The following is a 41849-nucleotide window of genomic DNA, read 5'->3' as shown; positions in this document are numbered from 1 at the left end:
CAAAGGATGCAGAGACCAAAGTTACCGTTAACGATCAAACGATCACCTATGGTGATAAGACGCCAACGTTCACCGTTGCTTACGGTGATAAAGTGGTCAACCACGTTGATCTAACGAATACGGACTTTACATTTGACGGCAGTGCTACGATTCCAACGAATGTGGGCACTTACCAAGTTGCATTGAATGATGCTGCTATTCAGAAGATCGAAGGAGCTAACCCGAACTACACGTTCAGTGCCAGTGACTTCATTGGTGGGACTTATACCATTAATCCATTAGCCACTGATCCGAAGGATGCAGAGACCAAAGTTACTGTTAACAATCAAGCGATCACTTATGGTGATGCAACACCAACGTTCACCGTTACTTACGGTGACAAAGTGGTCAACCACGTTGATCTAACGAATGCGGACTTTACATTCGATGGTAGTGCCACCATTCCAACGAATGTAGGTACTTACCAAGTTGCATTGAATGCGGCAGTTATTCAGCGGATTGAAACGGCTAACCCGAACTACACGTTCAGTGCTAGTGACTTCATAGCTGGAGCCTACACAATTACACAACAGGCGCTAGACCCATCTGTTAGCGATAATGAAGTTGCGGTTAATGATGCTGAAACTACATTTGGTGAATCAGCTCCTGACTTTACAGTCACCTATGGCAAGACAATTACTAATCATGTTGCATTGAATAATAGTGACTTTGAATTTCAAGATGCTACTGGTCACTGGACCAACGTTATTCCTGTTGACGCCGGCACCTACAATGTTCGCCTCAGCCCAGCAGCGCAACAATTGATTAAGCAAGCCAACCCTGACTATGTCCTTTATGCGTACAACTTCTTACCAGCAACGTACACGGTCAAGCCTCAATCAACTGACCCAAGTCAAGCGACTGACGATGTCACTGTAAATGATGTGACGATTACTTCTGGTGACAAGACACCTGACTTCACTGTCACTTACGGCAGCAAGCTCACTCACCATGTCACATTGACTAATGATGATTTCGTATTTACCGACGCGAATGGTCGAATTGTTGATGGTGTACCAACAGCGCCTGGCGTTTACACCGTTGCTTTAAAGCCAGAAGCACAGCAACGCATCATGGAAGCCAACCCTGACTATGCCTTAACAAGTGATAATTTCAAGAGTGGAACATTTATGATTACCTACGTGGATGACGGTGGCACTACTACAGATTCTGGTGGTGATACTAGCGTCGTTGTACCATCAAATCCTAATGGCGGTTCAGGTCAAGCACAAGGACCTACCACCACCCAGGTCGTTGATAAAGGTCAAGGCATCAACAACGGAAACGGGGGTAAAGATAGTGGTCACAAAGGCGGTACTAACGCTGGTGTAACAACTGGAGCAGCAGCTAAAACGACAGTTACTGAATCAGCAAACCACGTTGCCAATGTTCAAGGCAGTCACAAGAATACCAACCGGTTACCACAGACTAATGAAAAGAATAGCTCAGATGCTCTGATTGGTTTATCATTGCTGACCTCACTGTTAGCATTGTTTGGTATCAAACGTCGAAAGCATGAAGATGAGTAATTTTGGTTCAAATGCAGGCGAGCTGCCAGTAACAGTTCACGACAGGCAATAATCAAAATCACGGTTACAAAAAAGGTCAACCAGCGTGATCTCCTTATAGGGGACCATAATGGTTGACCTTTTTAGTATCCAGAATGAAAAGCACTCGCCGATAGAGCATTGAGCTACCAACTAGCTAATAAAACTCATTTCACTAAATAGGCGCTCTTATAGTCTGCAAGCACACCACTGATGTTATGAACAACACCGTTCAATTTTGGATTGGTTAAGTAACTGTCTGCTTGCTGATAAAGCGGGGTAACTCCCTGTTGTTCAGTCAGAATTTTTTCCGCTGCTAACATCTCGTTCCATCGCTGTTGGGTATTCGTACTTTGATTATTACTGATGGTGTCTACCAATCGGTTATATTTAGCGTTGTACCAATGACCATAGTTATGCCGACTATTATTTGTCATCAGTTGAAGGAACGATAAGGGATCTGGGTAGTCCGCTCCCCAACCTGTCAGCAGGAGCTGGTAGTTGCCACTGATAACCCGTTTACCAATATTACTTTGTGAAAATGCATGGATGTTGACCCTTAATCCATGTAAATGACTTTCCAACTGCATTTTGACATTCTGGGCGACCCTTTGACTGATTGGGTCATCGGCCGTGGATAGCGTGAGGGTGCTGGTCTTGATATCTAACTGATGTTGGGCTTTGTGCCATTCTGTGACTGCTAGGTGGTTATTGCCACGAACATAAGAGGAAGCTTCCTGCTGATCAGCAAAGTCTGAGTGATTTAGACTATTCTTGCTTAAACCAGCGGTAACAAAGCCTTTTGGCGGTAACGAAGCGTTTTGAAGTGCTTGATTGATCAATTTGCGGCGATTAATTGCGTGCGAAATTGCCAATCTAGCGTTACGATTATTAATGAGCTTTTTATTGGCGCGGTTTGTTGTGTTAAAATTATAAGAGATTACGCGCATCATGGAAAACGGCCGGACAACGTATGAAGGGTCGTTTTTATTGGCTGGAATCTGGCTACCAACGAGCTGAATCTCAGCGACTTTGCCGGCTTTAAAATCTTTGAGGTTTTGAGCCGGTGATTTGGTTGTAGTGATGGTGAGCCGGTTGAGATACACGTGAGCTTTATCCCAGTAATAGGGGTTCGGTACCAACGTTCGAGACTGGCTGTCAGCATGCCACTTGATTAGCTTAAATGGACCACTGTAGATCTGCTTATCTGCACTAGTGCCGTACTTTGCCCCGTACCGGTGAACGGCAACTGGGCTTTGAGGTGCGAACAACGGGTAAGCTAATAGGGTTTCAAAATACACGATTGGGTGGTCCAATTTGACTTGTAATTCTCGTTTTGAGAGGGCTTTGACGCCGAGATCCTTGGGTGGGAGTTCACTGTGCCGAATCCGGTTGGCGTTTTTAATGCCGGAAAATAAATTGGCATTCACCGACTGGGTGGCGGGTTTCACACTACGCCGCCAAGAGTAGACGAAGTCCGAAGCGGTTATGGGCTGACCGTTGCTCCAACGGGCATCTTTTCGTAACTTAAACGTATAAGTTTTGGCGTCCTTACTCATGTGATAACTTTTTGCGAGGCCGGCGTTGATTCGCCCGTTTTTACCCATACGAAAGAGACCCTCCGTCGAGCTTCTCAGCTTATTGAAACTAGAAACTTTGGAAATATCAACGGTATTTAACGGCGTCTGTTCGACAATTGTGACCGTTTGATTTTGCGACATGACGCCTTGATTGTCAGACTGGTGCTTCGAATTTGATAAATTCTTTGAGCAGCCCGCCAGTAGCAAAATTGCCGCGATCCCGATCACTGCCATTCTAGTTCTCATAGTTCCTCCCTCTCAATTCCAAAATCTATCCAGTTTGATAATATCGAAGCAAATTATTGTCGTCAAGTCGTTGTAGTTCTTATGAGGTGATTAAATTGATACAACGTCCGCAACTGTCAGCAGGCCAGTTCGCCCAACTTTTAAATATTGATCGCCATTTGCTTGATTGTTACGACGAATTAGGGTTATTCGAGCCCGTAAATCGTGATAAGAATGGTCGTCGTTCGTATGATTTAGCTCAGGTTAACCAGTGGTTGTCATTGCAGGCGATGGTGGGATTAGAGCCTGATCTTAACACGACCAAGGCGGCCGTGCAGAATTATGGCGAAGACCACATTAAAATGTTGAAGTACCAGCAAAAATTAATTGAAGAACAGCTCACTCAACTTAGTACTGCTTCCCAGCAGTTGGCAAAGGAAATCACTAGTCAAGAAACGGCCCGTCAAGCCATGCCGGATGTGGCCACGGTCGTCAACCGGCCACCAGTTAACATACTAACGACTCAAATTCCCGATAATGTGGAGTCCCTCACGCCGTTTCTTGAAAAGCACGTCAGCCACGTGATGGATGCTAACGCCACCTCACCCGTCCACATCACTGTTGGCCGAGTTCATCCTAAACACGCTATTGAGACTGGGAATCCCGATCAGGTATCACAACTCTACACGACCCTAATGACGGGCAGTGAGGTGACACCGGATGCAACCCAAGCTGGCGGCCGATATGTGATTGCCTATCACCATGGTGATAAACCGTTGTTAGAAGGGTTTCAACAGATTCAAAATTACGCTCAGAATCACCAACTAAGCCTCGAAACGGACTTTTATGAAGAACCGGTGGTTGCCAGTTGGCAAGTGGACGATGCCAGCCAACAGGTCGTGCGGTTACTTGCCGCGGTGAAGGAGTAGTTATGGTGGAATGGTCAGACGAACAAATACAGGCTTTCCGGCAAACATTACTTAACTGGTATGATGCGCACGGACGTCATTTACCCTGGCGAGAAGATCATGATCCTTACCACGTGTGGGTCTCCGAAATCATGTTGCAGCAAACCCAAGTTAATACCGTGATTCCTTATTACGAGCGGTTTATGACTCGTTTTCCAACGGTCGGCGATCTGGCTAAAGCGTCTGAAGCCGATCTAATGAAGGCCTGGGAGGGTCTTGGGTACTATTCTAGGGCGCGTAACCTGCAAAAGGCGGCCGGACAGATTGTTAACGATCATGGTGGCAAGTGGCCGCGTACGGTTGAAGGGCTGCGTGAATTAGCCGGCATTGGTCCTTATACAGCTGGGGCAATTGCTAGTATTGCTTTCAATCTGCCTGTACCAGCGGTGGACGGAAATGCATTTCGCGTTTTTTCCCGTTTGCTCGAAATTGACCTCGACATTGCAAAACCGCAGACTCGCCAGGTGTTTGAAAAGGTGATCAGCCGTATCATTTCACCTGACCGACCTGGAGATTTTAATCAAGCAATTATGGACCTTGGTGCCAGCTACATGAGTGCCAAGCATCCAGATTCTGCCCATTCCCCAGTGAAAGCCTTTAATCAAGCCTATTTAGATGGGGTGGAAATGCAGTTTCCGGTTAAATCAAAGAAGCCTAGGCCCGTTAAAGTGGCCTATTACGGTCTGGTGATCCAGCACGCAGACAGTTTCTTGATGGTCAAACGTCCAGGAAACGGTTTGTTAGCTAACTTTTGGACGTTTCCATTAATTGCTGAAGATGATGTGCTGGCTCGAAGTGACACCCCTGACATGGTCACCGATGAGGAACGGTTAACACTGTTGGAACAATTATTTCAAGACGAGTTTGGCCTCCAGCTGCACGTCGTCCCAATCGGTGGCAAACCAGTTAAGCATACGTTTACGCACCGGCAGTGGTTGATCTCGTTGCTGAGCGCACAACTAGATTCAAATGTAGATTTAAGCTTTTTCCCGGGTAAATGGCTGACAACCAACGACCTGGCAAAAATTGCGCTACCTAAAGTTCAAGTAAAATTGTTTAAAAGACTAAGTAAAGGATGATTAAAATTGGCCGATAATGTAAGTACGGTGGATCACCCCGTCGACCAGCAGGGGCGTCTCTATAATAGAATTGCGCTGGTTTTGACGTTGCTGATTGGTACGTTTAGTACTTTTCTAACTTCGACGATGCTCACAACGGCATTTCCAACCCTGATGAAATCGTTTAGTATTTCTGCCAACACGGTTCAGTGGCTGACCACTGGATTCATGCTGGTCATGGGGATCGTTATGCCGATTACTGGCTTTTTTCTCCAGCGTTTTGATTCGCGTAAATTGTATCTTTCTGCCATTCTAATATTTTTGGCTGGCACCATTGCGTGTTATTTTGCGACTGATTTCTGGGAAATTTTACTGGGACGTCTAATTCAGGCGTCTGGGGTCGGCATCACCGCGCCCGTTTACCAAACCATTATGACGTCCATTTTTCCACCGTCGAAACGTGGTGCAGCCATGGGAACTGCTGGACTGGTTGTTGGCCTGGCACCCGCAATTGGGCCGACATTTTCTGGCTGGTTGCTGATCCACTATTCATGGCGGATGTTGTTTCTTTCCATCATGCCCATTTCACTAGTCGTTTTGGTTCTAGGCTGGTTTACTCTGCGAAAGGTATTGCCAACTCGGAAAGCTCCAATCGATTGGTTGTCGGTTTTAATGTCCATGATCGGTTTTGGTTCCATGCTGTTCGCCTTTTCTTCGGTTGGTGATTATCAGTGGACTGACCCGATCGTTTACGTTACGCTGACGGTCGGTGTGATCGTAGTTGCGCTGTTTGTTTGGCGTTCGACTCGGATCAAGAATCCATTGCTGCAGTTCAAAGTGTTCGAACACAAGGAATTTACTCTTTCAGCCATTCTGGTTTCGGTTTCTTTTATGTCCATGAACGGTTTTACTCTGGTATTGCCACTGTATCTGCAAACGGTGCGCGGCGAGTCACCACTGGCTTCTGGGCTGACGCTGTTACCAGGGGCAATCGTGATTGGTGTCATGAACCCGATCACCGGTCGAATTTTTGATCGCTTAGGTGTTCGAAATATGGCCATTGCAGGGATGTTTTTACTGACGGTCACGACGGCCTCATTCATTACCATTACTGCCACGACGCCTGTTATTGACATTGTCAGTCTCTACACGGTCCGGATGCTTGGTATCTCTATGGTCATGATGCCCGTGACCACGACTGGGATGAATGCTTTACCGCTGCGCTTGATTGGTGATGGCACGGTGGTCAATAACACTGCGCGTCAAGTCTTTGCGTCAATGGGGACTGCCATTTTGGTTTCTGTGATGTCAAACGTGACAACGGCGCGGACGCCAGGGCATGCCGTTGCTCAAGCTACGCCGATCTTATTCAAAAAATTAGCGTTGCAGGCAAACGTCGTCGGCTTCCGCTATGCATTTGCCATTGCTGCTTCCTTTGCCGTACTCGGACTGATTTTGACGTTCTTCTTGAAAGATACGAAGGGGGCGCAATAGCATGGTTGCAATTATTTTATTTATTGGCGCTCTGCTTTTCTCGTTCGCAATGATCTTTATGAAGCCAGGGCTGAAAAAAGCGGTCTGGGTCTTGATTGGCCTAGTTTTCACGGTGGGTAGCATTGTTTTAATGATTCTCAATTTTGATCAATACTTTGGCATGAAGACGGTGGTCAAGCAAAATTCCTATCCGCTCACGTCGAGTTTAAATACACAACAGCGGGTGCTGATGTATAAACAAATCGGCACCCAGAACGAACGGGTCTACCTCTACAAAACTAACCCGTTGGATAAGGGTCTGACAAAAACGGATCCAGCTAAGGGCGAGGCCATCGTTTTGCGCAACGCACCACACAATAAAGTGACGATCAGCCGATCGTATCGGGTTTACCGGAACGAAGAATTTCGTTTGCTTTTTAGTGCTGGCGTTAAAAATCATACGTACGTCGGCACCCAGTGGGTCTTTCATTTACGACCGGGTTGGCGAGTTATTGGCGCAAAGTAGACAATGTTTCGAAGTTGGCTTTCAGACTTGTCTCACATCGTGTATAATAAGCACAAATTGAATTTGAAAGTGGAGGAGCGGAACATGGATAGCGTATTTGACATTCTTAAAATGATCACGGTTAACCACCATACTGTCGATGGCGGCCAGCTTGTCGTGACAGACTTGGAGGGCAAGCCCAATAGTTTATTGACTGATCTGCTACGTGATACGGTGGGTAACATGCGTTTATTCATTGATTTGGCATCAGTTGACAGCGCAGACGACGTTCTTGCCAAATTAGGAGAGACAACACCGCTTCCAGATGATGTATTGGATGAGTACTCGAAGATCTTAAAAGAACGTGTTGCAGGCTTAAATTTTGCGCCTCAGAAGAGTACGATTGAACTACTGATTCGTTAGATTTCTGTGGGTAGGTCAAGTAATCTTTGAGTGATTGGCTGTTATTCAAAAATGGCTGGACCTTGAAAGGGTCTAATTTCAAACTAATGAGTAATCAACATTATATCTGCTGTAGCATAAGACGGTTCTAAATGAAAAATAGAAAAGTTTAAATCTTTTTGAGCACATATTGTTGCACTTTTTCAAAGAACCTGTTATTCTATTGTTAATGTATTTAGGCTTCGGGAAAAGGTACAACGTTCTTTTTAGAATGGCTCCTTATTCACAAGTTTCAAATGCAAAATATATTTGCGCAAGGCGCATGGAGGTTTCATTCTAATGGAACAAGGTACTGTTAAATGGTTCAATGCTGACAAAGGTTACGGTTTTATCACTCTTGAAAACGGCTCAGATGTATTCGTACATTTCTCAGCTATCAATGCTGACGGCTTCAAGACTCTTGAAGAAGGCCAACACGTAACTTTGGACGTTGAAGACGGCGACCGCGGCCCACAAGCTGCTAACGTTACTGTTGCTTAATTCTTAATTAAGCCCGAAAGACCCACTGATCGTTTGGTCAGTGGGTCTTTTTTTACTGTCTTTTAAAAATGAAGTTAATCGTTTCAGTCGGATACAGGAGCTAGCGTCTGAGCGCTGTTTTTGATAATGATTTGGATAACTTTTACTAAACCGATACGAAAACCACAAAGATTCATTACATTGAAAGATTACAGTATCTATGGATAGCAAAAGCAGAGCTATCAACTGGCTCTTGCCTTGACTATTCACGGTAGTCACGGTCGCTACCGTACTCTCCCTATAAACACACTGCAAAAACGGCTTTGAGAAGGACTTTCTCAAAACCGTTTTGTGAGTCTAATTAATTTTCAGGAATTGCGAGGTGATGTTCCAGACTGGTTTGTCCAATGGTTAATAACCAGCAGAAGAACCAGTAAATAATTGCAATCATAATGTAGATCGTCATGTAATCTTGATTAGCACCGGCCACGATTTGGGCCTGCATGAACATTTCACTCACTGTAATCATCGCAGCTAACGACGTTCCCTTGAAGAGGTCCAGTAAAATGTTGCCTAAAGCAGGAATCGAGATTCGAAAAGCTTGCGGGAAAACAATTTTACGAACGACTTTTGAATAGGGCAGACCTAATGAGTAAGCCGCTTCCCACTGACCTTTATCAACTGCTAAAAATGATGACCGAAAGACTTCTGAGACGAACGCACTGCAGTTAAGTGTAAATGAGATCACGGCGGCTGGCAGCGCACTGGCACTAAAGCCAAAGTAAACCACGAACAAAATCACCAGCATTGGCACGCCACGCATAAATGAAATAAATGCTCTGGCTGCCCAATGCAGTAACCGAAAATGACTCATCTGAGCCAGTGTTAGAAACAGTCCTAAAATCAAGGCGAGAATGAAGCTAATAATTGTTAGCCCAATTGAAACTGGGAACCCAGTCATAATCTTAGGAATAGATGAGAAGGCCAACGGTGCGTTGAAAAAGTTGGGGATGGATAAATGACTTAAAAACGACGACATTTAAACAGCACCTACTTTTTAATGACGAAGTTTCTGGAGATCTTGACGTTTGGTTTCTTGGTGACATTAGCACCGTAGTACTTTTCAGAGATCTTCTTTAAAGTGCCATCCTTTTTCAATGCGGCCAAGGCATTATCGACTTGTTTAACGAGCTTAGTGTTCCCGTGCTTCATCAGGATACCGACTCCAGAGCCGTCATCGCTAGTTGTGAAGTACATGTTTGGCAAAATCTTCAAACCGCTATTTGGAGTCGCTTTTAAAGCTAGTTTTTGCAAATAGTAGTCATTCATGATCAAATCAGTCTTACCATTTTTAACATCACGGAAGTAAACATCGTTAGAAACGTTGTTGTAGTTGACGGTCTTCGCGCCTAACTGTTTCGCCAACCGTTGATAGCTAGTTCCCGCTTCACCAGCGGCCTTTTTACCCTTTATATCAGCCCAGGAATGGATACCTGAATCATCTTTCTTGCGGACGACAATGCTATTAAATGAGTGCTTGTAAGGTGTCGACAAAGTAAATTCTTTCTTCCGTTGAGGTGAGATACCAAAGTCGTTTGCCGCCATATCAGCTTTGCCAGTTTTGACTGCAGTTAATTGGCCGTCCACGTTCATCTCCTGGAATTTAACGGGGCGACCAAGTTTTTTGGCCACTGCTCTGACAATTTGCACATCAAAACCAGTTAACTTATTCGTTTTCTGATCGTGATATGACGTTGGGTAAAGTGTCCCAGACGTTGCTACAACGATTGGGGTTTTGTCCTTAGAAGCTGATGATGTCGACTTCTTTTGACTGCACCCCGTTAAAATTAAACCAAATACCAAAACTAAACCAAATAGCTTGAACCAACCAAAGTTCCGCTTATTCATACCAAATAAACATCCTTTCCAAATAGAATAGTTTAAGTATAAGTTTGTGAAAACGCTTAAGCAAGCAAAGTTGACCAATAAACATTAATTAAATTGTGAGCAATCAACTTTTGGACAATTAGGCCTAAGCATTTGGGCATCCATCGTCATTTGTCTGTGCTAAGATGAAATTGCCGTAAATTTAAGTTAATTCTATTTGGGGGCGATCCTATCAAAACACTCGTTATTATTGGCCATCCAGAACTACCAGATTCAAGCACGCAGCAGTTCTTAAAACGGGCCGCCGAATTGCCCAGTGTGACGTGGCATCCAGTCACTGCGGAACCGTTAAACATCACGGCTGAGCAGCGGTTATTACGCCAAGCAGACCGAATCATCTTACAATTCCCGCTTTACTGGTACAGTGCGCCGGCAGTTTTAAAGAATTGGCTCGATCAGGTACTGACACGTCAATTTGCATATCCGGAGGCGGCAGGGGCCCTCGTAGGAAAAGAATTAGGGATTGCAGTTAGCCTTGGCTCGCCAGCCAGGAATTTCAAAGCTGGTGCCCCTGAACATTTTAGTGTTTCACAAATAATGACGCCGTTTCAAGCACTGGCACATAAGCTTAAAATGGTTTTTTTACCGACTTTTGTGATCGATCAATTCGGATATCAGACAGATGCGGAGAAAGCTAAGTTATTGATCAATTATCAGCGGTATTTGACTCAAGGAGACTTAGATCATTTTGAAGCTCAAGCTGATTGGTTAACGACCCAGTTCCAGTCGCTGATTGCACAAAAGCCTTCAGAACAAAAACAGCAATTAACGTTGATCTTAGAACAGCTAAAAAATAATCAAGCCGATTTGAACGATTTAAAAACTAATTTGAAAATGATTCAGAATATGGAGGACAGCTGATGGCTGAACAAACATGGGCGACACAACAATTGCTAGCGTTGGCGGCACAGACACCGCAGTTTAAAGAAAGGGCGTTGTACCTAGCTTTAGCCGAGTTAAGTGAGGAGCAGCAACGACGTTTAAAACAAGCTCAAGGAGAATTAGATGGGCGGATGTGGAATCCATCAAAATGGTGAGCAAAAGTTTATTCTAAGCATTAAAATTAGGTGTAAACTGTAACTAAACGCTAATAGAAATGGGATGATCGGATGCTTTTAGGATACGGATTTTTGTTTGCCGCAATCGTATTTGAAATTCTCAGCAGTTCCATGCTGAAGGAAGCGGATGGCTTCCACCGGTTATTACCAACGATACTTCTTGTCATTGGCTATACCATTACGTTATTTTTATTTTCCAAGTCCTTAAAGTGGCTGGACCTAGGCGTTGCGTACGCCTTATGGGGCGCTATCGGCACGTTGTTCACGGTCTTTTTAGGCGTTGTTATATTTCGAGAACGGCTTAACCGAGCCAAGATCATGGGTGTTGCGTGTATTATTTTAGGGACGGTCATGCTAAATATTATGTAATGCGAGGTGTGAGCTGATGATCAAATATTATTTTGCACTGGGCGTCGCAATCGTTACTGAGATTGGCGGCACGATGGCACTCAAGTTATCGGATGGGTTTACGCAACTTTTCTGGACGTTGCTTAGTATAGCGGTATTCCTCCTAATGCTGTATAGTTTATCGTTTGCAATGCGAGTCGTACCGCTGAGCGTCGCATATGGCCTTTGGTCAGGTGCGGGGACGATTTTGACCGCCGCAATGGGTGCGGTGTTATTTCACGAAACTTTCTCAGTGGGACAAGTGATTGGACTTCTCCTGATTGTTGTCGGTGTTGTGGCGCTGAACGGATCTGGGGCAGTCGATGAAGAGATCGATTATGAAGGGTTACAAGTTGAAGACAAATTTAAATGATAAAAACTTATTCTAGTTTAATGGCTATTAGAATCAGTCAGCATCCTTCTGAGGTCAACGGATGAAAAGTTGTCATATCCGTTAATTTAAGGGGGATTTTTCTTGGTTTAGGGCAAGTGGAGCGCGATTAGAGAGTAGAAAGACAGTAGCCTCGAGTAATTAATAGTACATAAAAACGGCTAAACTACTGAATCAATCAGAAAGTTAGCCGTTCAATAAAAGTAACCGAATATTTTGTTTATCAGAGGTTAAGGTGTTAGTTAGTGCCAGGCTAGATTTGTTGCTATCAGACCTAAATTTAAATTATTCTGCAGACTTAGTCGCTGACTTGTGATTCCGAGTTGGGCGTGTAATCGTCCAAATAGCAATCATTTCGCCAATTAGAAATAGTAACAGAACAAAAAACGCGTGTGTTGAACCAACGGCAGTCGCTGTAGATTGATTGCTGATCTTAGTCTGAGACGCTGCCACAATGGCAGCCGACATACTTGTCCCGAGGGCGGCCATAAATTGCTGAGTGGTGTTGAAGATCGCGTTACCATCACTATTTGCCACCGGATCAATAGTTTTCAGACCGTTTGTCATGAGATTACCAAAGTGCAAGCCGATGCCTAACATAAAGAAGGTGTACCAGCCTAAAATGACAACGTTGCTTAGGTGGGTGCCCATGAGTGCCAGACCAAGGACACCGATCAGTGCTAGAAAATTACCTAGACGCAATGGGAACTTAGCACCGATCCCGTCATAAATGCGACCACTGAAGGGGCCAATAATCGCACCTAAGGCTGCACCAGGTAAGACAATTAATCCGGCCGTTAGCGCGGTATTGCCATTTACTAGTTGAATGTAGTTTGGCAGTAAAAAGGAAAGTCCCAAGGCAACCGTTTGAACCAAGGCAAATGCTAACAAGTTCAGGTTAAAGCGACGATTTTTAAATAGTTTAATGTCTAGAATTGGTTCGTCCAGGTGTTGGCTGCGAATAATAAAGGCGATGAACGCGATGATGCCCAGTACGAGTGCTCCAATCACTTGCCAACTCAGAAACGGCAAACTGCCGAAGTTACTAATACCAAAGATCAAACCGCAAAAGGTCAGGATAATGAGAATGACACTGAGCTGATCGATTGAGGCCGACCGAGTGGGCACTTTTTGTTGGATACATAGCAGGCCCAAAATAAGGGAAATAAGCAATAGCGGCATGAGAAAGACGAAGATGTCACGCCAGCCTAACGTTGACACCACCAGGCCACCAAACGTCGGACCAATCGCGGGTGCCACACCGGTAATCATGGTGCCAATGCCCATCATTGTGCCCCTTTTTGACATTGGCACTTGTTCCAAGATAATGTTAAACATTAAGGGGAGCGCAATACCAGTTCCGAACCCTTGAATGGCTCGGCCCAGGAGCAACATCCAAAACTGGGTGGCTACAAAATCAATCACAACCCCAGCTATAAAGAAAATAATGGCACATAAAAACAAGCTGCGCATTTTAAAGCGTTTTTTTAAGGTCGCCGATAACGGCACCATTGAGGCCACCACTAATAAGTAGATCGTGGTCATCCACTGAACTAAGTTAGTGGTGACATTAAATTCTTTCATTAGGGTTGGAAAGGTAATGTTCATTGCTGTTTCGATGATCACACCGCAAAACGACATCAGTCCGGCGGCAATGATGGCACCGATGACCTTAGGGGATACTTTTTCTGACATCTTTTGTGTCATGCTTAGTTCTCACTCCCATTCAATTTAATAAAATACTCTAAAACCTGTTCGAATTGACGTAATTCTGCTGACGAGAATTTCTGTTGCATCGCCTGCTGCTGGCCTTGAATGTACGCTGATGCCCGGTTTTGAATTGGCTGAGCTTTAGCACTCATATTAACCGTTTTTTGCCGCGCATCCTTCGCCGATTCGGTTCGGTAAATCAGTCCGGCCTTCTCCATACGCTGCAGTGTCACCGTCATGGTCGAGCGTTGAATGGCGAATTCAACTTCAATATCGTGCTGCAGGACGTTTCCATGCGAGCCCAAGTAGTCTAAAATAGACATTTGCACGCCGGTCACGCCAAATTGGCGGGCATACTGATCCATTGCACGGTTCATTTGATTAGTAGCGTGTTTTAACATCTTGCCATAGTCTGTCATTTTAAGAATCCTTTCTAATCAGAATGCTAGCAAACTAACAATTAAATTATGCTAGATGGCTAACAATTAATTAGTGTAACACGTCTATTCTGAAATGCAAGAGAAATCAAATCATGGCAAGATTCCCCCAAAGCGGCGTGACAAAATAAAATGAATGTTTGGATAAATAAATGAGGTGGTCAACTTCAAACGCTAAAATCGACCACCTCATAGTTTAGTTTTTAATGATGTTGATCCTCTACAGCCTTATACTTCTCGTTGAGCTGCCCAGTGGTTGATTGGGCCAAATTTATGACCAACGTCAATGGGATTGCCAATGGCAACGTTCACGAAGCGCTTGGCTGTTCGAATGGCATTTTCAACCGTTTCACCCTTAGCCAGTTCTGCTGCGATGCAGGCTGACAGTGAGTCGCCGGTGCCATTGACGTGATCAGTGTGGTGATAAGGTTCTGTTAACCAAAAGCCATCACCACTTTCGAGGAGCACATAATCACGGACCTCAGTTTGCGAGGCGTCTTGATGATAGCCCTTGGCGATAATGTTTTTAGCCCCCAAGTCCTGTAATTTGTGGGCTGCTTTAACTAAATCATCATCGGACTTCAGCGTCATTTCAGCCATCTTTTGAGTCTCATAGAAGTTGGGTGTGACCACGGTTGCTAACGGAATCAGTTCGTTGCGCATAGTTTCGTAAGCTTCTTCTTCAAGCAGCATGTTACCGTGCTTAGTCATGATGACTGGATCAACTACCATGGGACCAAAATCGTATTGCTGGTAGTTCTTGACCACGTCTCGAATCAGTGTCGTATCCGCGAGCATACCCGTCTTGCAAGCGCCAACTTTAAAATCATCTGCAACGTCTTTAAACTCCTGATCGATAAAATCAGTTGGCAGCATGTGAGAAGCATGAATGCCATACGAATTACCAGCCACTAGAGTGGTCATGACTGAGATACCATAGACTTCCCGGGTAAAAAAGGTATGCATATCTGCTTGCATCCCAGCGCTACCATCACAGTCAGAACCGGCAATCGTCATTGCTTGTGGAAATGTATTAACCATATCAATAACCTCCTTGAAAACTTTCCATTAGTTTTCAGGATACCATGAATTAAGCATCAGGTGTGGAAGATTGTGCATCTTCATTAAATTGATTCACATCTTCAGTTGCACCGATTACAGATACTAGATCATTAAGTTTTAACTTATCGTCAGCAGCGGGGGATAAGTTAACTTTTCCCTCGGTTTTAATGGCAACCACGTTAATGTGGTACTTATTGCGCACTTCCAGTTCATCAAGAGTTCTACCAATAAAGGCCGGACTATCGACCTTGATCTCGGCCATTGTGACTTGATCGTTAAGCATCAAATAGTTAACAATGTTGGGCTGGAGTTGATGAAAGACAATTCGACGGGCCATATCGCGTTCAGGGCGCACAATTTGATCTGCGCCAATTTTCTCTAAAACCCGCGCATGGCTTTCATTTTCAGCTTTACAAATAACGTCTTTTGCCCCTAATTCTTTAGAAAGAAGGGTTGCCAAGATACTGGCTTGAATATTTTGACCGATAGAAATAAAAACGTGGTCAAAACTGCCAATTTCTAGCTCTTTTAAGGTATCTTCATCCTGGGCATCAGCAATGACCGCCTGGGTAACGATGTTAGTGAATTCATTGACCCGTTCCTCGTCACTATCAATGGCCAGGACCTCTTGGCCGGATTCCACCAGTGATTGACAGATCGCACTGCCGAACTGTCCCAGGCCAATAACCGCATAGTTCTCGCGTTTTACTGGTTTAACCAATTAGCACACTCTCCTCTGGGTAGCGATAGTTCTGTTGCTTTCGATTGGCATTGAGGATTGAAAACATGACCGTATACAGACCCACACGACCGATAAACATGAGAAACATTATAATAAGCTTGCCTAATACGTTGAGGTGTGGCGTTAGGCCCAGCGAGATGCCGGTTGTGCCAAAGGCGGCTAGAACTTCAAAGCCGACCTTCTCTAAACCGCCATTTTTAGGTAACGGCTGCGTCGCACACAGAATCAGAACTGCCACTGCTAAAATCGTAAACGCGACAAAAATCAGCGTTAGCGCCCGAAAGATGTTATCCTGCGTGAACCGACGATGACCAAAGGTTGCATCGCGTTTGCCACGTAGGGTCGCTAGGCTTTGGATAGTTAGCAAGCCAATGGTGGTAGTCTTGACTCCACCCGCAGTTGAGCCGGGCGTTCCGCCAATAAACATCAGCAGCATGGTAAAGGTAATCCCAGCAATTGAAAGGTGCTGATAGGGGAGTGTGATTAGACCGGCCGTCCGCGGTGTAATTGCCATAAAGACCGTATTTACTAATCGATGAAAATAAGATAGCTGACCGTCTAATTGAGCTAGGTTATCTTCACTTAGAAAGTAAACCAATACGGACAGCCAGCCAATGACGGTGCCGCTTCCCAAAGCTAGCTTGGTGTGCAACGATAAGCGATGCCGTCTGGGATAAAGCAGCAGATCCTGCCAAACTAAAAAGCCAAACGAGCCGGCAATGATCAAAATTGACATAATGCAAAGAAGGTACGTGTCACTGGCAAAGCCTTCTAAACTATTGCCAAATAGATCAAAACCACCGTTACAAAAGGCAGACACCGCGTGGAAGATGCTAAACCAAGCGCCCTTGACTAAACCGAATCGGGGATAAAAATCAATTAATAACAAGCCCGCTCCGACAACTTGAATAATCAGCGACAATAATAGAATTAGTTTAATGACGCTAATTTGCGATAGATTATCTAGGTTCAGTGATTCCTGAGCTAGCAATCGAGTGGAAAGCCGCATGCGGCGGCGCATAAATAAAAATAGCATCACAGCAAAAGTCATAAAACCTAAACCGCCAATTTCCATGAGTAGCATAATCACGATCTGACCGAATAAAGTCCAGTGCAGCGCGGTATTGACCAGAGTTAAGCCGGTGACGCAGGTGGCGCTCGTAGCTGTAAATAAGGCGTCGAGAATAGAGGTGGCATGGCTCCCCTTTGTTGCAAGCGGCAGGCTCAGTAAAATGGTGCCGATCAAAATAATGACAATAAAGCCCAACGTCAATGTTTTGGGTAGTGATAGTGATTTACGCTTAAAGTTCGTCATGGCACCGCGCCTCCGGATGTCGTCTATTCACATTGATCTTCTAAGCACACTATAGAGGAGAACGGTTGCTGTGACAAGTGTTTTGGCTCGTTGATGGACACCCATTTTAGTTTGATCAGCTTTAGGTTTTGACCGATTGACTAAAATACAAACTGAATTTTCAAAAAAATCAGCGCACCCGCTAAAAGTGGGTACGCTGATATGAAATCAAACTATTTTATTACCAATTTGAATGGATTAGCTGTGTTGTGGTTCAGGCGCAGGGTCCGTTGCGACCAGTCCACCAGCCAAATTGTCCATGTTCGGTTTGTCAGCCTTAACGATCAGTTGATCATTAGTGAAGGCCATTTCACCGATGTGGCTCATTTCACGGCCGTAACCGGAAAGCTTTACACCGCCGAATGGTAATTCTGGCAGCGTTGACATGAAGTTATTAACAAAGACCATGCCAGTTTCGATCTGGGCCGCGACTTCAGCGCCGTGATCAGCATTGCCGGAGAAGACGATCCCACCCAAGCCGTATGGGTTGTCATTGGCTAAATCAATCGCTTCTTCTTCAGAATGAACTTTGTAGACGCAGGCAACCGGGCCAAATAATTCTTGACTGTAAGCCGGATTATTCTTATCAATATCCGTTAAGATCGTTGGCATGAAGAATTGACCTGGCAAGTCGATGGGTTTGTTTCCATAGGCCACAGTGGCCCCGGCTTCAACCGCAGCATCAACTTGCTTTTGTAACTTCGCCTTGGCGGATGCTTTATTCATTGGTGCAAGTGAGGTGCCTGGGTCTAGCGGATCTCCTGGAACCACCTTACTGAATTTATCCTTCAAAGCATCGACAAATTGGTCGTAGACGTTATCCATCACGATAAAACGCTTTGAAGACGTGCAGACCTGACCCGTATTGTAGAGCCGTGCCCGCCATGCAATATTGTTAACGTCATCCATGTTTGCATCACCTAGAACGATAAATGGATCCATGCCGCCCAGTTCCATGGTGTTCTTTTTCAGGTTCTTGCCAGCAGCCCCGGCAACGGCAGTTCCGCCACGCTCTGATCCGGTTAATGCAACACCTTGAACACGAGGATCCTCGATGGCTTCGGTAACTTGATCGTAGGATAAGAATAAGTTAGTCAATGCGCCGTCTGGAGCACCGGCTTCCTTGACAACGTCAGCAAACATTTGAGCGCTGGCTGGAGTGTTAGCAGCGTGCTTTAAAATCATTGGGTTACCAACGATAAAGTTTGGCGCGAAGACCCGCATGATTTGGTAGTACGGGAAGTTCCACGGTTCAACCATCATGACGATACCGGTTGCAGAGTGCCGAATTTCAGCTTGGCCAGTGGCAATCGTGTCAACCTTTTCGGGTGCGATGATCTCTTCACCATGGTCAGCGAACCAATCGGCAATGATGGCGACAAGCTCTACTTCACCCTCCGATTCACGAAGTAATTTGCCCATGTCAATGGTACAAGCACGAGCTAATTCATCTGAGTGTTCACGTAATTTAGCTGCTACGTTGTGCAAAATCTTTGCTCGTTCAGCAATCGGCTGTTTACGGTTCTTCTTGTAGAGCGCGTGACCAGTTGCTAAAGCAGCTTGCAATTCTTCTTCAGTTGCATATGGGTATTCTTTAACGACTTCATTGTTATAAGGATTAATTGTTGCATAAGCCATATTAGCTATACCTCCTAAGTAAAATGCAAATTGGTTCACGACTAATTGTCTTCCTGATACGGTTCAAGGATAACTTGTTTTGAATCCGCTTTCAATTATTTGATTTGTGAATTTTTTGTCAAAAGTCCTAAAAATTGGCTTTTAAATGCTTTTTCTAATTCACAATATTAGGAGTGTGCTGGTTCAAAATATAGCGAGTGACTTGTAAATGGTGAACTGAATGGGAAGTGGTATGCCTGCGTACCTAATACATTAAATGGACCAGTATTGCAGCCACTTTTAAGCATATGTATTTGTACAAAACTTTTTCTGTGTCCTAAGTTGGGTAGTCATCGTGTTATAATTAACGTAACTAATAAGTTCGCTGGGGGTATGATGATGCTGATACAGCAGGTATCGATTGAAAACGATGACACGTTGAAAGACGTCCGGATCGAGGACGGGAAGTTTACTAAGATTGCGAATCACATTGAGCCTGGGGAAAGTGAAGGGCTGATCGATGGTCGTGGTAAATTGCTGCTGCCACCATTCGTTGACCCGCATGTGCACTTGGATTCGACGTTAACTGCCGGCGACCCGGAGTGGAATCAATCAGGCACGTTATTTGACGGGATTCGAATCTGGTCGGCAAGAAAGCAAAGCCTGACGATTGAAGACGTTAAAAAACGTGCCACGGCGACGCTGAAAAAACAAGCCAGTCATGGGACCCAGTTTGTTCGGTCACACGTTGACGTTACAGACCCCAATTTGACAGCACTGAAAGCCTTACTAGAAGTTCGTGATGAGGTGAAGGACTTCATGGAGCTCCAACTAGTTGCATTTCCACAGGAGGGGATCCTGTCCTTCCCACATGGCAAGGAACTGATGACTCAGGCAGCTGAAATGGGTGTTGATGCGATTGGTGGAATTCCACACTACGAATTCAACCGGGAGTACGGTGTGGAATCATTGCATTTTGTTAGCGATTTGGCTGAAAAATACAATAAGCTGATCGACGTTCACTGCGATGAGATCGATGATCCAGCCGCCCGCGGACTGGAAACTTTGGCAACCTTAGCATACGAGACTGGGATGCATGACAAGGTTACAGCTAGTCATACTACTGCGCTGGGATCGTATAACGATGCGTATGCTTATAAGCTGTTTCGGTTACTGAAGATGTCTGGAATCAACATGATTGCGAACCCGTTGGTCAACACCTTCTTAGGTGGTCGGTTTGATAGCTATCCGAAGCGTCGAGGGATGACTCGAGTGAAGGAATTGACTGCGGATGGCATCAACGTGGCTTTCGGGGAAGACGATATCAAGGATCCTTGGTATCCAATGGGCGACGGCAACATGCTGGACCCACTGCACCTTGGTTTACACGTTGCGCAGACCATGGGCTATGACCAGATCATGAACTCGTATAAATACGTGACGGTAAATGGCGCCCGTGCCATGCACATCATGGATCACTATGGTATTGAAGAGGGCAAGGAAGCTAACTGCATGATTTTAAACCGTGATAACTTCTATGACGCCCTAAACGAACGTGCCGAGGTTCTCTATGCGATTCATCATGGTCGCGTGACCGTCAAGACGCAACCGCAAGAAGTTGAGACCTTCTTCAGTGATAATCGGTTTACGAAGTGAGCATAAGTACACGTTACTTTTGAGCAAAAGGCAAGGTGTTCACGGAACATCCCTCGTTAATCAGCACTAATTTCTAAACTACTAGCATGACTAAATCGGTGTCAAAACTCCGATTACGGCTGTATAGCAACACTAAAAATGAGCTCCCTAAAGTTCCGGGAACCCACTTTTAGTATTGCTATATTCGTGTTCTAAACGAGTTTTGGCATACGCTTTATTTTCCGCAGTCAATAAAAAAGTTCTGAAAAATTTCAGAACTGAGACTGGCTATGCGCGTTTTTTAGCCTTGGCTTTGGCCTTCGGATGATGAGCTTCCATCGCTTTCTTTTTAGCAATGGCTTCCTTATGGAGCTGACGAAGCTGATCTTTATAACCGTTAATTTCATCTTCATGAGCCTCTCGCCAATCCTTTAATGAAAATTGACTGTCCGTGTCCCCAGGTTTTAAACCAGTCTGTAACCAGAACAATGCCTGAGTTAGGCTTGAAAAATTGCGCATCCACAAGGTTTGACCATTTTCGGAGTCAAACGCAACGTAGGATTTGTAATGGCGTTTCAAGAAAGTATGTTTACGAATTTTAAACGCTTCCCGTTTACGAGTCAGGCGATAATCTGGTAGGATATATTGACCGGTTAAAGTTAGTTCAGGAAAAAATTCATTAGCTTGACTGCGCTGTTCTTTTAACAGTGCATGGGCCTGGTCAATGTTGATAAGCGTGGCGTGGATTGCTGACATCAGAGTTCCTCCTCTATGGAATACTGTGCGTTGGATACTACGATAAGTATTTTGAATCGCTTTTGAAAAAGCTTACACTATTAACTTTAGCATAATATCGGTAAAATTAATATTATTGCGAACCGAATTATTGGGATTGTAATAAGAAATTACTAAACTTTAATAACATTTAAAATAATAAAGAGGGTGACACTTTGGCAAAATACTACGCGGTAAAGAAGGGTCAGCATCCTGGTATCTATACTAACTGGCCGGACGCCCAAAAAGAAGTCTCTGGTTTTTCAGGGGCGGTGTACAAGAGTTTTAAGACGCAGGCTGAAGCTCAGGCGTTTATTGACGGTTCGACAGGCGAACTAGCTGACCATGCACCAGCTGGAATGGTGATTGGCTACACGGATGGTGGGACGCGTAATACGGGCAACGTTAAGGGTGGCCACGTGCAGGCCACGGATGCAGCCGCTTGGGCGTACCGCCTGGAACTTCCAGACGGCGTTTTAAGCGGTTCCGATGGCGAATGGGGCGCCACCAATAACCGCATGGAAATCCTGGCACTGATCAAAGCCCTGGAAACGCTGCTGGATCATCATCAACAACGAGCCGATATTACCTTAGTGCTGGATTCCAAGTACGTGTTAGACGCCATCAATAAAGGATGGCTGAAAGGCTGGCAGCGGCGAGGCTGGCAACGTTCCAGTGGTCCGTTAATAAACGCCGAATTATGGCGCCAAGTTTATCAATTATTGCCACATTTTCCAAAATTATCCCTAGTTTGGACGAAGGGTCACGCTGAAAATCAGGGTAACATCTTTGTTGACTCACTTTTAAATAAAACGATGGATGATATGGAAAAGGCTGGCCGTCCTGCTGGTAAAGCAGTCCCAAAGACTTCGCTACCTTCAAAACGGCGAACTTCTAATACCAGTGGGGCTGAGCCAAAGAAAAACTATCCTAAGCAGGTACCAGAAATCAAAGAATATCATGGTAAAGTTCAATCTAAAGAAGTGGCCAAATCGGTTGATGACATACAAAAAGCACTTGAACAACTGGACTTGTTTAAAGACCAGTAATTAAGTGCTAAGTTTTGAAATAACTGATTTAGATTTAAAATGAAGCCTTAGTCGTTAGAAAGTGTTAGCGAATGGCTAGCAGGTTAACGGTTTACTTTTCTTTATGAGCGACCTTACGGAAGCGACGCTCAACTTCTTTACTCCAGAAACCGCCGGACATTTGAGTCGGTTCGTTGACCATCACGAACGCATCAGGCGCTAGTTTATTGATTAGATTCATTAAACGCCGGTCAGCTTTCCGGGGTGCCAAGATATTTAAAATCAAACGTGAGCCATCGCGACCGTAGCCCCATGTTTCCGTGACTCCGTAACCGTTATTCCGGAGGTCTTCTGGTAACTTTTTATTGCGTTGATAGTCGGGGTCGTCGTTATCGATTTTAACGGTAACTTGGAAGTTCACATAGCCCAGTGCCACGTGATCTTCGATTAAAATGCCAAGGTAAATACCAATTCCAAAACCAACGGTATATGCAATCACGTTGATGGGTGAATTAATATTTTTCAAAGCAATCGCCAATGCAATAACGTAGACGAATTCCTCAAAGACCGCCAGAAGCGGTGCCCAGAGACGTTGACGACGAACGACCAGCATCGTTCGGAAGGTGTTTAAAGTGATATAACATGCATTGAGTACAAAAATAGTGAGTGCAAGTTTCAAATAGATCGCCTCTCTTTTCTAATTAGTAGATTGTGTTTATTTTAGTTCTTTTTTGGCAGCATGAAAGGTATTTTACTCAAGAACTGGTAATTTGCAATGATTTTAGCTTTATTTTTTCTAAATCATCAAAATTTTCTGAAAATAACCTCTACGACATAAATTATGTGCTATTCTTTTGGGAGTAAGGGAGCGTGAATAATGGCAACAGAACGAGAGAAAATGACAGCTGGTGGGCCGTATAATCAATTCGACGAAGAACTGATCGCACGACGAGTCTACATTCGTCAGCAGCTGGAAGAAATTAATCACATTACCGATAACGATGATCGAAATAGTCGTTTTAAGGCTTTAATTGCCGATACTGGTGACGATTTTTTTGTGGAAACTGATTTTAAGTTTGATTACGGCTTTAATCTGCATTTAGGTGATCATTTCTACGCCAATTATGATGTTAAAATGCTGGATTCTGCACCAATCACAATTGGTGACCACGCCTATATTGGGCCGAATGTCGGTTTCTACACGCCAATTCATCCAATCGATCCAAAGCAGCGGGATGCCGATGTGGAGTTGTGTGCGCCAATTACGATTGGCCATAGTTTATGGGTCGGCGGCGGTGCTGTGATTTTACCTGGGGTTACGCTGGGAAATAACGTGGTCGTTGGCGCTGGTGCAGTCGTGACAAAATCGTTTGGCGATAACGTAGTGATTGCTGGTAATCCAGCGCGCGTGATAAAGACGGTTGATTAGTGTGACCACTTATATCAATTAACAAGTTTGATCAATAACTCTACAGACGCTTGAGTGACTTATCTGGTGGAAGATAAGTCACTTTTTATTTATCTTATAATTGCAGTAGTAGAATTTATTAAAAAATAATGCATTTTAATTGCATAAAATCAAAATGTAAGCGCTGTATAACCTTCTATAGATACCGGTACGGCGGTTTTAAGCTGCAATTTTACATCTCATTTCAAACGTGTATAATAATCACTGTAAATTCAATCGGGTTACATTGGAATTGGCAATTTGTTGCAGACGGAGCTGTTGCAGGTGGTCGTTGACGATCTCAGCAGCTTTTTTGCGTTTTACTTTGTCGACCTGAGTGAAAATACGTTGGGTGTTTTCAGAGTTGAAAGTTAATAACTTCAATTGTGGTTTCAGTGCATTGACAACTACGTTTGTGGGACCGATGCACTTAACAAGGCGTTGAACTCAATCGAGTAGCAGACGGAACGAGCTTTTTACGGGCTTTTCTGAAAGTGAATGATTGAGGTTAACGATTTTTCCAAGCTTTTGTGGAAGTTGCAATGCTAACCTGTTAGATTGAGCTCTAAAGAAATTTTCTTTATTGATTGTTTTCTGAAAGTCGATTTCTAGCATGCCGGTGAAATGGGTTCCGCGGGCAAGAACAAGTTGATAGGTGTCAGGCTATCTTTAGTTCTTAAACGCCTTGCTCCACACTCTTCATCCAATATGTACAACCATTAGAGGAGGAATATTATTTTAAGAAGCAAGTTAATCAACAAGTGGGTCTTTGTACCAACTGTGGGATTATTCTTACTGGCAACTTTAGTGTTAATGATAGGTGGAAAGGGTCTTCAAGCACCCTTAACGAGCATCTTAGGCTGGATGAACCTTAAGTTAGGTTGGTTATATTTAGGCATTTATATTATCAACTTCGTCTTCCTAATCGGATTGGCATTCAGTAAATACGGTAAAATTAAAATTGGAAAACCTGATGACAAGCCGGTTTACAGTGGCTTTAAATGGGGCGCAATGGTGTTTGCAACGGCAATTGATGCCAGCATCATGATGCTTTCCATCACTGATCCACTGACGGTGATTCAAAACCCGCCGTTTCATCTTAAGGCTTATTCCAACGGCGCATACACTGCCGCAACCATGTTGGGTCAATTTAACTGGGGTCCAATGGCGTGGATGATGTTTGCACCAGCAGCTGTTTTGATTGGTTACCTGATGTATCGGAAGGGGCAACCGGTTCAAAAGCTGAGCGATGGTATTAGCCTGTTAGACGGCGACAAACACCAATCAACTAAGAAGTTCTTTGCTGGCTTGATCAACGTTTTGGTTGTTATCGGAATTATCGGTGGTGTTGGTTCATCAATCGGGATGGAAGTCCCAATCACTGCCAAGGCATTTTCAAGTGCTACGGGAATCAAATACGGTTTGCCACTTGAAATGGGATTGTTCGTTATCTTATTTTGCCTCTTCGCCGTTACAGTCTTCAAGGGCTTGAACGGTGGGATTGACCGCTTAAGTATGGCGCACATCTGGTTAGCCATCGGTTTTCTGGTCTTAATTTTATTCTTTGGTCCAACGCGTTACATTATTACGCACGAAGCACATAGTTTAGGCATGTTAGTTCAAAAATTCGTCCCGATTGCGACGAACACTCATCCAAGTGCCACTCAGCAAGATACAATCTTTTACTGGGGCTGGTGGTTGTCGTACATGCCTGTGATGGGTCTGTTTATTGCTAAGATCTCCCGTGGTAAAACGATTCGTCAGATGTTGATGGGCATGTTGATGTACGGCTTTACTGGTTGTGCCTTGTTCTACGCAGTAATGGGCGGTTACGCTTTGTGGCTGCAACAAAACGGCGTCATTAACTTGGTCCACATTTTGAACACTCAGGGTCAAGCCGCGGTTATCGCTACGGTGATTGGCACTTTACCAATGAAGTCAATCATGACTTTGCTCTATTGTGTGTCATGCTTTATCTTCTTAGCCACAACGATTTCAGGCTCAGCCTACATTTTGTCGTCATTTACCAGCACCCCGTTGAAGCATCGTGAACCAACCCGTTTCAACCGGATGTCATGGGTCATCGTCTTTATGATCTTTGCTTTCTCACTGGTCTTAGTGGGCGGTTTCAAGGTCATTCAAACGATTTCTGTGATGGCTGGTTTCCCACTGATCTTTGTCTGCGCGGCGATCTTGTTCTCAATTCGGAAACTTGTTGTGCATGATCACGAACTGGCCTTTACATCATCTCCAGCAGTTACGGATATGGCTGAACGTCCAGCAACGGTGGAACGGAAATCTGCTATTCGTGGTAAACTGATTCTTTCCCCAACTAATTTAGCATAATTATAAAACTGGTCGAACCAGTTTGGCGGTTGCCCATCTTGGGGAGCCGTTTTTTAGTTTCGTCAAATTATTCTAATTGAGTTCTCGGGTGTTAATTTAACTGCTGAAAACGTTGAAATGACCGACTTGAAGTTAATAATTACCACCCGCTTTTTAGCAATCAGAGGGACTATGTGAGTTTTATAATTAACTTCTGTCTAAGTAAAAATTTTGTGTTATGCTGAAAATGAAAATAGATACCATGAAATGTTTCAAGGACTGTTGACCTGTATTTAACCCGTATTTTAGCGACTGAAAGTGAGGAATCAGAATGGTAACCTGGGCAAATCGCGTTGTCGTTTTTATTATGAATACCCTATTACTGACCGGTTTTGCTCTAATGTACTGGTGGTTACAGCACGCCCGTTTCCAGCGAAAGGCACTCGCGCACTTCCGAGAGCTATTTCAAATTTTGCTGACGATTGGTTTTTTGGCCCTATTTCATTTTGCGTCGGTTCTCATGATCATAAATAATGTTTACCGACCGGGTTACGGGTGGAATTACCTCACTTTTCAAATTGGAATCCTATTGTTTGGACTATTTTTCAGCCACAATCACTGGCTATTCATTAGCTTAGTGTTCACTTTATTGGTTTGGTACTGGTGGTTGCCAAACTTGCCATATTGGGGCCTATTCTTTCTGGCGAGCGTTGCACTGATGTGGGTTGCTGACAACTATGGGCGCCGTTTGCTGAGGCACCCACTATATTTTTACCCCTTTGCGTTACTTTTTGGTCTACCGTTTGTCTGGGCAAACTTCTTATCTTTACGAGGCATTGACGTTGGGTGGCTGTGGCAAATTGGTTCAATGCTGATTATTGACTGGTTAGTCTGGTTTATTCATAATCAGTTGATGAATCGGAGTTTGCGAGAGGCACGCTTATTGCGCGAAGCCAAAACCGATACCCTGACGCAACTGAATAACTTTCGGGTTTTTAATGAAGATTTGGAAACTGCTTTCAAGACCTTCAAAAAAGAGGGTGCTCAATACTTGGTATACACGTTTGACATTGACCATTTTAAGCGTGTTAATGACCGTTATGGGCATTTGGAAGGCAATGAAGTTCTTCGGCAAGTAGCGTCAAAGTTACAGCAGATAGTTCACGGCATTAGCTATCGGGCGAAAGCTTACCGGGTCGGCGGCGAAGAGTTCTCGTTCATCATTTTCGACCGTGAGCGTCAGCAGGAGTCAACAAGTGTCGTTGCCAATCGGGTGCGCCAAACACTAGGGGCACTTACGTTCAAAACTAAAAAAGGCGCTAGTTTTAAAATTACCATTTCGCTTGGACAAGATCAGGTGAGAGCTGAGGATCAGAACTATCTGGAAGCTTATAAACGAGCTGACCAAAAGCTATACCATTCAAAGCAAAATGGGCGAAATACAGTAACGGTTTCGAAAATATGTCAATACTGACTACTGATTGGTAATTCATGATAGAATATTTACTATAGCAAACCAATTTGAAAGGACGGCTGATCATGCAAAAAGTAATCATTCCAGAACTTGCAGATAAGCAAACTGACCATTATTTAACCAAAAAGGGTTATGAGGTGCTCACCGTGCCAGATCCCGACGAGGCAGCGATCCTAGCCACAGCTCCTGATGTTGCTGGTATCATGATGTTTGTTGCGCCGTTTCCAAATGATCTATACGATAAATTACCAAATTTAAAGATTTTGGCCCGTTATGGCGTTGGCTATGATAGCATCGACGCTGACTTCGCAGCGACTAAGGGTGTTTGGGTGACCAATACCCCTGGCGCGAATGCAGTGAGTGTTGCTGAAAGTACGGTCACTGATATTTTGATACTGGCAAAGCATTCATTTACGGTTTCAACTTTGATGCGCGCTGGTAAGCAGGCAGAGGGTAAGCAGATCCAAGGCTCTGAGCTAGCTGGCAAGACGGTAGGCATCGTTGGCTATGGCCATATTGGCCAAGCCGTGGCAAAAATGCTTAGTGGTTTCGGCGTCCGTACGCTAATCTATAACCGAACTAAACGCGACACACAGTACGGACAATTCGTTGACCTGGAAACACTGTTAAAGCAATCCGATTATGTGACGCTCCACGTTGCCGCTGTTCCAGCTACTATTGGAATGATTGGTGAAAAAGAGTTAGCGATGATGAAACCAACCGCGTCACTGATTAATTTAGCTCGCGGCACTGTAGTGGACGAAAATGCTTTGATTAAGGCGTTAAAGAATCATCAAATTGCCAGTGCTGCCCTTGACGTCTTTCAACAAGAGCCACTACCATCAAACAGTCCGTTATTCGACCTTGATAACGTCTTTTTGACGCCACATAACGGTTCTGTGACCAATGAGGCCGGTCGTAACATGGCAATGACAGCTGCCAAAATGATTGACGAAGTGTTGTCTGGGCAAAAGCCAGAATTTGCTGTTAACTCACCAAAACTTTAATTTAAAGTGAGCCTTTAACGGCGCTCAGAAAATAAGAAAATGGCACTGAATGAATTCCGAATGGGAACCGATTGAGTGTCTTTTTTTGCACCCAAAATTGGGGATTACCCTACGCTTGTTCAACGACTTCCTTTAGCATGATTTCAAATCGCTTGTTGTTCTTCTTGCCATATTTTCCAAATAAGGTGAATTAAAAACAGCTAATTTGGCGCTGCAAAATCTTTATAAAGCATACCCTATCACCTATTCAGGCACCACTTTTTAATTTTAGATTGAATCAGTTGGGGAATGCTAGTAAGATTTTGTCAAAAGGTTTGAAACCCGAGAAGTGTGTGAGAAACGGTCAGCTTAAACGGAAGAAGTGAACTATGTTGGCAAGGACGATTTTAGTCGTTGAAGATGAAGTGGCGATCCAGACGCTGTTGAAACGAGAATTGGAGTTTGAAAATTACCAAGTTGAATTAGCTAGCACGGGCCCGGAGGCTTTAGAGATTTTTAGGCAAATGCATCAGCAACTTGATTTGATTTTGCTGGACTGGATGATTCCAGAGATTGATGGGTTAGGTGTTCTACGGCGAATTCGTAAAGTTGACGCACGGTTACCAATTATTTTTTTAACTGCTAGGGATTTTTCAGGCGATAAAGTGGCTGGTTTGAATAGCGGAGCTGATGACTACATTACCAAACCTTTCGATATCGAGGAGTTACTAGCTAGGATTCGAGTCATCTTTCGGCATCAAGATCAGCTCAATGAGGCGCCCACTAACTACCAACTAGGTAATTTAACGCTCGATACTAAGGCTCACCAAGTTGCTTATAATGGCGATGTGATGCAGTTAACGCAGCGCGAATATAGTTTGTTGCTGGCCTTTATGCAACATGCCAATCAGACCATGACTCGTGATGAGATACTGGACGATGTTTGGGGTACCGACTTTGTTGGTCAAACGAATATCGTGGATGTCTACGTCCGACAACTGCGTCAGAAGCTGCATGCGTTAAGCGCGTCTAACGTGCAGATCCAGTCGGTAAGAGGTATCGGCTACGTGCTTAAAGAGGAGTTGCAAGATGACAAATAAAACGATGTCTAATCGGCACCTGATCATTCGTACTTATCTTCAGACCATCTTAATGACGACCCTTCTTAGTTTACTGATCACGATTGGGGTCCTGTTCGTCTTACTGTTTAATAACAGTACAACATCGGCCAATAAAATGCTTGATTCGCTGCAGGACACATTCGTGCATGTGACGCCAAATACTGATGCTTGGCAGGCATCCAGTCAGCAGGGAGCTTCCACCACCTACGTCAGAATTCAAGTTTTCCCGAATGCCAGCACGTCAGCAAGTCAATTTTACTCAACGGGCACCAAGTCGTTTATGCGCCGACATCAAGACAATCTGAATGACCGTTTTCTGTGGGTTAAGGGCAAGGGATTGTTCGTGTATCGCCAACGTCATACTCAAAAGGCTGTCTATCAGGTATGGCTAAGTTTAAATGAAATACTCAGTGAATTGATCACCGTTTTAGTGGCGATCCTCGTTGTTTCAGTGTTGAGTTCCCTATTTGGGATTGCCCTGATCAATGTTTTAAGCCGAAAAATTACCCAGCCGTTAACTGATCTAACGGCTGCTGTGACGGATGAAAAGCAAAAAGATCAGCTTGATCAAACCCCGTTACCGGTTCCAAATTCTCCCACGGAGGTTAAGCAGTTAGGTGATGAGTTCAATCAGTTGCTGTTAAAGTTAAACCGGCAAATGCAGCGGGAACAGCAATTTGTGTCCGATGCATCCCATGAGTTACGGACGCCGCTAACTGCTATTCGAGGTTATGTTAGTCTATTGAAAAATCACGGACAGGATCATCCTGAGGTCATTGCCGAATCACTGAATTTTCTCGATGACGAGTCACTTCGATTACAGAAACTAGTAGAAGCGTTACTCACGATCACCCGAAACGAAAAATTAGAGGTGAATTTGGTACCTGTTGATGTATCGTCGGTCATTCAAGAGATCATTGATGGTTACCATGTTGACAAACGAACGATAGCATTCCGTGGTGACCCAAAAGTGACTGCCGTTGCAGATGCCAACAGTGTGAAGCAAATAGTGTTAGCGCTGTTGGATAATGCCCAAAAGTATTCTCCTGCTGACTCACCAATCACGGTTGAAGTTAAGCGTTCAAATGATCAGGTCTTTATTCGGGTGACGGATGAGGGGATTGGCATTCCAGATGCTCAAAAGAAACGAGTCTTTGATCGTTTCTACAGAGTAGACGCTGCCCGTTCCAGTAAAATTCCAGGCACTGGACTGGGGCTGGCAATTGTGTCTCAGTTAGTTGCCTTGAACAAGGGCAAAATCGCAATTACCGACAACGTTCCCCATGGTAGTATCTTTACAATTGCCTTAAAGGCTGCTTTCTAAAGAATCTTCATTTTTCCTTCAGCGAAATTAGATAGTTTCATATTTCTCACGGGGTTATTCTGATACCAATCAATGACAACAACAGTCAGAATGGAGGAATCAGAATGCCAAAAGGTAAGGAACTATTGAATAAAGTGCCCGCAATTACGTTGTTATTTTGGCTTGCAAAGTTGATTAGCACTGGCCTTGGAGAATCAGTTTCCGATTATTCCAGCCAAATTTTTGGTCAACAGAATCAAGGTTTAGGAGAATTATTTACAGTCGGGTGGTCACTGAGCTTATTTGCTATATTTTTGACGTTGCAATTTAGATCTAATCGTTATCGGCCGGTTTATTATTGGCTATCAGTCGCACTACTAGCTGTTTTTGGAACGTTCTCGGCTGACACCTTTAAGAGCCTGACGGGATTGCACTATATGGAAACGACCGCCATTTTTGGCGCCCTAATGCTAGTTAGTTTTGCTGCTTGGTATCTATCGACTAAAGATCTATCGATTCATCACATTACCAGTCACAAAAAAGAAGCTTTTTATTGGTTAACGGTCGCTTTTTCGTTCATGTTAGGGACGGCCGCTGGTGATTGGCTGGCCACAGCACGAACAGGTGGTTATAATGTTGACCCAACTGGGCTGAACTTAGGCTTTCTGAACACTGGACTAATTCTAGGGGCCGTCTTTATTGCCATCCTAGCATACCGGGCGATTCGGCGTCCGGCTCAGAACAGTGTCAGTGAAATCGCCACTTTCTGGTTAGCTTATATTCTGACTCGTCCAGTAGGTGCCAGCTTTGCTGACTACTTCGGTTACGATTTTCATAACGGTTTTCTAGGCAATCAAGGCATGTCAGTGATTTGGTTAGCGTTGTTTGCGGTCAGTTTAGGTGTGATTGTATGGCAGCACGCTAAACAACAAAGTCCAGTGAGTGATGAGGTCGTTGACACTGAATCAGTTAAAAAAGTCGCAACCAAGTAATCAACGATTAATAAGGTAAAACTTTGGACAAAGATAGCGGTTTTGTAAATTCAAAGCCGTTTTTTAATCCCCCTTATTAGCCTGCATCTGAGCAAGCAAAACGTTTTGGAATCGTTTTCAAACATGCTAAACTACAGACACAAAAATAAAAGGGGGATCCTCAAAATGGCTATTGACGGATCGTTATATCATACAGAGGCGGTAAATGAAAAGGGCTTAAGCGGCGTTAGTTTTATTCGTGGTAACGAAGGATTAGCCCTAGGTGTTAGCAGCTCGCTGGTTCAAGGTTCGGGAACCAATCCAGAACAGTTAGTCGGTCTAGCAGTCAGTACTTGTTTTAACGCGACGATTGAAATCATCGAACGACTGCACAGCCTGCCGCATACTGCAGTAGTGCACACCGGTGTCGATCAACTCAAGGATGACACGGGATACAAGTTTGTAGTCCGTGTGCAGATCCTAATGCCAGGCGTTGATCACGCACAGGCAGAGTCGCTGGTTGAAGAAGCCAAGAACTATTGCCCAGTCGCTAAAATGATTAAGCAAAATGCTAACGTTTCGTTTGAAGTGGTTGATGAATTTGCATTCTAACTTCTGAAAAGAAGGATAGCAGTCACAAAAATAAAGCAGTGATCAGTTTCGAATTAACGAAACCATCACTGCTTTATTTTTCCTCGTTTATGACAAACGTTGATGTTTTAATTTTCGAAAAATATACTTATCACTGACCGCAATAAACGTTCCTTGGAATAGCAGGGCGACGATCGTGCCAATATTGACCGCCCAAAGTTGATGTTGAATGGCAAAAGTAATGATCATAATGACAATTGGGATGGAAAAGGCCGCTAGTGAGGCGGTCACCGCATTACCATGCAAATACCTAAAGCGGATGATCTGCATCAAGTCATCATTGGGGTGCAGTAACAGGTTAAGCCGTTGATAGATCGAGATGCCGCACCCGATGAACATGACGCCGATAATATCAATGATCACTGATGGAATCAGTGGCAGACGCTGAATGTCAAGCGTGGATAACAGTGACGACAGACCACTGACTAAGTAACTGAAAGGGACCATAAAAATCACGTTTCCAAGCATGCGGTGCCAGTCGAATTCTCGTAGCATTAACGCATTGGCCAGAATCACGGCCACGCCTTCAAGTAACAAGATGTTACCTAAGTTCATATTGAAGAGGTGTGACATATTGACAGCTGATGCAGTCCACAATGCACTACCAAGGTTGAGAGACACTGTGAGTGCGTTTCCAAATGAATTGATTATAATAGAGATAACTAAAAGAATGCAGTCACCTAAAATTGTTGGTTTTCCGTTGTTTTGATACACGCTCCGATCCCTCCGTACCTTTCAATTATACGGGAATGACGACAAATTAAAAGGGGCTTTTTATTCTAAAATTAGGGGTGAGGCAGATGGTGAGATTTGAGCAGTATTCAGGTGTGCTATTTGATCTGCACGGAGTGATTGCTGATTCATCACAGTATCACTTGCAGGCGTGGCACCAGTTGGCGGATGAATTAGAGATTACTTGGACGCCTAAACTGGCGGCAACGTTGCTGGGAATGAACCGGCAGGAATCAGTCGCTACCATTTTAACTGCAGGACGCAAGCTTGACCAATATTCTGATGCTCAGCAAGCAGAGCTGGGCGAACGTAAAAATAAAATGTACCTGGACATTATTTCTCACATGTCTCCGGCGGATGTATTGCCAGGCATTATCAGGTTTCTGGATGAGCTGCAAGCCAACCATTACGGTATTGTATTAGCATCGGCATCCGTAAATGCGCCGTTAGAAATTCATAAAATGCAGTTGGAGAAATATTTTCCGTTGATTGTGGATCCGAGTACGTTAACACGCAATAAGCCGGACCCGGAGATTTACGTTCGCGCAGCCAGCATGCTGAATTTACCCCCAAAAGCCTGCTTTGGCATCGAGGATTCGAAACCTGGTTTAGCTGCCGTTAATGGTTCTGGTGCTTTATCTGTTGGGGTGGGCTCACGAGCTGAAATTGCCACGGCTCAGGTTCGTTTCAGTAGTACTGCTAGCTTAACTTTGGCCGGTATTCAGCAGCAGTTAGTGGCTAAGCAGGAACAGGCAGATTAGCTCAGAAGGATAAAGACAAAAAAAGCAGGCTGTTCCAAAGCAACTTCCTAAATTTGGAAGTTGCTTTGGAACAGCCTGCTTTTGATAAAGGAGTAATTTTGAGTGCTAAGATGACGCACGTTTAGTTGTTCAAAACGTTTTTTTCTAGGTATTCTTTCAATACAACTGCCTGGTTATGCTCTTCATCTTTAGCGCCGTAAAGTAGAATGACATTTCCCTGTGCCAAATGATCTTGAATTAACTCGACGAACTTTTCACAGTCGGGATTATTGCTTAATTCATCTTCATAACGGGACTTGAATTCGGGGTACTTTTCCGGATCATGCCCGAACCATTGACGCAGTTCCTTAGTTGGTGCAATCGACTTGAACCATTCATCTAACGCCGCTTTTTCCTTTGAGATTCCCCGCGGCCAGATTCGGTCTACCAGAATCCGATAACCATCCATATCGGCTGGCTTGGTATAAATTCGTTCAATTTTGAGTGCCATTTTCTGATCACCTCTCTATAATATAACTATAGCATATTGTATAATATAACTACAGTATATGGATTGTGGGGAGATTTAGATGAAAGCTTTAGAGCAATTTTTCAGTGGCCGGCCGACGCAAGACATTACTAAGGACCTGCTTGGTAAACTGTTAAGCTATCAGTCCCCACAGGGTTTAGTCAGCGGTTACATTGTCGAGGCAGAAGCCTATTTGGGCGTCGCTGATTCCGCCGCGCACGCCTATGAAGGGCGGCGGACAAAGGCCAATGGGGCGCTGTATGGGGCGCCGGGCAATATTTACATTTATACCTCACGTGGATATTACGCGTTCGATGTTGCCGTTCAGCCAGCAGGCGAGCCACAAGGAATCCTAGTTCGGGGGATCGAGCCCAAAGATGGTCTCAACATTATGCAGGCAAACCGGCCAAAAAAGGGCTCAGAGTTGACGAACGGTCCCGGTAAACTTATGCGGGCACTTGGTATCAACGACCTCAAGTGGAATGACACAATGATCAACGAAGGCCCAATCAAGATTAGCTTTGAAGACGTGCGCATGCCACGAAAAATTAGCTCATCGGCACGAATTGGTGTCAGCAAGCGCGGCGGTCAAACGAATGCCCCATACCGCTATTTTGTTGCGGGGAACCCGTACGTTTCGGGCATGCGTAAGCGAGATATGGACTGGGAGACCCGTGGCTGGCTATAAGCTTACAGAACGGAGGTCCGGTAGGGTTTCCAACCTAAATGCAGGGCGGCGGCTCCTAAATCAAAGGTACGGTAATTAACGTGTGTAAGACCGGCATCCTTGAACATCTGAGCCAGCTTTTTAGCACTGACAAATTCAGCCGTGGTTTTCTGCAGGTAGTCGTAGTCCCTTTTATTGTGGACAGCCAGCTTAGTCATGACTGGGACGAAGTTAAAATAGGCTTTCCAGCCCATTTTAATCACCGGCTGCGTTGGCTTAGACGTTTCCAGGCAGGCTAGTTGGCCGCCGGGTCGCAGTACCCGTTGCATTTCACGTAAAACTTGGTTAGCATCGGGCACATTTCGCAAGCCAAAACCAATGGTTGCCACATCAAATTTATTGTCCTGATAGGGTAGTGACATGGCATCCCCGTGCACGAGTGTGACCCGGTCTTGAAGACCAGCTTCAGAGATTTTCTGGCGGGCAATTGATAACATATTTTCACTGAAGTCTAACCCGGTGACATGGCCAGATGGTCCCACAGCTTTAGCCAGTGAAATCGTCCAGTCACCGGTACCGCAACAGACATCCAGTACAAAACTGCCTGGTTTGATTGCCATGATTTCCATCGTGGCGTTGCGCCAATGCTTGTGCGTGCCTAAACTGATTAGGTTGTTCATGGAATCGTAATTATTAGCAATTCGGTTAAAGAGTGACTGAACTTGGTTTTCTGGTGTCTTATTAGTTAGTGCCATGTCTTTTTACCCCCCGAAGTATTCAATACCTAAATCATACCAAAAAACGCCTCGCAAGTGTGACTATCACCTGCGAGACGTTACTGTATTTTAAAGATATTTGGCGTCCATCTTGGAATCCTGGGAGGTTAAGATCTTTGGACCATCCTTTGTGATGACCAAAGTGTGCTCGTACTGAGCGGACGGTGAGCCATCAGCGGAAACGTAGTATTCCCAAGTGTCTCCGGGGACCTGCTTTGAGGCAATCTGCCAAGTACCCAAGTTGACCATGGGTTCAATGGTGATCGTCATGCCTTCACGTAAGCGTAAACCCTTACCCGGTTCACCGTAGTGGGGGACGTTTGGTTCCTCGTGCATCGTTGGCTGAATACCATGACCAATGAGTTCCCGCACATCACCCATGTGGTTTTCGTCTTCCACATAGTGTTGGATTGCGTAACCAATGTCGCCAATTCGGTTGCCAATAACGGCTTGGTCAATACCGAGGTAGAGGGCTTTTAAGGTTACGTCCATTAAGTGCTGCTTTTCTTTGCTAATCTCACCAACCGCGTAGGTCCAGCAAGAATCACTCATGAAACCATCTAAGTTAACGACCATGTCGACGGCGACAATGTCACCATTCTTTAATAGTAGGTCTTTTCGAGGAATGGCGTGAGCGACTTCATCGTTGACGCTAACGCAGGTCGCGTATTTGTAACCTTCGAAGCCCTTTTCTTCGGCTTTAGCATGGTGTTCTTCGATGTACTTATTAGCAAAGCGTTCGATATCCCAGCTTGAGATACCGGGTTTGATAATGTCGCGAAGGCCCAAGTGGACACCGGCCAAAATGGCACCGGACTTGCGCATCATTTCAATTTCGCGTTCTGATTTTAATGTAATCACGTGTAATATTGCTCCTTTTGATTAATTTCAACATCTACAATGGTACACCACCTTGGGGATTTCGAAAAGTATGAAGGTGCGGATCCAGATGCTTAGAGACTGGAGCCTAAGTAATTCATATCAGAACTCCCAAACCATTGCTCAACATCGCTAATCTTGTTACAATGTTCTTCAATCTAAAATAAAAGGGGGACCTTAATTGACATCACCGATTTTTGCTTTCTTTGATCCAACTTACTTTCTCGTTATCATTGGCTTGCTGATTTCAATGGCAGCCTCAGGATACGTTAATTCCACCTTTAAAAAATACGATCGTTACCGAGCTCAGAGTGGCATTACAGGGACGGATGCCGCCCAATATATTTTACAACAGTCAGGGATCACGAATGTGACTGTGCAGCCGACAAAGGGGAACTTGACCGATAATTATAACGGCAGTAACAAAACTTTGAACCTTTCGGAAGCCACCTACCAGTCTAGTTCAGTCGCAGCAATTGGCGTTGCTGCTCATGAATGTGGTCACGCGGTTCAAGATGCCACCAACTATTTTCCCATGCGGCTACGGACGGCAATCGTGCCCATCGCCAATTTTGGTTCCACTTTATCTCTGCCGATTATCATTATCGGGGTCATCTTTGGCATGAATCAAACGTTGATTCATATTGGAATCCTTTTGTTCTCGCTGGCATTATTGTTTCAACTGGTAACGTTACCGGTTGAATTCAATGCTTCACACCGGGCTTTAAAAATCCTAAGTGGTGGCGGTTTGCTGACTGCAAGTGAAGTGCCAATGGTAAGAAAGGTGTTATCGGCAGCGGCAATGACCTACGTAGCAGCTGCTCTGGCGACCTTTTTGCAATTACTGCGTCTGATCCTATTATTTGGTGGCAATCGTGACGACAATTAGAACGTTTTGCCTTATAATGGAAATAGACAAAAAGGTTGGTGGTAATGATGGATCTTATCTCATATTTGAAGGATCAAATCGATTTTTTAACTGAGCAATTTAACCAAGCTGAAACGGACAAGAACACAACGATGAAGTACATTGTTGAGTCTCGTTTGGACGAAGCTAAGAAAATTCAAAAAGCAATCGATGACGGCGAGATTACAAGTATCAGCTAGTTATCAGCTATTTAACAGGAGTCTACTCAGTTTTTCAACTGGTATGACTCCTGTTTTTTGGTGTAGAATAGTAGTGAGTTTCAACATACCTCAAAATATATTTTACACAACCAAACTAAACAATTATGATAGAGGTGTAAGGGAGGAAATTCTATGTCTGAATCTACAAGTTTATCGGGTCGTGCCCGATTTTGGTTTGTCGCGACACTGCTGACGGGGACTTTTACCATGTCCATCAGTCAGTCCTCGCTGTCAACGGCCTACCCGACGTTAATGCGTTATTTTTCAATTTCAGCGTCAACGGTTCAATGGTTGACCACCGGCTTTATGCTGATCATGTGCATTATGATGCCGGTCAGCCCGTGGCTATTAAGTAATATTGGGTTTAAGTCATTATTCTTATCGGTCTTAGTGATGTTTGATATTGGGACGCTGTTGATCATTCTAGCGCCGAGCTTTCCGTTGGTCCTCTTGGGGAGAGCTCTGGAAGCCATCGGTGTTGGGATCCTATTCCCGTCGTATCAAACGGTGCTGCTGACCATTACGCCGCGTGACCAACGGGGTGGTGCAATGGGCGTCGCCGGTCTGGTCATGGGCTCAGCCTTGGCAGTTGGCCCGATCATCTCAGGAATCGTTTTACGATTCACAACTTGGCAGGGACTATTTATTGTCTTCATGATCATTATTACGCTCGTTATTTTGCTATCATTTCGCACGATTTTGGATGTCATGGATAAGGTTCCTTCACACCTTGATTGGTTATCGGTGATTAGTCTAGTTGGGTTTATTGGCGTTTTGTACGTGGTCAATGAAGTTGGTCAAGCCGGAGTCAACTGGCCGTTAAACTGGCTGATTTTAGCCATTAGTATCCTTTTGATCCTGTTTTTTGGCTTCCGTCAGATGCGATTGTCAGAACCATTACTGGATCTACGAGTTTTCGCGGTTGGTCAATTCAACGCCTCGGTTTGGTTGACCGGTCTTTCCTACATTGCTCTGATTGTTGTGACGATCGTTTTCCCACTTTACTATCAAATTATTTTAGGGGTTAGTCCGTTTATTTCTGGGATGGCGCTGGTTCCTGGCGCGGTATTTTTAAGCCTACTGAATCCTGTGACTGGTAGATTAGCGGATCGAATCGGCTTTAAGAAAGTCTTGCTGATCGGTATGTGCATGATTCTAGTTGGTTGGGGTATTCTAGCATTGATTCCTGGAAAATTCTCATTGTGGGCTATGATGCCGATTGCCATGCTGATTGAAGGCGGGAACGCTTTTGTGATGATGCCAGCGGTCACACTCGGAGCGGATGCGCTACCGAAGGAAAAAATATCACATGGTACTGCGGTAATTACCACGATGAGACAACTGCTTGGGTCAACTGGTGTAGCAGTCGCCACTTTACTGTTATCGCTTGGCGGTGTGGCTACTGCAACTTTGGGGAATTTCCACATTGTTTTCCTGACCTTTTTCATCCTTGAAATTATCGGCTTAGTCTTAGCACTCAGTTTGAAAGAAAAAAAGCAGCAAAAGGCTTAATATTTTTATTTTTAAAATTGAACTCAATTTTCAATCATTTTTCAAAATTAGGGTTTTGAAAATTCTAAAAGTTGCTCTCATTTTTAAAAATAATAGTGTTTCTGAAAGCCTGATATATAAGGAATAACAAGACTTTTATTAAATTCTCATTTTCTATTTTCGTTCGTGTTTTTTTACGCTACAATGGGTACAAGGCATGTAAGAAGCCTTGGAAGGAGAATTTGTCCAATGACAGAGTCAGAGAATGTTGAAACTTCTGCTTTATATATGAATCCTAATCGAAATGTTGCTGTGATCAATTACAGCAATAAGTACTTTTCAGATATCTTTTCATTGATGAATAGTAAAGAATTACGCGAGGTTGTCAGCCTGTTTTTAGAACATCGCCGACACACTGTTGAAGCCAAAAAGAATGACTTTGAGGACGCCGATCCGGAAGCCTATGTTGAGACTATCAAAGGGGTGTTGCTGGGCCGTTCAGATGCATTTGACACCTACAATCGCTGGGAGATCTTGAATAGTGTTGAAGATCTTTATTCCTATTACCGTTCATATCTTCGCATCGGTGTGATCAATTTACACGGCAATGCTTCAACCGCCAAAACTTTCATGCAGGTCGATGATCGGTTCAATGATACCGTAATTGAAATGTACCGTGCTGTTGAGGAGAAGTTGCAGGGCTTTCGGAATAAAACCTATCGACAGGTTAGTGCCGGAACCTCAGCATGTGTGCTGACTCAATCAATTGCTTGGCCAATTCCAAGGGGCTATGAAGCTTTGAAGCCGGTTCGGTTCATTAACACAATGAGCCTGCGGCCACCAATGATGATGACAACGCCATCGAACAAGCGGGAAGGTACCTTTACGGCAGTTCCTGATAACCCAATTGACAAGTTCCATGGTTCTCGTGATGAGTGGTACTGCTTCCCAGCCAAGATCGGCGAAAGTTTAGCTTACATTTACTTCCACCGGGATTACTTTGTTAGCGGCGTAGCGTTGGCTAACTTGTTTGAATTAGCGGATGAAAAAGATATTGCTGGTCATAAACCAGACTTGATCTTACTGTTTGGTCTGCAAAAGACTGAAGGTAACGTCAGTCATTATCACCACGATGAAGAAAATGATATCTGGGTCGGTGAAGTGCCGTATAATGACAAGACAACTTACTTTGGCTATATGAAGAAGATGTGCTTGACGTTACATAATCTGCACATGATCTACGAAAACCGGTTACCAATTCATGGTTCAATGGTTCGGATCAAGTTCTCGAACGGAAAGAACAAGAACGTTGTCTTCTTTGGTGATTCAGGCGCTGGGAAGTCAGAGTCATTGGAAGCATTGCAAGAAATCGCGGACGATAAAATTCTGAGTCTGGAAACGATTTTTGACGATATGGGCAGCTTCACGCTGACAGATGATGATCTGTATGCGCAGGGGACTGAAATTGGCGCCTTCGTCCGGCTGGATGATTTGAGCTCTGCCGTGGCCTTTAATAATATGGACCGAGGGGTTTATCTGAACCCTGATCGAAAGAATGCCAGGGTGATTATTCCAGCGGATTCGTATCGGCGTGTCGTCGGCCATCATGGGGTCGATATGTGGGTCTATGCCAATAATTATGATTCAGATATTGGTCTGCATAAATTTGAGACGGAAGAGGATGCCAAGTCAACCTTCATTGAAGGCAAGCGTTTCGCGTTAGGAACGACGGATGAAGTGGGGATGAGTACAACCTTCTTCGCCAACCCATTCGGTCCCGTACAAGAAGAAGAAAAAACCCGTCCAATTATTGATAAGGTCTTTGATTACTTGTTTAAGAAGGGGGTCTACGTGGGTGAAATTTATACCCACTTGGGCACGGATAAGAGCAAGGATAGTTTGAATGAGAGTGCACAGCAGTTGTTGGATGTGTTGATGAATAGTTAGAGCGTGAGCCACGGCGTTTAGATAGCGGCGTAGAAGGGCCTGTTAGCGAAATCCCCGAACTTGGGATTTGGCTAACAGGCCCTTCTACATAGCTATCTGCCGGGGTGAACGCGTTTCAGCTATGAGGCCAAAGAGCGCTGAAAATACGACTGAGTTGGCCATTGAAAGCAGTGCTTTGAACTTGGGATATCCGTCTTATTGATTTACGCGGCCGGGCGCTGTTT

General features: G+C 44.4%; 42 protein-coding genes. 27 read left to right on the top strand and 15 right to left on the bottom strand.

Annotated features, from left to right (window positions below):
- On the top strand, positions 1 to 1568 hold a 1568-nt coding region (locus tag GM612_RS10810; RefSeq protein ID WP_155432365.1), incomplete at its 5' end, for an MBG domain-containing protein.
- 185 nt (positions 1569 to 1753) lie between these two features.
- On the opposite strand, the gene GM612_RS10805 is transcribed toward GM612_RS10810, so the two are convergent.
- Entirely contained in the window at positions 1754 to 3412 is a 1659-nt protein-coding gene (locus GM612_RS10805) for a peptide ABC transporter substrate-binding protein (protein WP_155432364.1), read from the bottom strand.
- 95 nt (positions 3413 to 3507) lie between these two features.
- On the opposite strand from GM612_RS10805, the gene GM612_RS10800 reads away from it, so the two are divergent.
- The 6 genes from GM612_RS10800 (at position 3508) to GM612_RS10775 (ending at position 8337) form a co-directional block, all read left to right on the top strand.
- A complete protein-coding gene (locus GM612_RS10800) occupies positions 3508 to 4320 on the top strand; it encodes a MerR family transcriptional regulator (RefSeq protein WP_155432363.1) in 813 nt (270 codons plus the stop codon).
- Positions 4321 to 4322: 2 nt separating this feature from the next.
- Entirely contained in the window at positions 4323 to 5438 is a 1116-nt protein-coding gene (gene mutY / locus GM612_RS10795; RefSeq protein ID WP_155432362.1) for an A/G-specific adenine glycosylase, read from the top strand.
- A gap of 6 nt (positions 5439 to 5444) precedes the next feature.
- Entirely contained in the window at positions 5445 to 6911 is a 1467-nt protein-coding gene (locus tag GM612_RS10790) for an MDR family MFS transporter (protein WP_155432361.1), read from the top strand.
- A 1-nt stretch (position 6912) separates the two neighbouring features.
- Positions 6913 to 7416 (top strand): DUF4811 domain-containing protein, encoded by a 504-nt coding sequence (locus GM612_RS10785; RefSeq protein ID WP_155432360.1) that lies wholly within the window; start codon positions 6913 to 6915, stop codon positions 7414 to 7416.
- An 84-nt stretch (positions 7417 to 7500) separates the two neighbouring features.
- Entirely contained in the window at positions 7501 to 7818 is a 318-nt protein-coding gene (locus GM612_RS10780) for a hypothetical protein (RefSeq protein ID WP_155432359.1), read from the top strand.
- Between the two features lie 318 nt (positions 7819 to 8136).
- A complete protein-coding gene (locus GM612_RS10775) occupies positions 8137 to 8337 on the top strand; it encodes a cold-shock protein (protein WP_054653587.1) in 201 nt (66 codons plus the stop codon).
- 340 nt (positions 8338 to 8677) lie between these two features.
- On the opposite strand, the gene GM612_RS10770 is transcribed toward GM612_RS10775, so the two are convergent.
- Complete coding sequence (locus GM612_RS10770; RefSeq protein WP_155432358.1) at positions 8678 to 9355, bottom strand: amino acid ABC transporter permease; 678 nt, start codon at positions 9353 to 9355, stop codon at positions 8678 to 8680.
- Positions 9356 to 9366: 11 nt separating this feature from the next.
- Positions 9367 to 10224 (bottom strand): transporter substrate-binding domain-containing protein, encoded by an 858-nt coding sequence (locus GM612_RS10765; RefSeq protein WP_155432357.1) that lies wholly within the window; start codon positions 10222 to 10224, stop codon positions 9367 to 9369.
- A 189-nt stretch (positions 10225 to 10413) separates the two neighbouring features.
- On the opposite strand from GM612_RS10765, the gene GM612_RS10760 reads away from it, so the two are divergent.
- The 4 genes from GM612_RS10760 (at position 10414) to GM612_RS10750 (ending at position 12081) form a co-directional block, all read left to right on the top strand.
- The gene (locus tag GM612_RS10760) at positions 10414 to 11124 is read left to right on the top strand and encodes an NAD(P)H-dependent oxidoreductase (protein ID WP_343031896.1); all 711 of its coding nucleotides are present in this window, start codon (positions 10414 to 10416) and stop codon (positions 11122 to 11124) included.
- A complete protein-coding gene (locus tag GM612_RS12235) occupies positions 11124 to 11300 on the top strand; it encodes a hypothetical protein (RefSeq protein ID WP_173021268.1) in 177 nt (58 codons plus the stop codon). The genes GM612_RS10760 and GM612_RS12235 overlap by 1 nt, the downstream gene beginning before the upstream one ends.
- Before the next feature lie 72 nt (positions 11301 to 11372).
- Entirely contained in the window at positions 11373 to 11690 is a 318-nt protein-coding gene (locus GM612_RS10755; protein ID WP_155432355.1) for a DMT family transporter, read from the top strand.
- 16 nt (positions 11691 to 11706) lie between these two features.
- Complete coding sequence (locus GM612_RS10750) at positions 11707 to 12081, top strand: DMT family transporter (RefSeq protein WP_155432354.1); 375 nt, start codon at positions 11707 to 11709, stop codon at positions 12079 to 12081.
- A gap of 303 nt (positions 12082 to 12384) precedes the next feature.
- On the opposite strand, the gene GM612_RS10745 is transcribed toward GM612_RS10750, so the two are convergent.
- The 6 genes from GM612_RS10745 to GM612_RS10720 form a co-directional block, all read right to left on the bottom strand.
- Positions 12385 to 13806 (bottom strand): MFS transporter, encoded by a 1422-nt coding sequence (locus tag GM612_RS10745; protein WP_155432353.1) that lies wholly within the window; start codon positions 13804 to 13806, stop codon positions 12385 to 12387.
- Positions 13807 to 13808: 2 nt separating this feature from the next.
- Positions 13809 to 14228 (bottom strand): MarR family winged helix-turn-helix transcriptional regulator, encoded by a 420-nt coding sequence (locus GM612_RS10740; protein ID WP_155432352.1) that lies wholly within the window; start codon positions 14226 to 14228, stop codon positions 13809 to 13811.
- A gap of 246 nt (positions 14229 to 14474) precedes the next feature.
- Positions 14475 to 15287, bottom strand: a complete 813-nt coding sequence (gene thiD, locus GM612_RS10735) for a bifunctional hydroxymethylpyrimidine kinase/phosphomethylpyrimidine kinase (protein WP_155432351.1) — start codon at positions 15285 to 15287, stop codon at positions 14475 to 14477.
- A 49-nt stretch (positions 15288 to 15336) separates the two neighbouring features.
- Positions 15337 to 16029 carry a potassium channel family protein gene (locus GM612_RS10730; RefSeq protein ID WP_155432350.1) on the bottom strand — a complete coding sequence of 231 codons (693 nt, stop codon included), beginning with the start codon at positions 16027 to 16029 and terminating at the stop codon, positions 15337 to 15339.
- On the bottom strand, positions 16022 to 17365 hold the full coding sequence (locus GM612_RS10725; RefSeq protein ID WP_155432349.1) for a TrkH family potassium uptake protein: 1344 nt from the start codon (positions 17363 to 17365) through the stop codon (positions 16022 to 16024). Before GM612_RS10725 ends, GM612_RS10730 begins: the two co-directional genes overlap by 8 nt.
- Positions 17366 to 17602: 237 nt before the next feature.
- Positions 17603 to 19042 carry an NAD-dependent succinate-semialdehyde dehydrogenase gene (locus GM612_RS10720; protein WP_155432348.1) on the bottom strand — a complete coding sequence of 480 codons (1440 nt, stop codon included), beginning with the start codon at positions 19040 to 19042 and terminating at the stop codon, positions 17603 to 17605.
- 378 nt (positions 19043 to 19420) lie between these two features.
- On the opposite strand from GM612_RS10720, the gene codA reads away from it, so the two are divergent.
- Positions 19421 to 20677, top strand: coding sequence for a cytosine deaminase (codA, locus tag GM612_RS10715; RefSeq protein ID WP_155432347.1), 1257 nt, complete (start codon positions 19421 to 19423; stop codon positions 20675 to 20677).
- A gap of 267 nt (positions 20678 to 20944) precedes the next feature.
- On the opposite strand, the gene GM612_RS10710 is transcribed toward codA, so the two are convergent.
- Entirely contained in the window at positions 20945 to 21412 is a 468-nt protein-coding gene (locus GM612_RS10710; protein ID WP_155432346.1) for a hypothetical protein, read from the bottom strand.
- 194 nt (positions 21413 to 21606) lie between these two features.
- Here GM612_RS10710 and GM612_RS10705 point away from each other — a divergent pair, with 194 nt between their 5' ends.
- Positions 21607 to 22479 (top strand): ribonuclease H family protein, encoded by an 873-nt coding sequence (locus tag GM612_RS10705; protein ID WP_155432345.1) that lies wholly within the window; start codon positions 21607 to 21609, stop codon positions 22477 to 22479.
- 91 nt (positions 22480 to 22570) lie between these two features.
- On the opposite strand, the gene GM612_RS10700 is transcribed toward GM612_RS10705, so the two are convergent.
- Entirely contained in the window at positions 22571 to 23137 is a 567-nt protein-coding gene (locus tag GM612_RS10700; protein WP_155432344.1) for a DUF2179 domain-containing protein, read from the bottom strand.
- 195 nt (positions 23138 to 23332) lie between these two features.
- Here GM612_RS10700 and GM612_RS10695 point away from each other — a divergent pair, with 195 nt between their 5' ends.
- The 8 genes from GM612_RS10695 (at position 23333) to GM612_RS10660 (ending at position 32697) form a co-directional block, all read left to right on the top strand.
- A complete protein-coding gene (locus tag GM612_RS10695; protein WP_343031895.1) occupies positions 23333 to 23887 on the top strand; it encodes a sugar O-acetyltransferase in 555 nt (184 codons plus the stop codon).
- 771 nt (positions 23888 to 24658) lie between these two features.
- A complete protein-coding gene (locus tag GM612_RS10690; RefSeq protein ID WP_425500347.1) occupies positions 24659 to 26251 on the top strand; it encodes a BCCT family transporter in 1593 nt (530 codons plus the stop codon).
- 310 nt (positions 26252 to 26561) lie between these two features.
- On the top strand, positions 26562 to 27704 hold the full coding sequence (locus tag GM612_RS10685; RefSeq protein ID WP_155432342.1) for a GGDEF domain-containing protein: 1143 nt from the start codon (positions 26562 to 26564) through the stop codon (positions 27702 to 27704).
- A 65-nt stretch (positions 27705 to 27769) separates the two neighbouring features.
- Positions 27770 to 28711, top strand: coding sequence for a phosphoglycerate dehydrogenase (locus GM612_RS10680; RefSeq protein WP_155432341.1), 942 nt, complete (start codon positions 27770 to 27772; stop codon positions 28709 to 28711).
- Between the two features lie 371 nt (positions 28712 to 29082).
- On the top strand, positions 29083 to 29790 hold the full coding sequence (locus GM612_RS10675; RefSeq protein WP_155432340.1) for a response regulator transcription factor: 708 nt from the start codon (positions 29083 to 29085) through the stop codon (positions 29788 to 29790).
- Positions 29780 to 31135, top strand: a complete 1356-nt coding sequence (locus GM612_RS10670) for a sensor histidine kinase (protein ID WP_155432339.1) — start codon at positions 29780 to 29782, stop codon at positions 31133 to 31135. Before GM612_RS10675 ends, GM612_RS10670 begins: the two co-directional genes overlap by 11 nt.
- A 104-nt stretch (positions 31136 to 31239) precedes the next feature.
- Complete coding sequence (locus GM612_RS10665; protein ID WP_155432338.1) at positions 31240 to 32106, top strand: COG4705 family protein; 867 nt, start codon at positions 31240 to 31242, stop codon at positions 32104 to 32106.
- Positions 32107 to 32271: 165 nt separating this feature from the next.
- The gene (locus tag GM612_RS10660; RefSeq protein ID WP_155432337.1) at positions 32272 to 32697 is read left to right on the top strand and encodes an OsmC family protein; all 426 of its coding nucleotides are present in this window, start codon (positions 32272 to 32274) and stop codon (positions 32695 to 32697) included.
- An 87-nt stretch (positions 32698 to 32784) separates the two neighbouring features.
- Here GM612_RS10660 and GM612_RS10655 read toward each other — a convergent pair whose 3' ends face one another.
- The gene (locus GM612_RS10655) at positions 32785 to 33450 is read right to left on the bottom strand and encodes a DUF6198 family protein (RefSeq protein WP_343031893.1); all 666 of its coding nucleotides are present in this window, start codon (positions 33448 to 33450) and stop codon (positions 32785 to 32787) included.
- A gap of 86 nt (positions 33451 to 33536) precedes the next feature.
- Here GM612_RS10655 and pgmB point away from each other — a divergent pair, with 86 nt between their 5' ends.
- Positions 33537 to 34229 carry a beta-phosphoglucomutase gene (gene pgmB, locus GM612_RS10650; RefSeq protein WP_155432336.1) on the top strand — a complete coding sequence of 231 codons (693 nt, stop codon included), beginning with the start codon at positions 33537 to 33539 and terminating at the stop codon, positions 34227 to 34229.
- Between the two features lie 121 nt (positions 34230 to 34350).
- Here the strand turns inward: pgmB and GM612_RS10645 are convergent, their stop codons facing one another.
- Complete coding sequence (locus GM612_RS10645; RefSeq protein WP_155432335.1) at positions 34351 to 34719, bottom strand: DUF488 domain-containing protein; 369 nt, start codon at positions 34717 to 34719, stop codon at positions 34351 to 34353.
- Between the two features lie 79 nt (positions 34720 to 34798).
- Here GM612_RS10645 and GM612_RS10640 point away from each other — a divergent pair, with 79 nt between their 5' ends.
- On the top strand, positions 34799 to 35425 hold the full coding sequence (locus tag GM612_RS10640; RefSeq protein WP_155432334.1) for a DNA-3-methyladenine glycosylase: 627 nt from the start codon (positions 34799 to 34801) through the stop codon (positions 35423 to 35425).
- Between the two features lie 2 nt (positions 35426 to 35427).
- Here GM612_RS10640 and GM612_RS10635 read toward each other — a convergent pair whose 3' ends face one another.
- Positions 35428 to 36159 carry a demethylmenaquinone methyltransferase gene (locus GM612_RS10635; protein WP_155432333.1) on the bottom strand — a complete coding sequence of 244 codons (732 nt, stop codon included), beginning with the start codon at positions 36157 to 36159 and terminating at the stop codon, positions 35428 to 35430.
- A gap of 90 nt (positions 36160 to 36249) precedes the next feature.
- Positions 36250 to 37041: a type I methionyl aminopeptidase gene (map, locus tag GM612_RS10630; RefSeq protein WP_343031892.1), complete on the bottom strand. Its 792-nt coding sequence runs from the start codon at positions 37039 to 37041 to the stop codon at positions 36250 to 36252.
- A gap of 199 nt (positions 37042 to 37240) precedes the next feature.
- Between map and GM612_RS10625 the strand changes: the two genes are divergently transcribed.
- From GM612_RS10625 to GM612_RS10610, 4 genes are all read left to right on the top strand, one after another.
- Complete coding sequence (locus tag GM612_RS10625) at positions 37241 to 37948, top strand: zinc metallopeptidase (RefSeq protein ID WP_281349257.1); 708 nt, start codon at positions 37241 to 37243, stop codon at positions 37946 to 37948.
- Positions 37949 to 37992: 44 nt separating this feature from the next.
- Entirely contained in the window at positions 37993 to 38166 is a 174-nt protein-coding gene (locus GM612_RS10620) for a hypothetical protein (RefSeq protein ID WP_155432332.1), read from the top strand.
- A 153-nt stretch (positions 38167 to 38319) separates the two neighbouring features.
- The gene (locus tag GM612_RS10615) at positions 38320 to 39699 is read left to right on the top strand and encodes an MFS transporter (RefSeq protein ID WP_155432331.1); all 1380 of its coding nucleotides are present in this window, start codon (positions 38320 to 38322) and stop codon (positions 39697 to 39699) included.
- Positions 39700 to 39927: 228 nt separating this feature from the next.
- Positions 39928 to 41625 carry a phosphoenolpyruvate carboxykinase gene (locus GM612_RS10610; protein WP_155432330.1) on the top strand — a complete coding sequence of 566 codons (1698 nt, stop codon included), beginning with the start codon at positions 39928 to 39930 and terminating at the stop codon, positions 41623 to 41625.
- The last annotated feature ends 224 nt before the right edge of the window (positions 41626 to 41849 follow it).

The organism is Secundilactobacillus folii (assembly GCF_009720675.1).
GTDB lineage: Bacteria > Bacillota > Bacilli > Lactobacillales > Lactobacillaceae > Secundilactobacillus > Secundilactobacillus folii.
This window is presented reverse-complemented; position numbering and strand designations above follow the sequence as displayed.

Bases quoted from the DNA above. Each gene is read 5' to 3' on its own strand.
- GM612_RS10620 (WP_155432332.1), top strand. From the start codon at position 37,993: ATGATGGATCTTATCTCATATTTGAAGGATCAAATCGATTTTTTAACT.
- GM612_RS10710 (WP_155432346.1), bottom strand. From the start codon at position 21,412: ATGTCAGCAATCCACGCCACGCTTATCAACATTGACCAGGCCCATGCA.
- GM612_RS10615 (WP_155432331.1), top strand. From the start codon at position 38,320: ATGTCTGAATCTACAAGTTTATCGGGTCGTGCCCGATTTTGGTTTGTC.
- GM612_RS10725 (WP_155432349.1), bottom strand. From the start codon at position 17,365: ATGACGAACTTTAAGCGTAAATCACTATCACTACCCAAAACATTGACG.
- GM612_RS10775 (WP_054653587.1), top strand. From the start codon at position 8,137: ATGGAACAAGGTACTGTTAAATGGTTCAATGCTGACAAAGGTTACGGT.
- pgmB (WP_155432336.1), top strand. From the start codon at position 33,537: ATGGTGAGATTTGAGCAGTATTCAGGTGTGCTATTTGATCTGCACGGA.
- GM612_RS12235 (WP_173021268.1), top strand. From the start codon at position 11,124: ATGGCTGAACAAACATGGGCGACACAACAATTGCTAGCGTTGGCGGCA.
- GM612_RS10785 (WP_155432360.1), top strand. From the start codon at position 6,913: ATGGTTGCAATTATTTTATTTATTGGCGCTCTGCTTTTCTCGTTCGCA.
- GM612_RS10805 (WP_155432364.1), bottom strand. From the start codon at position 3,412: ATGAGAACTAGAATGGCAGTGATCGGGATCGCGGCAATTTTGCTACTG.
- GM612_RS10635 (WP_155432333.1), bottom strand. From the start codon at position 36,159: ATGGCACTAACTAATAAGACACCAGAAAACCAAGTTCAGTCACTCTTT.
- GM612_RS10720 (WP_155432348.1), bottom strand. From the start codon at position 19,042: ATGGCTTATGCAACAATTAATCCTTATAACAATGAAGTCGTTAAAGAA.
- GM612_RS10610 (WP_155432330.1), top strand. From the start codon at position 39,928: ATGACAGAGTCAGAGAATGTTGAAACTTCTGCTTTATATATGAATCCT.
- GM612_RS10665 (WP_155432338.1), top strand. From the start codon at position 31,240: ATGCCAAAAGGTAAGGAACTATTGAATAAAGTGCCCGCAATTACGTTG.
- codA (WP_155432347.1), top strand. From the start codon at position 19,421: ATGCTGATACAGCAGGTATCGATTGAAAACGATGACACGTTGAAAGAC.
- GM612_RS10780 (WP_155432359.1), top strand. From the start codon at position 7,501: ATGGATAGCGTATTTGACATTCTTAAAATGATCACGGTTAACCACCAT.
- mutY (WP_155432362.1), top strand. From the start codon at position 4,323: ATGGTGGAATGGTCAGACGAACAAATACAGGCTTTCCGGCAAACATTA.
- GM612_RS10745 (WP_155432353.1), bottom strand. From the start codon at position 13,806: ATGACACAAAAGATGTCAGAAAAAGTATCCCCTAAGGTCATCGGTGCC.
- GM612_RS10750 (WP_155432354.1), top strand. From the start codon at position 11,707: ATGATCAAATATTATTTTGCACTGGGCGTCGCAATCGTTACTGAGATT.
- thiD (WP_155432351.1), bottom strand. From the start codon at position 15,287: ATGGTTAATACATTTCCACAAGCAATGACGATTGCCGGTTCTGACTGT.
- GM612_RS10740 (WP_155432352.1), bottom strand. From the start codon at position 14,228: ATGACAGACTATGGCAAGATGTTAAAACACGCTACTAATCAAATGAAC.
- GM612_RS10765 (WP_155432357.1), bottom strand. From the start codon at position 10,224: ATGAATAAGCGGAACTTTGGTTGGTTCAAGCTATTTGGTTTAGTTTTG.
- GM612_RS10770 (WP_155432358.1), bottom strand. From the start codon at position 9,355: ATGTCGTCGTTTTTAAGTCATTTATCCATCCCCAACTTTTTCAACGCA.
- GM612_RS10685 (WP_155432342.1), top strand. From the start codon at position 26,562: ATGGTAACCTGGGCAAATCGCGTTGTCGTTTTTATTATGAATACCCTA.
- GM612_RS10755 (WP_155432355.1), top strand. From the start codon at position 11,373: ATGCTTTTAGGATACGGATTTTTGTTTGCCGCAATCGTATTTGAAATT.
- GM612_RS10645 (WP_155432335.1), bottom strand. From the start codon at position 34,719: ATGGCACTCAAAATTGAACGAATTTATACCAAGCCAGCCGATATGGAT.
- GM612_RS10640 (WP_155432334.1), top strand. From the start codon at position 34,799: ATGAAAGCTTTAGAGCAATTTTTCAGTGGCCGGCCGACGCAAGACATT.
- GM612_RS10670 (WP_155432339.1), top strand. From the start codon at position 29,780: ATGACAAATAAAACGATGTCTAATCGGCACCTGATCATTCGTACTTAT.
- GM612_RS10680 (WP_155432341.1), top strand. From the start codon at position 27,770: ATGCAAAAAGTAATCATTCCAGAACTTGCAGATAAGCAAACTGACCAT.
- GM612_RS10660 (WP_155432337.1), top strand. From the start codon at position 32,272: ATGGCTATTGACGGATCGTTATATCATACAGAGGCGGTAAATGAAAAG.